This is a genomic window from Streptomyces sp. NPDC027663 (assembly GCF_055566415.1).
Window position 1 is genome coordinate 286,466 of sequence record NZ_JBVHSK010000004.1, and the last position, 57,671, is coordinate 344,136.

Annotated in this window: 30 protein-coding genes (1 of these 30 cut by a window edge); 10 read left to right on the forward strand and 20 right to left on the reverse strand. The window is 73.6% G+C overall.

What is annotated here, in order from left to right; genetic code table 11:
- Nucleotides 1-58 precede the first annotated feature (58 nt).
- Nucleotides 59-1,969: a molecular chaperone HtpG gene (gene htpG / locus ACZ4SF_RS14475; RefSeq protein WP_468383177.1), complete on the reverse strand. Its 1,911-nt coding sequence runs from the start codon at nucleotides 1,967-1,969 to the stop codon at nucleotides 59-61.
- A 293-nt stretch (nucleotides 1,970-2,262) separates the two neighbouring features.
- Here htpG and ACZ4SF_RS14480 point away from each other — a divergent pair, with 293 nt between their 5' ends.
- Together ACZ4SF_RS14480 and ACZ4SF_RS14485 are read left to right on the forward strand one after the other, a co-directional pair.
- Nucleotides 2,263-2,739, forward strand: a complete 477-nt coding sequence (locus ACZ4SF_RS14480; protein WP_468383180.1) for an SRPBCC family protein — start codon at nucleotides 2,263-2,265, stop codon at nucleotides 2,737-2,739.
- A gap of 115 nt (nucleotides 2,740-2,854) precedes the next feature.
- Nucleotides 2,855-3,187, forward strand: a complete 333-nt coding sequence (locus ACZ4SF_RS14485) for a HEAT repeat domain-containing protein (RefSeq protein ID WP_468383182.1) — start codon at nucleotides 2,855-2,857, stop codon at nucleotides 3,185-3,187.
- A gap of 132 nt (nucleotides 3,188-3,319) precedes the next feature.
- Here the strand turns inward: ACZ4SF_RS14485 and ACZ4SF_RS14490 are convergent, their stop codons facing one another.
- On the reverse strand, nucleotides 3,320-4,645 hold the full coding sequence (locus tag ACZ4SF_RS14490; protein WP_468383185.1) for a lanthionine synthetase LanC family protein: 1,326 nt from the start codon (nucleotides 4,643-4,645) through the stop codon (nucleotides 3,320-3,322).
- 193 nt (nucleotides 4,646-4,838) lie between these two features.
- On the opposite strand from ACZ4SF_RS14490, the gene ACZ4SF_RS14495 reads away from it, so the two are divergent.
- Nucleotides 4,839-6,074, forward strand: coding sequence for a glycosyltransferase (locus ACZ4SF_RS14495; protein WP_468383188.1), 1,236 nt, complete (start codon nucleotides 4,839-4,841; stop codon nucleotides 6,072-6,074).
- Between the two features lie 53 nt (nucleotides 6,075-6,127).
- A complete protein-coding gene (gene helR, locus ACZ4SF_RS14500) occupies nucleotides 6,128-8,278 on the forward strand; it encodes an RNA polymerase recycling motor ATPase HelR (protein WP_468383191.1) in 2,151 nt (716 codons plus the stop codon).
- A 316-nt stretch (nucleotides 8,279-8,594) separates the two neighbouring features.
- Here the strand turns inward: helR and ACZ4SF_RS14505 are convergent, their stop codons facing one another.
- From ACZ4SF_RS14505 to ACZ4SF_RS14515, 3 genes are all read right to left on the reverse strand, one after another.
- Nucleotides 8,595-9,458, reverse strand: a complete 864-nt coding sequence (locus ACZ4SF_RS14505) for an NlpC/P60 family protein (RefSeq protein WP_468383194.1) — start codon at nucleotides 9,456-9,458, stop codon at nucleotides 8,595-8,597.
- 162 nt (nucleotides 9,459-9,620) lie between these two features.
- The gene (locus tag ACZ4SF_RS14510; RefSeq protein WP_468383197.1) at nucleotides 9,621-13,469 is read right to left on the reverse strand and encodes an nSTAND1 domain-containing NTPase; all 3,849 of its coding nucleotides are present in this window, start codon (nucleotides 13,467-13,469) and stop codon (nucleotides 9,621-9,623) included.
- 177 nt (nucleotides 13,470-13,646) lie between these two features.
- Complete coding sequence (locus tag ACZ4SF_RS14515; protein WP_468383199.1) at nucleotides 13,647-14,015, reverse strand: hypothetical protein; 369 nt, start codon at nucleotides 14,013-14,015, stop codon at nucleotides 13,647-13,649.
- Between the two features lie 302 nt (nucleotides 14,016-14,317).
- Between ACZ4SF_RS14515 and ACZ4SF_RS14520 the strand changes: the two genes are divergently transcribed.
- On the forward strand, nucleotides 14,318-15,112 hold the full coding sequence (locus ACZ4SF_RS14520) for an SDR family NAD(P)-dependent oxidoreductase (protein WP_468383201.1): 795 nt from the start codon (nucleotides 14,318-14,320) through the stop codon (nucleotides 15,110-15,112).
- Between the two features lie 1,028 nt (nucleotides 15,113-16,140).
- Entirely contained in the window at nucleotides 16,141-18,924 is a 2,784-nt protein-coding gene (locus tag ACZ4SF_RS14525; RefSeq protein ID WP_468383204.1) for a helix-turn-helix transcriptional regulator, read from the forward strand.
- Nucleotides 18,925-19,249: 325 nt separating this feature from the next.
- Here ACZ4SF_RS14525 and ACZ4SF_RS14530 read toward each other — a convergent pair whose 3' ends face one another.
- The 10 genes from ACZ4SF_RS14530 to ACZ4SF_RS14575 all read right to left on the reverse strand — a co-directional run bounded on the left by ACZ4SF_RS14530 (nucleotide 19,250) and on the right by ACZ4SF_RS14575 (nucleotide 49,029).
- The gene (locus ACZ4SF_RS14530; protein WP_468383207.1) at nucleotides 19,250-29,881 is read right to left on the reverse strand and encodes an SDR family NAD(P)-dependent oxidoreductase; all 10,632 of its coding nucleotides are present in this window, start codon (nucleotides 29,879-29,881) and stop codon (nucleotides 19,250-19,252) included.
- 112 nt (nucleotides 29,882-29,993) lie between these two features.
- Entirely contained in the window at nucleotides 29,994-40,715 is a 10,722-nt protein-coding gene (locus tag ACZ4SF_RS14535; RefSeq protein WP_468383210.1) for an SDR family NAD(P)-dependent oxidoreductase, read from the reverse strand.
- Between the two features lie 82 nt (nucleotides 40,716-40,797).
- Nucleotides 40,798-42,087 carry a methylaspartate mutase gene (locus tag ACZ4SF_RS14540; protein ID WP_468383212.1) on the reverse strand — a complete coding sequence of 430 codons (1,290 nt, stop codon included), beginning with the start codon at nucleotides 42,085-42,087 and terminating at the stop codon, nucleotides 40,798-40,800.
- Nucleotides 42,084-42,536 carry a cobalamin B12-binding domain-containing protein gene (locus ACZ4SF_RS14545; RefSeq protein ID WP_468383215.1) on the reverse strand — a complete coding sequence of 151 codons (453 nt, stop codon included), beginning with the start codon at nucleotides 42,534-42,536 and terminating at the stop codon, nucleotides 42,084-42,086. Before ACZ4SF_RS14545 ends, ACZ4SF_RS14540 begins: the two co-directional genes overlap by 4 nt.
- Nucleotides 42,536-43,783, reverse strand: coding sequence for a type III PLP-dependent enzyme domain-containing protein (locus tag ACZ4SF_RS14550; RefSeq protein ID WP_468383218.1), 1,248 nt, complete (start codon nucleotides 43,781-43,783; stop codon nucleotides 42,536-42,538). The genes ACZ4SF_RS14545 and ACZ4SF_RS14550 overlap by 1 nt, the downstream gene beginning before the upstream one ends.
- The gene (locus ACZ4SF_RS14555; protein WP_468383221.1) at nucleotides 43,780-45,306 is read right to left on the reverse strand and encodes an AMP-binding protein; all 1,527 of its coding nucleotides are present in this window, start codon (nucleotides 45,304-45,306) and stop codon (nucleotides 43,780-43,782) included. Before ACZ4SF_RS14555 ends, ACZ4SF_RS14550 begins: the two co-directional genes overlap by 4 nt.
- The gene (locus ACZ4SF_RS14560) at nucleotides 45,303-46,865 is read right to left on the reverse strand and encodes an amino acid adenylation domain-containing protein (RefSeq protein WP_468383696.1); all 1,563 of its coding nucleotides are present in this window, start codon (nucleotides 46,863-46,865) and stop codon (nucleotides 45,303-45,305) included. Before ACZ4SF_RS14560 ends, ACZ4SF_RS14555 begins: the two co-directional genes overlap by 4 nt.
- A gap of 25 nt (nucleotides 46,866-46,890) precedes the next feature.
- Complete coding sequence (locus ACZ4SF_RS14565) at nucleotides 46,891-47,142, reverse strand: phosphopantetheine-binding protein (protein WP_468383223.1); 252 nt, start codon at nucleotides 47,140-47,142, stop codon at nucleotides 46,891-46,893.
- 25 nt (nucleotides 47,143-47,167) lie between these two features.
- Nucleotides 47,168-48,103, reverse strand: a complete 936-nt coding sequence (locus ACZ4SF_RS14570) for an ACP S-malonyltransferase (RefSeq protein ID WP_468383225.1) — start codon at nucleotides 48,101-48,103, stop codon at nucleotides 47,168-47,170.
- Between the two features lie 29 nt (nucleotides 48,104-48,132).
- Nucleotides 48,133-49,029, reverse strand: coding sequence for a proline iminopeptidase-family hydrolase (locus ACZ4SF_RS14575; RefSeq protein ID WP_468383228.1), 897 nt, complete (start codon nucleotides 49,027-49,029; stop codon nucleotides 48,133-48,135).
- Nucleotides 49,030-49,390: 361 nt separating this feature from the next.
- Here ACZ4SF_RS14575 and ACZ4SF_RS14580 point away from each other — a divergent pair, with 361 nt between their 5' ends.
- The 3 genes from ACZ4SF_RS14580 to ACZ4SF_RS14590 are packed head-to-tail and all read left to right on the forward strand — an operon-like array spanning nucleotide 49,391 to nucleotide 52,133.
- Entirely contained in the window at nucleotides 49,391-50,623 is a 1,233-nt protein-coding gene (locus ACZ4SF_RS14580) for a cytochrome P450 (protein WP_468383698.1), read from the forward strand.
- Between the two features lie 56 nt (nucleotides 50,624-50,679).
- Nucleotides 50,680-51,915, forward strand: coding sequence for a cytochrome P450 (locus ACZ4SF_RS14585; protein ID WP_468383231.1), 1,236 nt, complete (start codon nucleotides 50,680-50,682; stop codon nucleotides 51,913-51,915).
- A gap of 26 nt (nucleotides 51,916-51,941) precedes the next feature.
- On the forward strand, nucleotides 51,942-52,133 hold the full coding sequence (locus ACZ4SF_RS14590) for a ferredoxin (RefSeq protein WP_468383233.1): 192 nt from the start codon (nucleotides 51,942-51,944) through the stop codon (nucleotides 52,131-52,133).
- Between the two features lie 142 nt (nucleotides 52,134-52,275).
- Here the strand turns inward: ACZ4SF_RS14590 and ACZ4SF_RS14595 are convergent, their stop codons facing one another.
- Nucleotides 52,276-53,190, reverse strand: a complete 915-nt coding sequence (locus tag ACZ4SF_RS14595; RefSeq protein WP_468383236.1) for an MBL fold metallo-hydrolase — start codon at nucleotides 53,188-53,190, stop codon at nucleotides 52,276-52,278.
- A gap of 100 nt (nucleotides 53,191-53,290) precedes the next feature.
- On the opposite strand from ACZ4SF_RS14595, the gene ACZ4SF_RS14600 reads away from it, so the two are divergent.
- Nucleotides 53,291-54,217: an AraC family transcriptional regulator gene (locus ACZ4SF_RS14600; RefSeq protein WP_468383239.1), complete on the forward strand. Its 927-nt coding sequence runs from the start codon at nucleotides 53,291-53,293 to the stop codon at nucleotides 54,215-54,217.
- Nucleotides 54,218-54,256: 39 nt separating this feature from the next.
- On the opposite strand, the gene ACZ4SF_RS14605 is transcribed toward ACZ4SF_RS14600, so the two are convergent.
- From ACZ4SF_RS14605 to ACZ4SF_RS14620, 4 genes are all read right to left on the reverse strand, one after another.
- Nucleotides 54,257-55,114, reverse strand: coding sequence for an SDR family oxidoreductase (locus ACZ4SF_RS14605; RefSeq protein ID WP_468383242.1), 858 nt, complete (start codon nucleotides 55,112-55,114; stop codon nucleotides 54,257-54,259).
- Nucleotides 55,111-55,866, reverse strand: coding sequence for a thioesterase II family protein (locus tag ACZ4SF_RS14610; RefSeq protein ID WP_468383245.1), 756 nt, complete (start codon nucleotides 55,864-55,866; stop codon nucleotides 55,111-55,113). The genes ACZ4SF_RS14605 and ACZ4SF_RS14610 overlap by 4 nt, the downstream gene beginning before the upstream one ends.
- Nucleotides 55,867-55,979: 113 nt before the next feature.
- Entirely contained in the window at nucleotides 55,980-56,624 is a 645-nt protein-coding gene (locus ACZ4SF_RS14615; protein ID WP_468383248.1) for a response regulator transcription factor, read from the reverse strand.
- On the reverse strand, nucleotides 56,588-57,671 hold the 3' portion of the coding sequence (locus ACZ4SF_RS14620) for a sensor histidine kinase (RefSeq protein ID WP_468383251.1). The gene runs 215 nt beyond the window's last position; the window shows 1,084 of its 1,299 coding nt (coding positions 216-1,299); its start codon lies beyond the right edge, outside the window; its stop codon occupies nucleotides 56,588-56,590. The genes ACZ4SF_RS14615 and ACZ4SF_RS14620 overlap by 37 nt, the downstream gene beginning before the upstream one ends.

The window sequence follows — 57,671 nt, forward strand, 5'->3', positions numbered from 1 at the left end:
CTCGGCGGCGGCTGCCCGGGATTCTCCGGGCAGGCCGCCGCCGCGTGGTGGAGCCGGTCTACAGCGCGCGTTCCAGCCGGTCCGCCATCAGCTTGACGAACCGGGCCGGTTCCTTCGGCCGGCCGCCCTCGGCGAGCACCGCCAGGGCGTGCAGGAGTTCGGCCGTCTCGGCGAGTTCCGCGCGGTCCTCGCGCTCCTGGTAGGCCTGGTTGAGGCCCTTCACGAGCCGGTGGTCCGGGTTGAGTTCCAGGATCCGCTTGGCCTGGGGCACTTCCTGGCCCATCGCGCGGTACATGTTCTCCAGGGCCGGGGTCAGGTCGTGCGCGTCGGAGACGACACAGGCCGGTGAGACGGTGAGGCGGGAGGACAGGCGTACTTCCTTGATGTCCTCGTCCAGCTGCTCCTTCATCCAGCCGAGCAGCCCGGCGTACTCCTCGGTCCGCTTCTCCCGCTCGCCCTCGGAGGTGTCCTCGTCCCCGGCGTCGAGGTCGATCTGTCCCTTGGCGACGGACCGCAGCTTCTTGCCCTCGTACTCGCCGACCGCGTCGGCCCACACCTCGTCGACGGCGTCGGTGAGCAGCAGCACCTCGATGCCCCGCTCCCGGAACGCCTCCATGTGCGGCGAGTTCTCGATGCTCTGCCGGGACTCACCGGTCAGGTAGTAGATGCCCTCCTGCCCGTCCTTCATCCGCTCCACGTAACTCTTCAGCGTGGTCGGCTCGGTGTCGTGGTGCGTGCTCGCGAACGAGGCGACGGCGAGGATGGCGTCGCGGTTCTCGGAGTCGGTGACCAGTCCCTCCTTCAGGACCGTGCCGAACTCCCGCCAGAACGTGCCGTACCGCTCGTGGTCCTTGGTCATCATCTCCTTGACCGTGGACAGGACCTTCTTCGTCAGCCGTCGGCGCATCAGCTCGATGTGGCGGTCCTGCTGGAGGATCTCGCGGGACACGTTGAGCGAGAGGTCCGCCGCGTCCACGACGCCCTTGACGAAGCGGAGGTACGGCGGCAGCAGCGCCTCGCAGTCGTCCATGATGAACACGCGCTTGACGTACAGCTGCACACCACGCTTGACGTCCCGCGTGAACAGGTCATGGGGAGCGTGCGCGGGCAGGAACAGCAGGGCCTGGTACTCGAAGGTGCCCTCCGCCTGGAGGCGAATGGTCTCCAGCGGGTCGCGCCAGTCGTGGCCGATGTGCTTGTACAGCTCGTGGTACTCGTCCTCGGACACCTCGTCACGGGGCCGCGCCCACAGTGCCTTCATGGAGTTGAGGGTCTCGGGCGCGGGGGCCTCGCCACTCTCCTCGGCTGCGGCGGAGCCTTCCGGCACCATCCGGATGGGCCAGGTGATGAAGTCCGAGTACCGCTTGACGATCTCCTTGATCTTCCACGGGGAGGTGTAGTCATGGAGCTGGTTCTCGGGGTCGGCCGGCTTCAGGTGGAGCGTGACCGACGTGCCCTGCGGCGCGTCGTCCACCGTCTCCAGCGTGTACGTGCCCTCCCCGCGCGACGACCAGCGGGTGCCCTGTTTCTCACCTGCGCGCCGGGTCAGCAGGGTGACCTCGTCCGCCACCATGAAGCCGGAGTAGAAGCCGACGCCGAACTGGCCGATGAGCCCCTGCTCTCCGGCCGCGTCCTTGGCCTCCTGCAGTTCCTGCAGGAACTTTGCGGTGCCCGAGTTGGCGATCGTTCCGATGAGCCGGCCTACCTCGTCGTACGACATCCCGATGCCGTTGTCCCGCACGGTGAGGGTGCGGGCGTCGTTGTCGACGTCGATCTCGATGTGCAGATCGGACACGTCGGCGTCGAGCGAGTCGTCCCACAGCTTCTCGAGGCGCAGCTTGTCCAGCGCGTCGGATGCGTTGGAGACCAGCTCCCGCAGGAAGACATCCTTGTTCGAGTAGACCGAGTGAATCATCAGCTGAAGCAGCTGACGGGCCTCTACCTGAAACTCAAACGTCTCGGTCGGCATGTTCGCGAATACCTCACACGTCCTGTCGCCGGAACTGATGGCAGACACAGTAAAACACCACGTCAGGGGCGGTGGCCGGAAAGTGGGGACAGTGGCTGGATCCGCACCGCTTCGCAGCTTCGGGCGCATGCGGCCGCGCCGCGGCTCATCGACGTGCCGTAGCGGCCGCGTCACGCTGGGAGTCCACGGTCATGACCGTCGGCTGCCCGGGTACTCGCCGGTCCTGGGTCCCGGCCCGCACGACGGGCCGACGGGCCTTCGGAAAGTCGAGCAGTGACGACGGAGGTACAGAGATGAGCAGGGTCAAGGAAGCGGTGGACGTCGACGTTCCTCTGCACACCGCGTACAACCAGTGGACGCAGTTCGATCAGTTCCCGAACTTCATGGAAGGCGTCGAGGAGGTCACTCAGCTGGACGACCGGCACAATCACTGGACCACCAAGATCGCCGGAGTGCGGCGCGAGTTCGACACCGAGATCGTCGACCAGTTCCCCGACGAGCGCATCACCTGGCGCACCACCAGCGGCGACACCAACCAGAAGGGCACGGTCCGCTTCGAGCCCCTGGACGAGACCCATACGAGGGTGGAGCTGGTGATGGACATCGAGCCCAGCAGCGCCGCCGAGAAGGTCGCCGACGTGATAGGCACCATCGACCGGCGCGTCAAGGGCGACATGAAGCGGTTCAAGCAGTTCATCGAGGAACGCGGCGCGGAGTCCGGCAGCTGGCGTGGCCGCATCGCGCCCGGCGGCAGCGGACCGGCCCGCTGAGCACGCTCCGCACACGGTGAGTGGCCGGCCGTAGCGCGGGGTGAAGCCCCCGCTTCGCCCCGCGCTTCCTCACGTCCCGATGCCGCCTCCTGGACCACCTGGCGACATCGATTCCATGGACGAACTCGTCGCCATGGCCGACGACCCCGACGCCCGCGTCAGGATCTCCGCCTTCCACGCCCTGGCCTGCGACCGGTGCAAGGGCGACGTCTGCGCACCGGGAGCGGACCGAGTGCTCGAACCCGCACTGCGCCCCCTGGGCTCCGACCCCGACCCTCATGTCCGGAGCATGGCCGGCGAACTCGTCGGCAAGTTCGCCCACACCCACGCCGCCGCGCTCACCCCCCTGGAGACGGCCCACGCCGAGGACCCGAGCCCGGCCGTCCGGAAGAAGGCCGGCTGGTACGCCCCCGGCGGGGCCATCCACAAGCGAACCGCACCGCGGTGACGGGGCGGACGCATCCCTTCGGACCGGCAGGGCGCCGGATCGCCCCGCGCGTGCCTGCCGGTGGCAGGGAGTCCCGTACAGGACGGTGACAGTCGCGTTCGCCGCAGGGTCTCGGGAGGCCGGTGGCCGCGCTCACGAGGCCGTACTGCGCACCTGTGCCGGCACCGCCCACCACTGGTCCGGACGGTCCACCACCGGAGCGGTCGGGCCGGTCTCGTGGAAGCGGCCGAGGCGGAGGAGGTAGGCGGCGATGCCTGCCGCGCCCTGCATCCAGGTGGTGGCCGGCGGGAGCAGCGGGGGGTTCTTGCGGTGTTCCAGGAAGCGCCAGCGGGCGCCCGTCTCGTCCCTGATCGCCCGCTCCACCAGAGCGTCGCCCATGGTGCACGCCGCCTGCTGGAAGACTTCCGCCCGTGCCGAGCCCGCGCAGTCCTGCGCAGCGTCCAGGAACACGTCGCCGACGCCCGCCGTGCCGCAGCAGCGGCCGTCGTTGTCCCAGAAGCCGGGGCGCAGGCGCTCCGGGACACCCGAGGTCAGGATCGAGGTCAGGCAGCGGTCCCGCAGCTCGCCGACCGCGATGCCCGACACCTCGGACACACCCGCGTGCGACAGCGCCGTGAACAGGTGCGAGGTGCCTGCCGGGCCGTGGCACCAGGTGTACGTCACCGGTTCCACCTCCCGTGTCGACGGCGGGATGGTGTGCGGGACGATGAATCCGCCGTCCTCCAAGGAGCCGACGGACAGGACGTGCCGGGCCCCCTGTACCGCGGCCTCGACGAAGTCGTCGCGGCCGAGTGCCGCCCCCGTCACGGCCAGCGCCGTGGCGACCCCGGCGGTGCCGTGCGAGTAGTTCGGACTGCGCGATGCGATGCCGGGTGCCATCCCCCAGTCCAGGCCCGCGGTGGTCCGGTCGGCCACCCCGAGCAGGGCCTCACAGCCGGTCGTGGCGATCTGCTCCGCGCGCTCGCCGCCCGCCCAGATCGCTGTCAGCACCACTCCGGCCGTGCCCATGACGATGTCGTTGAGCGGTGCGTCGGAGCCGGGTTCGAACTCGAGGGTGGTCTTCCAGCCTTCCGGGCCGGCCAGGTCCGCCAGCCGCTTCATTGGGACCGACTCCTGGCCCGGGGCGAGCAGCTTCAGCGCCACGACGTCGCCTGCCAGACCGTCGTACAACGATGGTTCGACCCGCCGTTCCGCCTCCGTCGAGAGCCTGGCCACGATCGCGGTCGCCAGAGCCTGTTCGCTCTCGCTCAGCTCCCGGTACCGGGCGATCTCCGCCAGCACCGGCGCGAGGCCGGCGATCCCCGCGTACAGCGAGTCGCGGTCCTCCGCGGGTGAGGTGGCGGGGCCGTCCTCGGCAACCTCCACCGGCAGCCAGGGGCCTTCGTCCTCACGGATCTGGTTCAGCACCCATGACCAGGCGGCCTCGCCCAGTTCCCGGTGCACGTTGTTCGCCGTCACCCCGACACGCTACAACTGCCCGGCTGCGACGGAAACGTCGTTTCGATCCCCCGAAAACAGCAAAGGCAAGGAGGTCGTCCGCTCCTTGCCACTCTCAACTTATAGCGCACCAGGGGGCTTGCGGCAAGGCCCCCGTCGTGCCGCAGAATTGCCGGCCGAGGCCGGAAGCTACGGAAAATGGGGGATTCGGCAAATGCGTGTGCTTTTGTCTACGTATGGGTCGCGTGGAGATGTCGAACCGCTGGCGGGACTCGCCGTGCGGCTGCGGGAGTTCGGCGCGCAGGTGCGCGTGTGTGCGCCGCCCGACGAGGACTTCGCGCAGCGGCTGGCCGGGGTGGGGGTACCGCTGGTGCCGGTCGGCCCGTCGGCGCGCGCGCTGACCAAGGCGGCGCCGCCGCCGTCGTCCCTGCCCCGGCGCGCGGCCGACTTGATCGCCGGCCAGCTGGACGTGGTCACCGCTGCGGCCGAGGGGTGCGACGTGCTGGTGGCGACCGGCATGATCCCGGCCGCGGCCGGCGCGCTGACGGTGGCCGAGAAACTGGGCATCCCCTCCGTGTCCGTGACCTTCCAGCAGCTCACCCTCCCGTCGCCGCGGCGTCGGCCACTGGCCTACCCGGGCCGGCCGCTCCCGCCCGGGGTGACGGACGCCGAGGTGCTGTGGGAGCTGGATGCGCGGAACGCCAACGCGCTGTTCGGTGAGGCGCTCAACGGCAGTCGGGCGTCGATCGGTCTGCCCCCGGTGGACGACGTGCGGGACTTCGTCATCGGTGACCGGCCGTGGCTGGCGACGGATCCGGTCCTGGATCCGTGGCAGCAGACGCCGGACCTGGACGTCGTACAGACCGGCGCGTGGGTCCTGCCGGACCAGCGCCCGCTGCCGGACGAGCTGGTGGCGTTCCTGGAGGCCGGCGAACCGCCGGTGTACGTCGGGTTCGGCAGCATGCCCCTGCACGGCTCGGCGGATGCGGCGCGGGTGGCCGTCGGGGCGGTGCGGGCGCAGGGCCGCCGGGTGCTGGTCGCCCGCGGCTGGGCGGACCTCGGCCCGATCGACGACCAGGACGACTGCTTCGTCGTCGGCGAGGTCAATCAGCAGGCGCTGTTCGGGCGGGTGGCCGCCGTCGTGCATCACGGCGGCGCGGGTACCACGACCACGGCCGCCCGGGCCGGTGTGCCGCAGGTGGTGGTGCCGCAGTCGGCGGACCAGCCGTACTGGGCCGGCCGGGTGGCCGCGCTGGGCATCGGCGCGGCGCACGACGGCCCGGTTGCGACCTTCGAGTCCCTGTCGGCCGCGCTCGGCTCGGTCCTGTCCCCCGGAACTCGCGCCCGGGCGGCCGCCGTGGCCTGCACCGTCCGCAGCGACGGCGCGGCGGTGGGCGCGAAGCTGCTGCTCGACACCTTCGGTGGAGGAAGGGCGCCCACATCCGCGTGAACAACCCCGCCGCACACGACACCCGCGAGCGAACCCACTTCGGAGCCGAATCGATGAACCCCCTGACCACCAGTGCCTTCGACCTTCCCGACCGACTCGCCGCCAAGGCCGGCCCGGCACTGATCGCCGACGACGAGCAGCACTTCGCGGCCGTCGCGCAGTGCCTGGAGCAGGCGATCGCCGAGGCGTCCGAGCGCCTCGACGCCCAGCTCAAGGCGCCCGGCGGGGTGGGCCGGGCCGCGATGGACCGGGACGTGGAGGTCCACCGGCTGACCGGTCGGCTGCGCGCGCTGCGCCGCCACGGGCTGGACCTCTGCCTCGGCCGCATGGTCGGCGCGGACGACCCCGAGCCCGTGTACGTGGGACGACTCGGCCTCACGGACAGCACGGGGCGCCGACTGCTCATCGACTGGCGCTCCCCCGCCGCCGAGCCGTTCTTCGGCGCCACCCACGCCGATCCGATGGGGCTGGCGAGCCGCCGCAGGTACCGCTGGACCGGCGGCCTGATCAGCGACTACTGGGACGAGGTGTTCACCGCCGACGGTTTCGCCGGGCATGCCGCGCTCGACGACCAGTCCGCCTTCATCGCCCATCTGAGCAGCAGCAGGTCGCCGCGGATGCGCGATGTGCTGGGCACCATCCAGGCCGACCAGGACGCCATCATCCGCGCCGGGTCCCGCGGGGCTCTCGTGGTCGACGGCGGTCCGGGCACGGGCAAGACCGTCGTCGCGCTGCACCGTACCGCCTGTCTGCTGTATTCCGACCCGCGTCTGGGTCACCGCCGGGGCGGCGTGCTGTTCGTCGGTCCGCACCGGCCCTATCTGGCGTACGTCGCCGATGTCCTGCCCAGCCTCGGCGAGGAGGGCGTGCAGACCTGCATCCTGCGGGACCTCGTCGCCGAGGGTGCCGAAGCCGTGGCCGAGGCCGATCCGGAGGTGGCCCGTCTGAAGTCCTCCGCGCAGATGGTGCGGGCGATCGAGACCGCCGTACGGTTCTACGAGGAGCCGCCCGCCGAGGAGATGACGGTCACCGTCGACTGGACCGGCATCCAGCTGACCGCCGCTGACTGGGCGGAGGCGTTCGAGGCTCCGGAACCAGGTACTCCGCACAACGAGGCACGTGACCAGATCTGGCAGAAGCTGGTCGCGATCCTCCAGGAGAGGTACGACGGCGACGACATGCCGGCCGAGCAGTTCCAAAGGGCGCTGCGGCAGGACAAGGAGCTGGTCGGGGCCCTCAACCGGGCATGGCCGCTGCTCGAAGCGGCCGACCTGGTCTCGGACCTGTGGTCGGTCCCCGCCTACCTGCGGATGTGCGCTCCCTGGCTCGGTCCCGAGGATGTCCGCAGGCTGCAGCGCGCGGACGCCCAGGCCTGGACGGTGCCGGACCTGCCGCTCCTGGACGCGGCCCGGCAGCGGCTCGGCGACCCGGAGGCGGAAGGGCGGGAACGCCGGCGCAGGGCGTCCGCCGCCGCCGAACGCGCGCGCATGGCGAGCGTGATCGACGACGTGCTCGCGGCCGACGACGACGGCGAGGGCGCGGTGACGATGCTGCTCGGGCAGGATCTGAAGGACACTCTGGTCGACGAGGGCGCGCTGCCCGGCACCGAACCGGACCTGCTCGCCGGGCCGTTCGCGCACATCGTCGTGGACGAGGCCCAGGAACTGACCGACGCGGAGTGGCAGATGCTGTTGCTGCGCTGCCCGTCCCGGAGCTTCACCATCGTCGGGGACCGGGCCCAGGCCCGGCACGGGTTCACGGAGTCGTGGCAGGAACGGCTCCAGCGGGTCGGGTTCGACCGGATCGACCAGGCGTCGCTGACCGTCAACTACCGTACGCCGCGGGAAATCATGGCGGAGGCCGAGCCGGTCATCCGCGCCGCGCTCCCGGACGCCAACGTGCCGGCGTCCATCCGCGGCAACGGCATCCCCGTCGCGCGCGGCTCCGCTGCGGACCTGCGCGCGATCGTCGACGACTGGCTCGCCACACATGCCGACGGGATCGCCTGCGTCATCGGCGACCCCGCCTTCACGGCCGTGCCCCGCGTCCGGTCGCTGACCCCGGAACTGTCCAAGGGCCTCGAGTTCGACCTGGTCGTCCTCGTCGACCCGGAGAAGTTCGGCGAGGGCATCGAAGGGGCGGTGGACCGCTATGTCGCGATGACCCGGGCGACCCAGCGGCTGGTCGTCCTCACCGGCTCCTGACGGCAGCCCCCTGCCCGGTCTGCTTCGGGTTCCCGCACGTGCGGCCGGGCGGGCGGGCGCCGGCCTGGTGCGTCGTCCGTCGGGTTCAGGTGAGACGCGCCAGGACGTGCCCCGGTGGTGCACCGCGCTGCAGAAGTCGCCGAGCGCCCGCCCCCGGGCCCCGGCGTCCGCCGAGCCCATGGCCCGCAGCCGTGCCGGGACCTTCTCGGCGGCGCCGTAGGCGTGGGTCAGGGGCGACCAGTCGATGCGGTCGAGTCCGTCGATCATGCGCGGCACCGTGCCGGAGGGCACTGACGACGGCTGTGCCGTGCGCGCGTCACGGGGTCGTGCAGGTCCGTACGCCGTCCAGCCAGGCCGGGCCCTGGATGTAGATGTTGGTGACCCAGGCGTGGTAGTCGGGGAGGTAGGACCATGCGTCGTTGGTGTATCCCTCGGCGGTGACGACCTCGGCGTGCTTCTGGCAGGCGACGCGGATGGTAGTCGGACCGGGAAAGGCGTAGACCCGGGCGGCCCTGACGGAGGGCTGGGCCTTGGTCCAGACGCCGGTGCCCCAGGTGCGGAAGACGGGACCTTCCACGGTGCCGGTGTTGACGCGGACGGCCCCGAAGTAGTCTCCGCCGAGGCGGACGTCACTGACCATCAGCTTGGTGCCGGACTGCCTCGCCTCCACCATCTTGCCGGCACCGAGGTAGATGGCGATGTGGTGCAGGTCCGCGGAGGTGCCGTAGGCGAGCAGGTCGCCGGGGTGCAGGGGGGCGAGGCCGTCGGACGCGGTGAAGCGGTCGGCGGTGCGGTGGGTGTAGTACTGGGTGCTCGCGTCCCCGTCGAGGATGTCGGCGCCGGCGGCCTGGGCGTAGGCGTGGCGGACCAGGCCGGAGCAGTCGAAGCCGAGGCGTTCGGGGTCGTGTTCGCTGGCCGGGTCGGTGGGGTCCACCTTGCCGTAGGTGGGCCCGGGCTGGGCGCCGTGGCCGCCGCCCCAGGTGTACCAGACGCCGGCCGCGACCTGTGCGCAGGCGGCGTCGACGGCCCGTTCGGCCGCCGCGGAGGCGCCCGGTGCGAGGACGCCGCAGGTGTCGTCCGCCGTCCTGGCCGGCCGGTCGGCGGCGATCGCGGACGGGGTGAGGAAGAGAGTGGTGAGCAGGGCGATGAGTGTGGCGATGGCTCCGGTTCGCCTGAGCATGCCGGGACCCCCGTTTCCTGGTCTGGTCGTCCGGTCGGGTGGGAGGGGTGGTCTGGTGCCCAGATTTCCCGGCCGTGGCGCACCGGTCGAGGCTGTGGGGCGGACCTCCTGGGACGGGCAACGGGAAACGCCGGGGAAACCCCCGCCGTGCAGGGCGGTTGTTCAGTGGCGCGGGCATGCGGACGTGCCGGGGGCCGGCTCGCCGGGGAGCAGGGTGCGGCGGGTCGCGGGGTCCATGGCCCGGTTCATGCGGCAGATCTCCGCCAGCCGGGCCCCGACGTCCAGGTTCCACATGCGGACGGTGCCGTCGTTGCTGCTGCTCGCCACGGTCCGGCCGCCGGGCGCGAAGGCCACGCCCCACACCGCGTTGGTGTGCCCGGTGAGCGTGGCCCAGGGCCGCCGGCCGGGCACGTCCCACAGCCGCACCGTCCGGTCGTTGCCACTGCTCGCGAGCAGCCGTCCGTCCGGTGAGAAGACGAGGCCGCGCACCGATCCGGTGTGGCCCGTCAGCGAGCCGAGTGGCCGGTGCCCCACGACGTCCCACAGGCGTACGGTGCCGTCGTTGCCGCAACTGGCCAGGGTGTGGCCGTCGGGGCTGAAGGCGACGCCGCGGACCGCTCCGGTGTGACCGGTCAGCGTGGCCAGCGGCCGGTGCGTGCGGGCATTCCACAGACGCACCGTCAGGTCGTCGCCGGCGCTGGCCAGGGTCCGTCCGTCGGGGCTGAAGGCGACGTCGTTGACGTAGTCGGCGTGGCCAGTGAGGACGGCGAGCGGGCGACGGCCAGTGACGTCCCAGAGGCGCAGGGTGCGGTCGGCACCGGCCGAGGCGAGGGTGCGGCCGTCCGGCGCGAACGCCAGCGCGAACACGGCTCCGCGGTGGCCGTGCAGCACGGTGTGCCGGCGGCGGGCCGTCAGGTCCCACAGCACCACCGTCCCGTCGGAGCCGGCCGAGGCGAGAGTGGCGCCGTCCGGCGCGAACGCCACCGTGGTGACGCTTCCCTGCCGGCTCTCCAGGGTCGTCGCAGTGCCGCGCCGGACCGGGTCCCACAGGCGTACGGTGTGATCGGCGTCGGCGGTGGCCAGCAGTCGCCCGTCCGGGCGGTAGGCGAGGGCGGACACCTCGGTGAACGGCCGGGCGGCCAGGGTCCTGCCGCGCAGGTCCCACAGGACCACGGACTGGTCGAACCCGCCGGTGGCGAGGAGCGTGCCGGTGGCGTCGACGGCGACGGACATCACGTAGTCGGTGTGTCCGGTGAGGGTCGTGACGAGCCGTCCGCTGCGGACGTCCCAGAGCCTGGTCGCACTGTCCCCGCTCGCGCTGACCACGGTGGTGCCGTCGGGGGTGTAGGCCACGGCGTTGACGTCGTCGCTGTGCCCGGTGAGCGTGGCCGTGGCCCGTCGGCCGCCGACGTCCCACAGCCGTACCGTCCGGTCCACTCCCCCGCTGGCCAGGCTCCGGCCGTCGGGGGCGAAGGCCAGGCCCAGCACCTCGTCGGTGTGACCGCGCAGGACGGCCACCTGCGCGGCCCCGCGGGGATCCCACAGCCGTACGGTCCGGTCCGCGCCGGCCGAGGCCAGCAGCTTGCCGTCCGGGGCGAACGCGAGCGCGTCGATCTGGCCGGAGTGGCCTTCGAGCCGGGCCACCCGCCTGGGAGTTGCGGCCGTGTCCCAGAGCTGGAGGGCTCCCTGGGCGGTGGCGACGGCGAGGGTGTGGCCGCGGGGGGCGAAGGCGACCGCGCGGGCTCCGCCGGTGTCCGCTGCCGGCAGGGCGGTGGCGCGGGCGGAGCGGCCCGGCGACCACAGCCGTACCGGTCCGGAGGACGACGTGACGGCGAGGGTACGGCCGTCCGGGCTGAAGGCGATGGCGCGGATCCGCCCGGGGACGGTGAGCGTCGCGGTGGTCCCGTGACCGGGCAGCCGGCGCAGCCGGACCGTGCCGTCCGAGCTGCCGGTGGCCAGCAGCCGGCCGCCCGGTGCGAAGGCGACCGCGTTGACCGGTCCGCGGTGTCCGCCGAGCCGGGCCGCGAACGGCTCCGCCTGGGTGCTGAGCAGAGCGCCGCGGGCCGTGGCGGTCGGTTCGGTGCGGTAGGCCTCGGCGGCCAGCAGCATGGACGCCTCGGGGCGGCCCCCGGCCAGCAGGGTCGACCGGGCGGCGAGGGCCTGGGAGCGGGCGAGACGCTCCTGGGCGAGCGCGTCGGCCCGTTGCCGGTGGGCGAGCCCGCCGGCGGCCAGCGCACAGCCGAGCAGGACGACGAGGGTCACCACCATCGCCTGGCGCAGCCTGGTCTGACGCCTCGCCAGCCGCTGCCTGGTCTCCTCCTCGGCCTGGCTGGCACGCAGGAAGGCGTCCTCGACGGGGCCGAGCGGGCCGAGGCCGTCCGTGTCCTCGGCCCAGGCCCGTACGGTGTCCAGCCGGGTGCCGCGGTAGAGCGCCGACGGGTCACGGCCCTCGCGTTCCCATGCGGCCGCGGCATGGGCGAGTTGCTGGCGGGCGAGGAGGCCGGCCCGGTCGGCGCTGATCCATGTCCGCAGCCGGGGCCAGCTGTGCAGCAGCGCCTCGTGCGTGATCTCGACGCTGTCGCTGTCGACGGTCACGAGCCGGGCGCGGACGAAGACGTCGAGCGCGGTGCCGGCGCCTTCCGCGTCGGCGAGCTGCGTCATGAGGGCGGTACGGCCGACCCGGCGCCGGGTGGCGCCGGCCCCGTCCGAGACCTGCACGAGCCGGGACAGGATGCGCCGGATGGTCCGCTGCTCGGCGGGGTACAGCCGGGCGAACGCGTCCTCGGCGGTGCGTGCCACGGCCCCCTGGATGCCGCCGGTGCTCTCGTACCCGGCGACGGTCAGCGTGCCGGCCTCGCGGTGGCGCCAGGTGGCCAGCAGAGCGTGGGAGATCAGCGGGAGCGCACCGGTGGGGACGCCCTGCGCGCCGGGTGCTCCGGTCAGCCCGGCGTCCCGCAGCAGCAGCGGCACCAGGCCGGGGTCGAGGGTGACTCCGGCGAGTTCGGCCGGGCGGGTGATGGACTCGCGCAGCTCCGCCGTGGTCATCGGGGGCAGTACGTGGAGGCCGTCGGTGAAGACGGCGGCGAGCTCCGGCAGTTCGAGGCAGCGGCCGGAGAAGTCGGCGCGCACGCCCAGGACGACCACCGCGGGATCGTGGGCGGGTGAAGGCGGCGGGGCGGCCAGTGCGCACAGCACGCGGGCGAAGGTGCGCCGTTCGGTCTCGTCGGCGCAGAGGGTGAAGAGTTCCTCGAACTGGTCGACGAGCAGGACGAGCCGGGACGGTGGTGGCGGCCGCTGCCCGGCCGGGGCCGCCTCCGTGCGGGTCCGCACGGACGCCAGAAGGGCCTCGGGCCGCTCGCCCAGCCGGGCGGCGGTGAGGTCCAGGTCGCCGCCGAGGGCCTTGGTCGTGCGTTCCAGCAGCTCGTCCAGGGGGTGCGCGGTCGGCGTGAGGGTGACGACCGGCCAGCGGTCGGCGCCGGCCATCGGGAAGCCGCCGGGGCGCCGCAGTGCCGGCACGAGACCGGCGTTGAGCAGGGACGACTTGCCTGCGCCCGAGGGGGCGACGAGCAGCAGCGGCCCTGCGCCGACTCTGCCGAACAGTCGCTCCACGAGTGCGGCCGTGGCCCGCTCCCGGCCGAAGTACCGGCCGGCGTCCTGCGCGGTGAACGCGGACAGGCCCGGATAGGGGCAGGCGGGGCCGGTGACATCGTTGCCGTCGTCCGGTTCGGCCGGGCGCGGCGGTACGACCAGGCGCAGCAACGCGCCCTCGGCGCGCAGGATCTGGTCGCAGCGGCGGGCCACGTCCGCGGTCGCCCGCTTCGCACCGGTCTCGATCTTGCTCAGATAGCCCTTGCTGTAATGGGTCTGTCTGGCCAGGTCGGCGAGCGACAGGCCGCGGTGCTGCCTCAGTCGTCGTAGCTGTGCGGGGAAGGACGGCGTGGTCGGCGCCGTCCGTCCCCCGTCGTTCTCGTTCCGGTTGCCGGTGTCGGCTCCGTGTTGCGGCTCCCCCAAGGCGTCCCCCATGGCAAAGCGTTGCCCAGGCCGTGAGACGGCGGTAGCCCAGGTTACTGCCGGGATGGGACAGGTGGCCCAGCCATGGGTACGGAGTGACCGAAAACGAGCTTCCGGAACCGCGGTTGCGGTTCCGGAAGCTCCCCCCGTGGGTCCCTCCGCCGGCCGAGGGTGGGGTTACGGCCGGTTGAGGGTGATGGAGTTGATCGGTGTGAGGTCGGCGTAGACGCCCGTCCCCTCGGCGATGGGGGCGCCGCAGCCGGCACCGTTGTAGCCCGTGCACAGGCTCGCGGTGGCGCCGCCGTACTGGTTGTTGAGGACCCAGTGGTGGCCGTACTGGTTGCTGAGGTTGTGCGGCCCGTAGCTGTAGAACACCAGGCTCGGCGACTGGGCCGGGTTCTGGTTCTGCGGGTAGACGCACACCGCGCCGTCCGGGCAGCCGGCCCACGGGTCGGCCGCCGGCTTGGCGTGCGCCGCGCCGGCCATGGCCAGAACGGCGGCCGCGGCGGTGGCGAACGCGGCAGCCCCGCGAATCGTCTTGCGCATGGTTCCCCCTTGCAGTTCTCCTGCGTCGTCGCAGGTCGTGCTCGGTGCTGACGGCATCAGCGTCGCGGCAGCGGGCCGCCGCAGTCGACGGGTTTCCCGTCGCCCGTCGCCCTGGCTGCGTGGGAAACCGTGCCTGAGCAGGGGGAGCGGAAGGGGGTGGGCAACCGGTGGTGGCGGGTGCCTCGTGCGAAGCAGCTCCGAACGGCCGATCACGCCCGCGTGCTTCGCCGGTCCGGCGTGCCCGGCGGTCAGACTTGACGGGCCGTGGCATCTGCTCGCGCACGAAGGGAACCCGCCCGCTCATGCACATCGATCTGACAGGTCGCACCGCACTGGTCACCGGCTCCACGCAGGGTATCGGTGCGGCCATCGCCGTCGCCCTCGCCCGGGCCGGGGCCCGAGTGGGCGTCAACGGCCGTGACGAGAGGCGGGTGGCCGAGAGTCTCGCGTCGCTGGCCCGGGAGGCTCCCGGCACCGACCTGGTGCCGGTGGCCGCCGACGTGGCGGGCGACGAGGGCGTGGCCCGGGTGGCCGCGGCACTGCCCGAGGTGGACATCCTCGTCAACAACCTGGGCGTCTTCGGATCCGCCGACCCGTTCGAGATCACCGACGAGGAGTGGCGGCGCTACTTCGAGGTGAACGTCCTCGCCGCCGTTCGGCTGACCCGGTTGTACCTGCCGCGGATGATGGAGCGCGGCTGGGGCCGGGTGCAGTACATCGCCAGCGACTCGGCGGTCGTCATCCCCGCGGAGATGATCCACTACGGGATGTCGAAGACCGCGCTGCTGGCGGTGAGCCGGGGATTCGCCAAGAAGGCGGCGGGCACGGGCGTGACGGTGAACTCCGTCATCGCGGGCCCCACGCACACCGGCGGCGTCGAGGACTTCGTATACGGCCTCGTCGACCGGGAGCTGCCCTGGGAGGAGGCACAGCGGGCGTTCATGCGCGAGTACCGCCCGCAGTCGCTGCTGCAGCGGCTCATCGAACCCGAGGAGATCGCGCACATGGTGGTCTACCTCAGCTCCGAGCAGGCCTCGGCCACGACCGGCGGTGCCCTTCGTGTCGACGGCGGGTACGTCGACTCGATTCTTCCCTGACCGTTTTCACACCCACGCGCACGCGTTGTTCACCGGTACTCAAACGCTTGCTCCGGGACAGAACTCCAGGAGGGGCGGCCTCGTGCCGGTCGCTGCCGACCGGCCGTCGGGAAAGGGCGGTGCCCGGGGCTCGTCGAGCGGCGGTCCGGCGGTCTTGTGCGGCGCCGGCGCAGCTGCGTGTTCATTCCCTCTCGGCCAGGCGGAACAGCTCCGTACTCCCACGTCAGCACGGCTCGGCGAGGACGGCAGCATTCTGAAAAGAGCACAAAGAGTCAGAGACCCCCGGCACAATGCCGGTTGCCCGAACGGGCACCGGAAGCGCTTTCCCGTGACCGATGTCACGATTGGTCATGTCCGGCCCCTTCCTTTAACCGTCCGGTAAATCAACGGACTGTAAAAGGACCCCTCGGTGGACCATCCGGAGAGTAGGCAAGAGCCGTGAACAGGGCGACAGTTGACAACGTTGGCCTGGACAGATAGCCTTTCTGCCTGCTATGAGCATCTAATATTTATTCGGTAGTCGACCGGCAAACCCGGGGCGACCGAATCGAAGTCGGCCAGAAATTGGCTGGAACCGTTCGGTCCAGGATTTCCGGCCACCTCACGGCTGTACCGGCGGTAAGAATCGGCACATCAATGGGACGTAGCATTGAGGCCCACCCGCGGTACGCGACGGATGCAAAACGGGGGACCACAGGATGCGACGCCTCTTTCGCGGTGCAGGTTCGGATCGCACCGGTGGACCGACGCGGAACGCGCAGGATGCAGGCTCGGCAGCGTGGCCGCACATCCTTCCCCGGGGCGCGCCGAGGCCCGGCCGGGAGACCTGACGGGCCGGTCCCGCCCCCGCTTCGCGTGCCGTCGGAAGCCCATCCGTCAGGGACCGGACAGGACCGGCGCGCCGCCTTTGCGGCAGCGCCGTCACCCTCGGAGAATTTTCCCACGCACCGCCTTGTACGGATGCAGCCTCGTCACGGGGGAAACGGGGCACGACCTCACTCGGAAAAAGATTCAAGGGGGGATCCACGATGCACCTTTTCGGCCGCACGAGAGAACTTCACACCCTGGGCGAGGCGTTCGCCGACAGCGCGCGGGGACACGGCCGGCTCGTGATCATCACGGGCGGACCCGGATCCGGGAAGACCCAGCTGGTACATGAATTCCTCACGACGCTGAACAACACCGGCGCACGCATACTGACCGGTACGGCCTGCCCGTCCGAAAGAAATCAGCCAATGAGCCTGGCGGGACAATTACTACGCAACGCGGATGCGGAGTTCACGGTCGTGCACCACGCCCCGCCCGTGATCACGCAGGCGAAGAACCGCCCCTCCGCGGAACCGGGGCACCATGCCGTCCACGCACCCACGGGTCACGACACGACCGATGCACTGCTGCGCCTCGCCCGCGACGAACGCCCCCTGGTCATCGCCGTGGACGACGCCCACGCCATGGACCGGGCCTCCCTGCGCACGATCGTCAACCTGCTGCGCCGGAGCCGCTCCCGGCGGCTGCTCGTCGTCTGCGCCACTTCGGGCCACCTCGGCGCGATGCGCTCGCCGGCGCACACCGAGCTGCTCCGCCAGCCGCACCGACGCGTACGCCTGGCCCCGCTGTCGGAGGCGAGCATCGGCGAACTGCTCGCAGCGCAGGCCGGACGGGCCCTGCCCGGCACCGTCCGCAGCGCCTACCACGGAGCCACCGCGGGCAGCCCCCTCCTGGTGCACGCCCTCCTGGACGACAGCACCCGCTTCGGGCCCGAGATAGGCAGCCCCGTCGCAGGCGCCGCCTACCGCCAGGCCGTGCTGTCGCTGCTGCACCGCGGCGAGGAGAGCCATGTCCGGGTGGCCCGGGCGCTGGCCGCGCTCGGCACCCTCGCGCAGAAGGTTCCTGTCGGAGAGCTGACCGGGACCACGCCGGCCGGCACCCAGGAGGCCGTCGACGTGCTCAACTCCTCGGGGCTGCTGGACGGCCGTGCCTTCCGGCACCCGACCGCCGCCGCGGCGGTCCTGGAGGACATGGACGCCGCCGCACGCGCCGAGCTGCACGGCCGGGCCGCCCACATGCTGTATCGTTCCGGCGCCCCCGCCGTCGAGGTGGCGCGGCACCTCCGTGCCGCGAACCTCGTCCCGGAGGGATGGGGCGCGGGGATCCTGCGCGCCGCCGCGGAGGAGGCGCTGGCGGCGGACGACGTGAAGCGCTGCACCGCCTATCTCGGCCTGGTCCTGCGCGACTGCGCCGACGAGCGCGAACGCCACGCCCTTTCGGTGGCGCTCGCCCGCGCGGAATGGCGCACCAACCCGGCGGCGGCCGCTCCGCACCTGGAGCCCCTGCGCACGTCCGCGCTGGCGGGCGAGCTGACCATGCGGGACACCGCCACCGTCCTGCGGTACATGCTGTGGCGGGGCGACACCGAACTGGCCGCCCAGGCCGTGGCCACGCTCGTCCGCGCACAGTCGACCGCCGACGCCCAGATCATCGCCGAGGTGGAGTTCGTCCGGCAGTGGTTCTACGGCGTCGCGCTCCCCGGCAGAAGTGCCCCGGTCGACGGCCGCGACCAGCGCCGCCGCCAGGCGCTCGCCGACACCTGCGGGCTGGCCGCCCGGGTGGCGGCACTCGTCGGTGGTGAGGCCACCGACGAGTCCGCCGCGGCCGTCGCCCAGGCACTCCAAGGGCACCGACTCGACCACCTCAACCTCGAGCTGGTCGCCATGTCGCTGCTGGCCATCGCCCACGCGGACCGGCCCGCGCTCGCCGCCGAGGCCTGTGACGCGCTGCTGGCATGCGCGGTGGAACGCCGGGCGACGACCTGGCAGGCCCTGCTCGGCAGCATCCGGGCGGAGATCGCCCTGCTCCAAGGAGACGTGACCAGCGCCGCGCAGGGTGCGCTCGACGCGCTCGGCATACTGCGCGCCCAGAGCTGGGGGGTGCTCATCGGCCTCCCGGTGTCGACGGCGCTCTCCGCGCTCACCGCCATGGGCTCCCATGCGGAGGCCGAGGAGCTGCTGAAGCACGATGTGCCCGAGCCGATGTTCCGTACCGTCTTCGGCATCCAGTATCTGCGTGCGCGCGGGCACCACTACCTCGCCACCGACCGGCCGTTCGCCGCGCTCAACGACTTCGAGGCGTGCGGGCGGCTGCTGCGGGAGGGCAACCCCAGCCTGCAGAAGGGCATTCCATGGCGGTCCGACCTGGCCCTGGCCAATCTGCGGATCGGCAAGGCCCGCACGGCCCGGGAGTGGGCCGAGGAGCAGCTGCGGCTGCCGGGCGGGCACAGTTCCCGGGCCCGGGCCATGGCGCTGCGCCTGCTGGCCGCCACCAGCAAGCCGCACCGCCGGGCCTCGCTGCTGCGCGAGTCGATCGACCTGCTCAAGGCGTGCGGGGACCGGTACGCGCTGGCCCAGGCGTACGCCGACCTGTCCGCCGCGCACTACGAGCTGGGCGAGTACGCCCGTGCCCGGCTGGTGGCGCGGCAGGCGGCACGGGAGGCCGAGGCCTGCCGCATCGAGTCGCCGGTCGACGCGCACCTGCTGGAGGACCCGGTACGACCCGACAGCTCCGAGCCGGAGGCGGGCCCCGCCATCCTGAGCGACGCGGAGTGCCGAGTCGCCGGGCTGGCCGCGCTCGGGTACACCAACCGTGAGATCAGCACCCGCCTGCACGTCACGATCAGCACGGTGGAGCAGCATCTCACCCGCGTCTACCGCAAGCTGAACGTGGCCAGCCGCTCCGAACTGCCCTCCAAGATGCTGGAGCACCGCATCCCGAAACTGTCGGACCGCTGGGCCAGCACCCACTCCTCCACGGGATGAGAGCACTCCCCTTCGTCGTGCACGGTCTGAGAGCGCTCCCGCGTGCCGGTCACGGCCGGAGAACGCCCCCGCTCGTCGCACACGATCCGCCCGATCGGACGACGCTGCGCTCCCGCCCGTGGCGCACGGTCCGACAGCGATCCAGCGCGCTGCGCACAGTCGGAGAGCGCCCCCGCTCGTCACGCACGATCCGCCCGATCGGACGACGCTCCCGCTCGTCGCGCACGGTCTGAGAGCGCTCCCGCCCCTCATCCGCGCGGCGGAGCGCGGCCCCACCGGTGGTGTCACCGGTGGGGCCGCGCTGCCTGCCGTGCGGCCCCAGGTGTCAGCTGAAGCTGCCGAGTTCGTCGTCCAGGATGCCGAACAGCTCGTCCGCGCTGGCGGTCTCCAGCCCCTCGCCGTCGGTGCGGCCGGCCCCGTTGTCCCGCCACTCGCCGGTACCGTCCCAGCGTGCACTGAGGGTGCGGAGCCGGGCGGCCACCCGGGCCCGCTGCTCCGCGTCCAGCGCGGCCGAGTCCAGCACGTCGCCCAGCACCGTCTCCAGGCGCACCACTTCGGCCTCGATGTCCACGACGTCGCCGGAGGTGTCCCCGCCGAGTTCCTCGAACAGGTGCCGGGCCAGGGCGTCGGCGGTCGGGTGGTCGAAGGTGAGCGTGGAGGACAGCCTCAGGCCGGTGTCGGCGCCGAGCCGGTTGCGCAGTTCCAGGGCGGCCAGCGAGTCCACGCCCAGGTCGCCCAGTGATCGCTGGGGGTCGACGGCGCTGCCGGAGCCGTGTCCGAGGACGTCGGCGACATGACCGCACACCGTTTCCACCAGCAGCCGCAGCGCGTCGGCGGAAGCCAGCCCGGCCAGCCGCCCGGGCAGTGACCCGGCGGGGGCCGGTGCGCCGGTGGTGGCCGCCTGGGCGGTGCGGCGTACGGCCGCCGGGGCGAGGCCCCGTACCAGGGCGGGGGCGTCCTCGGTGACCTGGACGCGGACCGGCAGCAGCAGGGCGCGGTCGGCGGCCGGGGTGCCGCCGGCGCTCAGCGCACGGTCGAACAGGGTCAGCGCCCGGTCGGCGGCCAGCGGCAGGATTCCGTCGCGGGCCAGTCGGCGCAGCTCGGTCTCGCCGAGCCCGGCCGCCATGCCCTCGCCGGTGTCCCACAGACCCCAGCCGAGCGAGAGGGCCGGGAGTCCCTCGGCCCGGCGCACCGCGGCGAGGGCGTCCAGGAAGGCGTTGGCCGCTGCGTAGTTGGCCTGGCCCGCGGCGCCCAGGGTGCCGGCGGCGGAGGAGAACAGGACGAACGCGGCGAGGCCGAGGTGGCGGGTCAGCTCGTGCAGATGCCAGGCGGCGTCGGCCTTGGGCCGCATCACCGCCTCCAGCCGCTGCGGCGTGAGGTCGGTGAGCAGCCCGTCGTCCAGGACGCCCGCGGCGTGCACCACGGCGGTCAGCGGGTGCTCGGCCGGCACGGAGGCCAGCAACGCGGCGAGCGCCGCCCGGTCCGTGACGTCGCAGGCGGCGACCGTCACGGTCGCGCCCAGGGCGGCCAGGTCGTCCAGGGCGGCGGGCTCGGGGAGGCGTCCGCCGCGGCCGGCCAGCAGCAGACGGCGTACGCCGTGCCGGGTGACCAGGTGCCGGGCGAGGAGCCGGCCGAGGCTGCCGGTGCCGCCGGTGACGAGGACGGTGCCGCCGGGGTCCAGGCCGGGCGACCCGTCCTGCTCCGCGTCGGTCGACCTGGCGAGTTCCGGCACGTACACAGTGCCTTCGCGCAGGGCGAGTTCGGGTGCGCCGGTGGCGACGGCTGCCGGCAGCACGGCGGCCGAGGCGGGGTCGTCGTCGGTGTCGACGAGCACGAACCGGCCGGGGTGCTCGACCGCCGCCGCCCGCACCATGCCCCAGATCACGGCCTGGGCGGGGTCGGGCGCGCCGTCGGTGTGCACGGCGACGGCGCTCCGGGTCAGCACTACCAGCGGCGCCGCGTCCGGTGCGCCGGCGAGGTGCCCGTGCAGTGCGGCGAGGGCCTGTACGGCGGTCCGGCGGGCCAGCACGGGCAGTTCACCGCCGGGGTCGCCGTCCGCGGTCACGGTGAGGGTCCGGGGCGCGGGCGCCGGGTCGTCCGCCGTGACCGGCAGCGCGGTCCAGCGCACCCGGAACAGGTCGCCGGGTGCGGGCGAGGCCGCGTCGAGCTGCTCGGCGGTCACCTGACGGATGCGCAGGGACGTCACCTCGGCCACGGGCGCCCCGGCGCCGTCGTACAGGCGCAGGGTCATGTGGTCGGTGCCGTGCGGGGTCAGGCGCAGCCGTACCGCCGTGGCGCCGGTCGCGTACAGGGTGACACCTTCCCAGGAGAAGGGCAGGGTCATCACGGCCGGGTCCTGGCCGTCGAGCAGGTCGATGGCGTGCAGCGTGGAGTCGAGCAGCGCGGGGTGCAGGCCGAAGCCGTCGGCCGCGTCGGCGTCGGGCAGGGCGAGTTCGGCGCAGACCTCCTCGCCGAGCCGCCACGCTCCGCGCAGGCAGCGGAACGACGGGCCGTAGTGGTAGCCCTGTCCGGCCAGATGGTCGTATGTGCCGGTGACGTCGACCGGTACGGCTCCGGCGGGGGGCCAGGCGGTCTCGGCGGACGGTTCGGGGGTGGTGCGCGGGGCGAGGACGCCGGTGGCGTGCCGGGTCCACTCGCCGTCCGTGCCCTCCGGGCGGGCGTGCACGGTCAGTTGCCGGCGGCCGTCGGAGTCGGGGGCCGCGGCGGCCACCTGGAGGTGGACGGCGCCGTGCTCGGGCAGGACGAGGGGGCGTTCCAGGGTGAGTTCGTCCACCTGCGGGCAGTGCGTGCGGTCGCCGGCCTGGACGGCCAGTTCCACGAAGGCACTGCCCGGGACGAGGACGACGCCCGCGACGGCGTGGTCGGCGAGCCACGGGTGAGTGGTCAGGGACAGGCGGCCGGTCAGGGCCACCCGGTCGTCGCCGGCCAGTTCCAGGGCTGCGCCGAGCATCGGGTGCCTCGCCGGAACCTGGCCGAGACCGCCCGCGTCGGTGGCGGCGCCGGGCTCGTCGGCCAGCCACAGCCGCTGTCGCTGGAAGGCGTAGGTCGGCAGGTCGGTGCGGCGGGCGCCGGTGCCGGCGAACACCCGCTGCCAGTCGACGGTCAGGCCGCGGACGTGAGCGGTGCCGAGCAGGGTCGCGAAGGCCTGCTCCTCGTCCCGGTCACGGCGCAGGGCCGGGACGAACGCCGCCTGTCCTGCGTCGGCGACGGCGTGTGCGCCCATGCCCGACAGGACGGCGTCGGGGCCGAGTTCGAGGAAGGTGCGCACTCCGTCAGCCTCCAGCGTGCGGACGGCGTCGCCGAAGCGGACGGCCTCGCGGACGTGCCGGACCCAGTACTCGGGGTCGCACAACCGGTCCTCGCCGGCGCGTTCTCCGGTCACGTCGGAGACGACGGGGATCGCGGGCGGTGCGTAGCGCAGTGCACGGGCGGTCTTCTCGAACTCCGCCAGCATGGGGTCCATCAGCGGGGAGTGGAAGGCGTGGCTGACCCGCAGCCGCTTGATACGGCGGCCGGCGAAGGCCCCGGCCACGGCTTCCACGGCGGCCTCGGTGCCGGAGACGACGACGGCGCGGGGGCCGTTGACGGCGGCGACGGACACCTCGGGGCCGAGGTGGGGCAGCACCTCGTCCTCGGTGGCGTCGAGGGCGAGCATCGCTCCGCCGGCGGGCAGCGCCTGCATCAGCCGGCCGCGCGCGGCGACCAGCCGGGCGGCGTCCGCCAGGTCCCACACGCCTGCGACGTGCGCGGCGGTGAGTTCGCCGATGGAGTGGCCGGCCAGCCAGTCCGGGCGGATGCCGTGGGACTCCAGCAGCCGGTACAGGGCGGTCTCGACGGCGAACAGGGCGCTCTGCGTGTAGAGGGTGTGGTCGAGCAGGCCGGCCTCCTCGCTGCCGGGCTCGGCCCACATCACGTCCTTCAGCGGACGGTCGAGGTGGGCGTCGAGCGCCTGGCAGGCCGTGTCGAGCGCCTGCCGGAAGACGGGGTGGGCGGCGTACAGACCGCGGCCCATGCCGGCGCGCTGGGCGCCCTGACCGGTGAAGAGGAAGGCGGACTTGCCGCCGGCGGGCCGGCCCCGGACCACGGTGTCGGCGGCGGATCCGTCGGCCAGTGCGGCGAGTCCCGTGAGGAGTTCGTCCCGGTCGCGGGCGACGACCGCGCCGCGGTGGGTGAGGGCGGCCCGGCCGGTGGCCAGGGAGAGGGCGAGGTCGGGCAGGGGCCGGTCGGCGACCGTCCGCAGCCGTGTGGCCTGGGCGGCCAGTGCCTCGGGGGTGGCACCGGAGAGCACGAGAGGCAGCACCGGGGCCGACGCCCATTCCACGGCCGGCCTTGATTCCACGGCTGGTGCCGGTCCCACGGCCGGTGCCGGTCCCACGGCCGGTGCGGGCGCCCCTGCGCGTGCGGAGGGGGCGGCTTCCCCGGCCGGTGCGGGGGCCTCGGCTGCTCCCGCTGCTCCGGCCGGTGCCTCCTCGATGATCGTGTGCACGTTGGTGCCGCTGATGCCGAAGGACGACACGCCGGCGCGGCGTGGGCGGTCCGTCGCCGGCCAGGCCTGCTCCTCCGTCAGCAGGCGCACGTTCCCGGCGTCCCAGTCGACCTTCGTGGACGGCGCGTCGACGTGCAGGGTCTTCGGCAGCACGCCGTTGCGCATCGCCATGACCATCTTGATGACGCCCGCGACACCGGCGGCGGCCTGCGTGTGCCCGATGTTGGACTTCACCGAGCCCAGCCACAACGGGGCTTCGTCGCGGCGGCCTTGGCCGTAGGTGGCCAGCAGCGCCTGTGCCTCGATCGGGTCGCCCAGTGTCGTGCCGGTGCCGTGCGCCTCCACCACGTCCACATCGGCGGCCGACAGCCGGGCCGCCGCCAGTGCCTGCCGGATCACCCGCTGCTGCGACGGACCGTTCGGCGCCGTGAGCCCGTTGGAGGCACCGTCCTGGTTCACCGCGGAGCCCCGCACCACGGCCAGCACCGGATGCCCGTTGCGCCGCGCGTCCGACAGCCGTTCCAGGACGAGCACTCCGGCACCCTCGGACAGGGCCGTGCCGTCGGCGGCGTCGGCGAAGGACTTGGCGTGGCCGTCGGCGGCGAGGTTGCGCTGCCTGCTGAAGTCCACGAACGTGTCGACGGTCGACATCACGGACACACCCCCGGCCAGCGCCAGGGTGCACTCGCCCTGCCGCAGCGCCTGCGCGGCCAGGTGCAGCGCCACCAGCGACGACGAGCAGGCCGTGTCGACGGTGAGCGTCGGGCCCTCCAGGCCGAGCGTGTAGGCGACCCGGCCGGAGGCCACGCTGCCGAGACTGCCGTTGCCCAGGTAGTCGCGCACGGACTCGGGGACGCGCTGCAACCGGCTGCCGTAGTCGTGGTACATGACGCCCGCGAAGACACCGGTGCGGCTGCCGCGCACGGAGTGCGGGTCGATGCCGGCCCGCTCCAGCGCCTCCCAGGACGTCTCCAGCAGCAGCCGCTGCTGCGGGTCCATGGCCAGGGCCTCGCGCGGGCCGATGCCGAAGAAGTCGGGGTCGAAGTCGGCGGCGTCGTAGAGGAATCCGCCGGCCCGGGTGGAGGAGTGGCCTGCCTTGCCGGGTTCCGGGTCGTACAGGCCGTCCAGGTCCCAGCCCCGGTCGGCGGGGAAGGCGCCGATGCCGTCACCGCCGTCGGCCAGCAGCCGCCACAGCTCTTCGGGTGTGGTGACGCCTCCGGGGTAGCGGCAGGCCATGGCGACGATGGCGACCGGCTCGTCCGGGCCCTGGACCGCGACTTCGGCGACGGCCTCGGCCTGCGCGCCGAAGAGTTCCGTCCTCAGGTGGGCCACGAGTGCGCCCGCGTCGGGGTGGTCGAAGACGAGGGTGGCGGGCAGGCGCAGGCCTACGGCGTTGCCGAGGCGGTTGCGCAGCTCCACCGCGGTCAGCGAGTCGAAGCCCACCTCGCGGAAGGAGCGGCGCGGATCGAGCGTCATGTCGCTGCCGTGGCCGAGCACGGCGGCGGCGTGCGTGCGGACCAGCTCCATGAGGGCCGCGTCGCGTTCGGCGGGACCGAGGGCGGCCAGCCGGCCGGCGAGCGACGAGGAGTCCGTGCGGGAGGCCGCGGTGCGGCGGGCGCGGGCCGGTACCAGGCCGCGCAGTACGGACGGGACATCGGTGGCGCGGCGGAGCACGGTCAGGTCCACGCCGACCGGGAGCAGCAGCGGCTCGTCGGCGGCGAGGGCGGCGTCGAGCAGGCGCAGGCCCTGGGCGGTGGTCAGGGGACGGATGCCGGCGCGCACCATGCGTGCCACGTCGGCGTCGGTGAGGTGGGCGGTCATGCCGGTGCGCTGTTCCCAGAAACCCCAGGCCAGGGAGTGGGCGGGCAGGCCGTGGTGCCTGCGGTGGGCGGCCAGGGCGTCGAGGAAGGCGTTGGCGGCGGCGTAGCCGGACTGTCCGGCGCCGTCGACCGTGCCGGCGGCGGAGGAGAACAGGACGAACGCGGCGAGGCCGAGGTCGCGGGTGAGTTCGTGCAGGTGCCGGGCGGCGTCGGCCTTGGGGCGCAGTACGGCGTCCAGGCGTTCGGGCGTCTGGTCGGTCACCAGCCCGTCGTCGAGCACGCCGGCGAGGTGGACGACCGCGGTCAGCGGCCGGTCGGACGGTGTCTCGGCGATGAGCCGGGCCAGTTGGTCGCGGTCGGCGGCGTCACAGCGGGCCACGACGATCTCCGCGTCCAGGCCGGTGAAGTCGTGGGCGGTGGTACCGCTGCGCCCGGCCAGCACCAGGCGGCGCACTCCGTGCCCGGCGACCAGGTGCCGGGCGACCAGGGAGCCGAGGACTCCGGTGCCGCCGGTGATCAGTACGGTGCCGTCCGGGTCGAGGACCGGTGGCCGGCCCGCCGGGGTGGTGCGGGCCAGCCGGGGCACGTGCACGGTGCCGTTGCGCAGGGCGAGCTGGGGCTCGTCGCTCGCCGCCGCGGCGGCCACCGCGGCAGCGGCGTCGTCGCCGTCGGCGTCCACGAGCACGAACCGCCCGGGATGCTCACCTTCCGCGGCCCGGACCAGGCCCCACACGGCGGCGCCCGCCAGGTCGGTGACGTCCTCCTCCCCCACGGCCACGGCGCCCCGGGTGAGCACCAGCAGCCGGGCGGAGGCGGTACGTTCGTCGGCCAGCCATGCCTGTACGGCGGCCAGGGACCGCCGGGTCGCCGGGCGCGGGTCGGGGCCGTCGCCGCCGGCCCGCAGCACCGCCCACGCGGGCACGGTGTCCAGCGCGGCCGGGCCCCGTTCGTCCAGGACGGCGTACCCGGGTGCGGGCGCCTCGGGCACGGGCAGCGCCGGCCAGTCCAGGCGGTACAGATCGTCCGTGCGGGCGCTCGCGGTGAGGGCGGCGGGGTCGACGGGCCGGGAGACCAGGGTCTCGACCTCGGCGACCGGGGCGCCGGTGGGGTCGGCCAGCTGGAGGGACAGCGTCTCGGAGCCGTGCAGCCGGACCCGCAGCGCGGTGGCTCCGGCCGCGTACAGCGAGACGCCGGTCCAGGCGAACGGCAGCCGGGCGGTGGCCGGTCCGCCGGAGCCGCCGGAGCCGCCGGTGCCGAGACCGTCGGCGTGCAGGGCGGCGTCGAGGAGGGCCGGGTGCAGGGCGAAGTTCCCTGCGTCCACGGGGAGTTCGACCTCGGCGAAGGTCTCGTCACCGCGCCGCCATACGGCGCGCAGCCCCTGGAACGCGGGCCCGTAGTCGTAGCCGAGGCCGGCCAGGTGGGCGTAGGCGTCGTCGGCCGGTACGGGTTCGGCGCCCTGGGGCGGCCAGGCCGCGAGGTCGACGGCGGGCGGTGTGATCTGCGGGGCGAGCAGGCCGGTGGCGTGCAGGGCCCAGGCGGGGTCGTCGGCGTCCTCGGGGCGGGAGTGGACGGTCAGTGCGCGGTGGCCGGTGTCGTCGGGGGCGGCCACCTGCAGTTGCAGCTGGACCGCCCCCCGGCCGGGGAGCAGCAGTGGTGCCTGGAGGGTGAGTTCGGCCAGGTGCCCGCAGCCGAGGTCGTGGCCGGCGCCGAGCGCCAGTTCCACGAGGGCGGTGCCGGGCAGCAGGGTGGTGCCGGACACGGCGTGGTCGGCGAGCCACGGTGCGGTGACGGTGGAGAGGCGGCCGGTGAACAGGGTGCCGCCCTCGGCGACCGGGACGGCGGCGCCCAGCAGCGGGTGACCGGTGGTCCGGAGCCCGGCGGCGGTGACGTCGCCGGCGGAGGCGGACCGGCCGAGCCAGTACCGCTCGCGCTGGAAGGCGTAGGTGGGCAGGTCGGCGGAGCGAACCGGCATGCCGTCGAACACGGCCGGCCAGTCGACCGGCACGCCGGCGACGAAAGCCTCGCCCAGGGCGGCCAGGACGCGCTCGGGGCCGCCGTTGTCCCGCTGCAGCGAGCCGAGGCCGGTGATGTCGGCGCCCGCGGCGTCGGCGGTCTCCTCGATGCTGTGCAGGAGCACGGGGTGCGGGCTGCACTCCACGAACACCCCGTACCCGGCGTCGAGCAGGGTGCGTGTGGTCGGCTCGAACAGCACGCTCTGCCGCAGGTTGGTGTACCAGTAGCCGCCGTCCAGGCCGGTGGTGTCGAGCCGGGCGCCGGTGACGGTGGAGTAGAACGGCACCTCGGCGGGCCGGGCCTGCACACCCGCCAGGTCGGTGAGGAGACGTTCCCGGATCGACTCGACGTGCGCGCTGTGCGAGGCGTAGTCGACCGGGACCCGTTTGGCGCGGTCGCCGCCGGCCACGATGGTCTCGCGGAGTTCGTCGAGGGCGTCGGCGTCTCCGGACAGCACCACGGAGGAGGTGCCGTTGACGGCGGCCACCGAGACCCGGCCGTCGTACGGGGCGAGGAGGTCGCGCACCCGGGCCTCGGGCAGGGCCACGGACATCATGCCGCCGCGGCCGGACAGTTCATGGGCGATGGCCTGGCTGCGCAGGGCCACGACGCGGGCGCCGTCGGCGAGGGAGAGTGCGCCGGCCACGCAGGCGGCGGCGATCTCGCCCTGCGAGTGGCCGATGACGGCCGCGGGCCGGACGCCGTGGGCGCGCCACACCTCGGCGAGCGACACCATGACCGCCCACAGCACGGGTTGGACGACGTCCACCCGCTCCAGCGGCTGCCGCGCCCGTACGGTCTCGATGAGGTCCCAGTCGGTGACGGGTGCGAGGGCCGTGGCGCAGTCGGCCATGCGCGAGGCGAACACGGGTGAGGCGTCGAGCAGTTCGGCGGCCATTCCGGTCCACTGGGAGCCCTGGCCGGGGAAGACGAAGACGATCCGGGACTCCCCCGCCGGCCTGCCGCGGACCACGTTCGGCGCGGCCCCGCCCTCGGCGAGCGCGGTCAGGCCCGCGGTGAGGGCGGGCAGGTCGGCGCCGGTGACGACCGCCCGCTCGTCCAGTGCGGCGCGCCCGGTGGCCAGGGTGTGGGCGACGTCGGGGACGGGGTCGGTACCGGTGGTGAGGTGGTGGAGGAGGAGGCGGGCCTGGGCGGCGAGACCCTGTTCGCCCTTGCCGGACAGCACCAGCGGCAGCGGCCCGGTCCAGGACGGCTCCTGCGCGCGGGGCTCGGCCTCGGGCGCGGCCTCGACGATGACGTGGGCGTTGGTGCCGCTGATGCCGAAGGAGGACACGGCGGCCCGGCGGGGCTCGCCGTCGACGGGCCAGGCGCGAGCCTCGCCGAGCAGTTCGACGGCGCCGGCGGCCCAGTCGACCTGGGAGGTCGGCCGCTCGGCGTGCAGGGTCCTGGGCAGCCGGCCGTGCCGCATGGCCATCACCATCTTGATGACGCCGGCGACACCGGCGGCGGCCTGCGTGTGCCCGATGTTGGACTTGACGGACCCGAGCCACAGCGGCTCCTCGCGGTCCTGGCCGTAGGTGGCCAGCAGTGCCTGCGCCTCGATCGGGTCGCCGAGCGGGGTACCGGTGCCGTGCGCTTCGACGGCGTGCACCTGGCGGGGTTCCAGGCGGGCGTCGGCGAGGGCCGCGCGGATGACACGTTGCTGGGAGGGGCCGTTGGGGGCGGTGAGCCCGTTGGAGGCGCCGTCCTGGTTGACGGCGGAGCCGCGCACCAGGGCCAGCACCTTGTGGCCGTTGCGCCGGGCGTCGCTGAGCCGCTCCAGCAGGAGCAGACCTGCGCCCTCGCCCCAGCCGGTGCCGTCGGCGCCCTCCGCGAAGGACTTGCAGCGGCCGTCCGCGGCGAGGCCCCGCTGGCGGGAGAAGTCGATGAAGGTGTCGGGCGTCGACATCACGGTCACACCGCCGGCGAGGGCGAGGCCGCACTCGCCGGTGCGCAGCGCCTGCACGGCGAGGTGGAGGGCGACGAGCGAGGAGGAGCAGGCGGTGTCGACGGTGACGGCCGGCCCCTCCAGGCCGAGGATGTAGGACACGCGCCCGGAGGCGACGCTGCCCAGGTTGCCGTTGCCGAGGTAGCCCTCGACGCCCTCCGGTACGTCGGTGAGCCAGCTGCCGTAGTCGTGGTACATCAGGCCCGCGTAGATGCCGGTGCGGCTGCCCTTGAGGGTGTGCGGGTCGATGCCGGCGCGTTCGAACGCCTCCCAGGCGGTCTCCAGCAGCAGCCGCTGCTGCGGGTCCATGGCGAGGGCCTCGCGGGGGCTGATGCCGAAGAAACCGGGGTCGAACTGCGGTGCGTCGTAGAGGAACCCGCCCTCGCGGACGTGCGTCTTGCCGGGGGCGTCGGGGTCGGGGTCGTGGATGGCCTCGACGTCCCAGCCGCGGTCCCCGGGGAAGTCGCCCACGGCGTCCGTGCCGGAGTCGACCAGCTGCCACAGCTGTTCGGGAGTGCTGACGCCGCCGGGGTAGCGGCAGCTCATCGCGACGATCGCCACGGGTTCGAGGGCCGCCTCGGTGATCCGTTCGTTCTGCCGGCGCAGCCGCTCGTTCTCGAGCAATGACTCGCGCAGCGCCTCGACGATCTGCTCGACGGATGTGTCCACGGTCGGTGTCGCTCCCTGCTGGCTCGGCGGCGCTGGTGAGGCGGTGGAGGGTGCGCCGGAAACAGTGGCCCGGTGCCGGACGCGGCGCGTCGTCCGGCACCCGGGAGAGGATTCAGTGGGTGCTGCTGCGGTCGAGCGCGGCGCGCACGAGGTCGGCCACGGCCATCGACTTGATGTCCAGGGCCCGGTCGGCGGGTGCGGGGGCCGCTGCCGCCTCGGACAGCTTCAGCAGGCTGTCGAGGAGGCCGGCTTCCCGGATGCGGTCGACGGGGATGCGGGAGATCAGGGCCCGCAGTTCGTCGTCGCCGTGCGGGGGCGCGGCGGGCTCGGGGTCCGTGGTGTCCGGCAGGAGCCGTTCGAGGAGGTGGGCGGCGAGCGCCGCAGGGGTGGCGTAGTCGAAGATCAGCGTGGACGGCAGCCGCAGTCCGCAGACCGCGTTCAGCCGGTTGCGCAGCTCGACCGCGGCGAGCGAGTCGAAGCCCAGCTCGGTGAAGGCGCGGCGCGGTTCTACGGCGGCGGGTCCGGCGTGGCCGAGGACGGCCGCGACCTCGGTGCGCACCGCCTCCAGCACGGTGTGCTCGTGGTCGGCGGCGGGGAGTTCGGCGAGTTGTCCGCCCAGGGTGCGGGCCCGGCCGTCGTGGTCCGTGCGGTGGGTGACGCCGGCCAGGGTCCGCAGCACGGCGGGCAGGTCCTCGCCACGGCGGCGCAGGACCGCGGTGTCCAGTCGTACGGGCACCAGGGCGGGGCTGCCGCAGGACACGGCGGCGTCGAACAGCGCCAGCCCCTCGTCCGGTTCGAGCGCGCCGATGCCGGAGCGTTCGATGCGCTGGACCTCTTCCGCGTCGAGCCCCGCGCCCATGCCTGCGCCGGACCACAGGCCCCAGGCCAGGGAGGTGGCGGGCAGGCCGAGGGCGGCACGGTGGGCGGCCAGCGCGTCGAGGAAGACGTTGGCGGCGGCGTAGTTGCCCTGGCCCGAGGCGTCGAGGGTGCCGGCGGCCGAGGAGAACAGCACGAAGCGGGACAGTTCCCGCGACCGGGTGAGTTCGTGCAGGTGCCAGGCGGCGTCCGCCTTGGGCCGCAGGACGGTGTCCAGCCGCTCGGGGGTCAGTGAGACGACCAGACCGTCGTCCAGGACGCCCGCGGTGTGGACGACGCTGTCGACGGGGTGCGCGGCGAGCAGGGCGGCGAGCGCGGCCCGGTCGGACACGTCGCAGGCGACGATGTCCGCCTCGGCGCCCCGGCCCTTCAGCTCCGCGAGCAGTCCGGCGGCGCCGGGCGCGTCGGGGCCGCGGCGGCTGGTGAGGACCAGGCGCGTGACGCCGTGCCGCTCGGCGAGGTGGCGGGCCACCAGGGCGCCGAGACCGCCGGTGCCACCGGTGACGAGGACGGTCCCCCACGGGCGGTCCGCCCCCGGGGAGTCGCCGGCGCGCACCAGGCGGGGCGCGTGCGCCCGGCCCGCCCGCCACCGCACCTCCGGCTCACCGGAGTCGAGCAGGGCGGCCAGCGCGGCCCGGTCCGGTACGGGTCCGTCGGACCCGGTGCGTGCGACGAGGAGGATCCGGCCGGGGTCCTCGGCCTGCGCGGCCCGCACCAGCCCGTGGACCGCGGCGTCGGCGAGGCCGCCGCCGGTGAGGACCACGAGCACCGAGCCGGCGTAGCGCTCGTCGGCCGTCCACGCCCGCAGGGTCTCCAGGGTGCGGCCCAGGGCGGCACGCATGATGCCGGGCAGTTGCCCGCCCTCGGTGTGCGGGGCGGTGACCGGCAGGATCACCACGTCCGGCACGGTGGTGCCGAGCGTGTCCAGGCCGGCGTGCAGCGGGGCGCCGAGGCCGAGGTCGTCGTCGCCGAGGACCGCCCAGGTGCGGCGGTCGGGGCGCCCGGCGGCCTCGGGCAGCGCCTCGTCGGTGACGGCGTACAGGTGCCGCTGCTGCCGGGCGAGCCGGTCGGCGGTGACCGGACGGGTGACGTACGCCTCGACGGTGGCGAGGGGCCGGCCCTCGGTGTCCGTCAGTTCGATGCGGGTGCCGTCGGTGCCGCGGGTGACGCGGACGCGGGCGGTGAGGGAGCCCTGGGCGTGCAGGGTGACGCCGGTCCAGGCGAAGGGCAGGGCGATGGTGCCTGGCTCGTCGGGCTCCGCATCGCCGTCCAGGAGCGAGGTGACGTGCAGGGCGGAGTCCAGCAGCGCCGGGTGCAGGGCGTGCCGGGCCGCGTCCTGCTGGGCGCCTGCGGGCAGTTCGAGTTCGGCGAGGAGGGTGTCGCCGTGCCGCCAGGCGGCCCGTACGCCGCGGAAGACGGGGCCGTAGTCGTAGCCCTCGGCGTGCAGGCGCGGGTAGAGGCCGGTGACGTCGAGCGGGTCGGCGCCGGGCGGCGGCCAGGTGCCGGTCGCGGGCGGGGCCGCGGCGGCGGGCCCGGTGAGGGTACCGGTGGCGTGCTGTGTCCAGCCTTCGTCCGCGGGGGCGTCCTCGGTCCGCGAGTGGATCTCGACGGTCCCGTCGGGGCGGGCGGCGACCTGGAGGCGCACGGCGGTGTCCGCGGGCAGCACCAGCGGGGTCTGCAGGGTGAGTTCCTCCAGGACGGGGTGTCCGGTGAGGTGTCCGGCGTGCAGGGCGAGGTCGACCAGTGCGGCGCCGGGCACCAGGGCCGTGCCCAGCACGGCGTGTTCGGCGAGGACCGGGTGGGTGGCGGTGGAGATGCGGCCGGTGAGCAGCAGACCGGCGTCGCCGGGCAGGTCCAGGCGGGCGCTGACCAGCGGGTGGTCGGCGGCGGCGAGCCCATGCCCCGCGGCGTCGCCGGCGGTGACGGCGGGCGTGGGCAGCCAGTACCGGCGGTGGTCGAAGGCGTAGGTGGGCAGCTCGACGCGGCGCCCCTCGTACCTTTCGTACAGCGCCGCCCAGTCGACGTCCCAGCCGCGGGTGTGCACGGCGGCCAGGGCGGCGAGCAGGCCGGACAGCCGGCCGGTGTCCTTCCGCGCGGTGGGGACGAAGACCGTGTCCTCGGCGTCCGGCAGGCAGTCGGGTCCCAGGGCGGTGAGGACGGGAGCGGCGCCGAGTTCGAGGAAGGTGTCGGTGCCCTGCGCGGCCAGCGTCCCGACGGCGTCGGCGAAGCGCACGGTCTCCCGCACGTGCCGTACCCAGTAGTCGGCGGAACCGAGTTCGGCGGCGGTGGCCGTGGTGCCGGTGAGGGTGGAGACGATCGGCACGGCCGGCTCCGCCGCCTCGACGGCCTGCATGACCTCCCGGAAGCCGGCCAGCATGGGCTCCATGCGGGGCGAATGGAAGGCGTGCGACACGCGCAGCCTGCGGGTGGTCGTGAAATGGGCGGCGACCTCGGTGACGGCGTCCTCGTCACCGGAGACCACCACCGCGCGGGGGCCATTGACGGCGGCGATCGCGCACCGCCGCCCGTCCAGCAGCGGTGTCACCTCCTCCTCGGACGCCTGCACGGCGATCATCGCGCCGCCCTGGGGCAGCGCCTGCATGAGCCGGCCGCGGGCGGCAACCGCGGTGACGGCGTCCTGCAGCGACCACACACCGGCGACGTGTGCGGCGGCGAACTCGCCGACGGAGTGGCCGGCCAGCCGGTCCGGGCGCAGTCCGAAGGACTCCAGCAGCCGGTAGAGCGCGACCTGGGTGGTGAACAGCGCGGCCTGCGTGTACTCGGTCCGCTCCAGGGTCTCGGCGTCGTCGCCGAGTACGACCTCGGCGAGGGGCCTGTCCAGGTGCTTGTCGAAGAGTGCGGCGACACGGTCGAAGTGCTCGGCGTAGACGGGGAAGGCGTCGTACCAGTCGCGGCCCATGCCGGGGCGCTGGGCGCCCTGTCCGGAGAACAGGTAGGCCAGCGAACCGTCGGTGGCGCGGCCCGTGACGAGCAGTCCTGGTGCCTCGGTGCCGCGTGCCAGGGCGTCCAGTGCGGTGGCGGTCTGGTCGGCGCCGGTCGTGAGGAGGACGGCGCGGTGGGGGTGGGTGCCGCGGGTGGTGGCCAGGGCCAGGCCGAGGTCGGCGGGGGCGGTGCCCGTCAGCTCCAGGAGGCGGCGGGCCTGGCCGCGCAGGGCCTCGGACGAGCGGGCGGAGACGGGCAGGGCGAGCACCGGCGGGGCGGTGGCGGGGTCCGCCCGCGGGGGCTCGGGTTCGGTGAACTCCTCCAGGATCACATGGGCGTTGGTGCCGCTGATCCCGAACGAGGACACCCCGGCGCGGCGCGGCCGGTCCGGCGTCTGCCACGGGCGCTGCCCGGTGAGCAGGGCCACGGCGCCGGCGCCCCAGTCGACCTGATGGGACGGCGCGTCGACGTGCAGTGTCCGCGGCAGTACCCCGTTGCGCATCGCCATCACCATCTTGATGACTCCGGCGACACCGGCCGCGGCCTGGGTGTGCCCCATGTTCGACTTGATGGATCCCAGCCACAGCGGCTCACCGGCAGGCCGGTCCTGGCCGTAGGTGGCGAGCAGTGCCTGGGCCTCGATCGGGTCGCCGAGCGTGGTGCCGGTGCCGTGCGCCTCGACGGCGTCGACGTCGGCCGCGGTGATTCCGGCGGCGGCCAGGGCGGCGCGGATGACGCGCTGCTGGGACGGGCCGTTGGGGGCGGTCAGGCCGTTGGAGGCGCCGTCGGAGTTGACGGCGGAGCCGCGGACCAGCGCGAGCACCCGGTGGCCGTTGCGGCGCGCGTCGGAGAGCCGTTCGACGACGAGCATGCCGGCGCCCTCGCCCCAGCCGGTGCCGTCGGCCGCGGCGGCGAAGGACTTGCAGCGGCCGTCGGCGGCCAGTCCGCGCTGCCGGGCGAAGTCGGTGAAGGTGTCGGGCGTCGACATCACGGTGACGCCGCCGGCCAGGGCGAGGTCGCACTCGCCCTGGCGCAGTGCCTGGGCCGCGAGGTGCAGGGTGACCAGCGAGGAGGAGCACGCGGTGTCGACGGTGACGGCCGGCCCCTCCAGGCCGAGGGCGTAGGCGACCCGGCCCGAGACGACGCTGCCGAGGCTGCCGTTGCCGAGGTAGGCGGCGAGGTCCTCGGGGACGTCGGCCAGCCAGGTGCCGTAGTCGTGGTACATCACGCCCGCGAACACGCCGGTGCGGGAGCCGCGCAGGCGGTGCGGGTCGATCGCGGAGCGCTCCAGCGCCTCCCAGGACACCTCCAGGAGCAGTCGTTGCTGCGGGTCCATGGCGGTGGCCTCGCGCGGGCCGATGCCGAAGAAGCCGGCGTCGAACTCGGCGGCGTCGTAGAGGAAGGAGCCCTCGCGGGTGTAGGTGCGGCCGGGGGTGCCCGGCTCCGGGTCGTACAGCGCCTCGGTGTCCCAGCCGCGGTCCGCCGGGAAGCCGCCGACCGCGTCGACGCCGTCGGCGACGAGCCGCCAGAGGTCCTCCGGGGAGCGGACCCCGCCGGGGTAGCGGCAGCTCATGCCGACGATGACGATCGGGTCGTCGTCGGCGGCGGTGCGGGTGGTGAGGGCTGCGGTGTGCTGCTCGCCGGTGCCGAAGAGCGTGTCGCGGATGTGGTCGGCGAGTACGCGGGAGGTGGGGTGGTCGAAGACGAGGGTGGCGGGCAGCCGCAGGCCGGTGGCGGTGCCCAGCCGGTTGCGCAGCTCGACGGAGGCCAGCGAGTCGAAGCCGAGGTCGGTGAACGCCCGGCCGGGGTCGACCGCGGACGGCCCGTCGTGCCGGAGCACCGCCGCCACTTCGGTGCGCACCAGGTCCAGGAGCACGCGGTCACGGTCGGCGGCGGGCAGCGCGGCAAGCCGTCCGGCCGTGTCCGGGGCCGGAGTGCCGGTGGCCGCCGTGGCGCGGCGGGTGACCGGGCGGACGAGCGAGGTCAGCAGGGGCGGTATCCCGTCGGGGCGGCGGCGTACGGCGGCGGCGTCGATCTCCACGGGCACCGGGCGGGACGCACGGGAGCGGACGGCGGCGTCGAACAGCTCCAGGGAGCGTGTCGCGGACAGACCGGGGATGCCGTGGGCGGCGATGCGCTCCCGGGCCGTGTCGTCCAGTGCGGCGCCCATGCCGCTGCCGGTGTCCCACAGGCCCCACGCCAGGGCGGTGGCCGGCAGGCCGAGGGCGGCGCGGTGCTCGGCGAGGGCGTCGAGGTAGGCGTTGGCGGCGGCGTAGTTGCCCTGGCCGGGGCCGTCGAGGACGGCGGCGAGGGAGGAGAACAGTACGAAGTGGGCGAGGTCCCGGCCTCGGGTCAGCTCGTGCAGGTGCCAGGCGCCGAGCGCCTTGGCGTGGAAGACCTCGTCGACCATCTCGTCGGTGAGGGTGTCCACGACGCCGTCGCGGACCGTGCCGGCCGCGTGGACGACGGAGTCGACGGGGTGTGCGCGCAGGAGGCGGCGCAGGGCCTCTCGGTCGCCGACGTCACAGGCGGCGACGGTCACCTCGGCGCCGAGCGTGGTGAGTTCGGCGTGCAGTTCCGGTGCCGTACCGCGGCGGCCGGCGAGCACCAGACGGCGTACGCCGTGCGCGCGGACCAGGTGCCGGGCGAGCAGGGCGCCGAGGCCGCCGGTGCCGCCGGTGACGAGGACGGTGCCCCAGTCGGGGCCGGGTTCCTGGCCGGAGGGCAGTGCGGTCAGCCGCGGCACGCTGAAGCGGCCCTCGGCGAGGGAGAGTTCGGGTTCCCCGGTCGCGAGGATCTGGCGCAGGCCGGCGTCGGAGGGCAGCGTGTCGTGCTCGACCAGGACGTACCGGCCCGGGTTCTCCGCCTGGGCGGATCGGACCAGTCCGCGGACGGCCGCGTGGGCGGGGCTGCCGGGCGGGGTGACGACGACGAGCCGGGTCTCGGCGAGGCGCTCGTCGGCCTGCCAGGTGCGCAGCAGTCGCAGGACGTGCCGGACGTGGGCGCGCGCCGCGGGGGCGTCGGCGCCCGTCGGGCCCGGCACTTGGTGTACGACGGCGTCCGGGGCGGGGCCGTCGAGCAGGGCGTCGACGGCGTCCGGGCCGGCGGCGTCGGCGAGGACGGCGGTACGCAGGGGTGCGGTGGTCGCCGCTCGGGGGTACGGCGACCACCGCACGGCGTACAGGACGTCGTTGTCCGGTACGGGACGGGAGGTCAGTGCCTCGATGTCGGCCACCGGGGCGCCGGTGGCGTCGGCGAGGTGCAGGGCGATGGTGTCGGCGCCGCTGCGGGTGATCTTCACGCGGAGGGCGGGCGCGCCGGCGGCGTGCAGGGTGACACCGGTCCAGGCGAACGGCACCCGTACCTCGGGGCGCGGCGGGGCGTCGAGGTCGGCGGCGTGCAGCGCGGCGTCGAGCAGGGCCGGGTGGAGGCCGAACCCGGGTGCGCCGGCGGCGGCTTCCGCGGGCAGGGCGACTTCGGCGTACACGTCGTCTCCGTGCCGCCAGGCGGCGCGCAGCCCCTGGAAGGCGGGCCCGTAGCCGTAGCCCTGCTCGGCGAGGTCCGCGTAGACGCTCGCGGTGTCGAGCGGCCGGGCGTCCCGGGGCGGCCACACGGTCAGGTCCGCTGCGGCGGCCGGGGCGGTCGTGGTGAGGGCACCGGCGGCGTGCTGGGTCCAGGGCGCCGCCTCGTCGGCGCGGGTGTGGACCGTGACGCTGCGGCGCCCGGCGTCGTCTGGCTCCCCCACGGCGACCTGTACTGCCACGTCTTCGTCGGCGCGCAGCACGAGCGGGGCGCCGAGCGTCAGCTCCTCCAGGCCGGCCGCGCCGACGTGGTCCCCGGCGCGCAGAGCGAGTTCGACGAAGGCGGTGCCGGGGAACAGCACCCGGCCGGCGATGACGTGGTCGGCGAGCCAGGGCTGGGTGCGGGTGGACAGCCGGCCGGTCAGGACGACGCCCTCGGCGCCGACGGCGACCACGGCCGCCAGCAGCGGGTGACCGGCGGGGAGCTGGCCGAGTCCGGTGGCGTCGGTGGCGCTGCTCTGCTCCAGCCAGAAGCGCTGCCGCTGGAAGGGGTAGCCGGGCAGGTCGATGCGGCGCCCGCCCAGCCCGGCGAAGTGCCGCGCCCAGTCGACGGGGACGCCTCGGGCGTGGGCGGCGGCGAGCGCGGCGAGGGCCTCCCGTGTCTCGGGCCGCTCGCGCCGCAGCACGGGCAGGAAGGCGGTGCCGGGTACTTCGGTGCAGTCCGGGCCCATGGCGGACAGCACTGCGTCCGGGCCGACCTCCAGGAACGTGCGTACCCCGCCGTCGGCGAGCGTACGGACGGCGTCCTGGAAGCGGACCCGGGCGCGGACGTGCTCCACCCAGTACTCGGGGTCGCACAGCTCGGTGGTGACAGGGGCGCCGGTGACGGTCGAGACGAGGGCGAGCTTCGGCTCGGCGTAGTCCAGGACGTGCACGACGCGCCGGAACTCGGCCAGCATCGGCTCCATCAGCGGCGAGTGGAAGGCGTGGCTGACCCGCAGGCGCTTGGTGTCGTGCCCGCGCGCGGCGAGTTCGGCGGCGATGCGGTCGACGTCGGCCGCGGCGCCGGAGACGACCACGGCGGCGGGTCCGTTGACCGCGGCGATGCCGGTGCGCGCGGTGAGCAGCGGTGCCACCTCGTCCTCGGCTGCGCGTACGGCGACCATGGCGCCGCCCTCGGGGAGTTGCTGCATGAGCCGGCCGCGGGCGGCGACCAGGATCGTCGCGTCCTGCAGGGTGAGCACGCCGGCCACGTGGGCGGCGGCGATCTCGCCGACGGAGTGCCCGGCGAGCTGGTCCGGAGTCAGGCCCCAGCTCTCCAGCAGCCGGTAGAGGGCCACCTCGACGGCGAACAGGGCTGGTTGCGCGTACTCGGTGCGGTGCAGCAGCTCGGCCTCGGGGGTGCCGGGCCCGGCGAACAGGACGTCCTTCAGCGGCCGGGCCAGCTGGAGGTCGAAGTGGGCGCAGGCGTCCTCCAGGGCGTCCCCGAACACCGGGTGGGTGGCGGCGAGTTCGCGGCCCATGCCGACGCGCTGGCTGCCCTGTCCGGTGAACAGGAAGCCGAGTTCGCCGTCGGCCCGATCGCCGAGGGGCACGGCGCCGGAGGCCAGGTCGTGCAGCGCGGCGCGCAGTTCGGCGCGGTCGGTGGCGACGAGGACGGCCCGGTCGTGCAGGGCGGCCCGGGTGGTGGCCAGCGAGTGGGCGAGATCGAGCGGGTCCGCCTCGTCCACCAGGTCCAGCAGGTCGGCGGCACGAGCCCGGAGGGCGGCTTCACCACGGGCGGACAGGGTGAAGGGCAGCGGGGTCGGGGTGGGGTGGGCCGGGCGGGCGTCCGGGGCCGGCTGCTCCGGCTCGGGCTGTTCCAGGATGACGTGTGCGTTGGTTCCGCTGACGCCGAAGGACGACACGCCGGCCCGCCGGGACCGGCCGGTCTCGGGCCACGAGCGCTGTTCGGTGACGAGCCGGACGGCTCCGGAGGACCAGTCCACGTGCGGGGTGGGCGTGTCGACGTGCAGCGTGGCCGGTATCTGCCCGTGCCGCATGGCGAGGATCGTCTTGATCAGGCCGGCGGCGCCGGCGGCGGCCTGGGTGTGCCCGAGGTTGGACTTGACGGAGCCGAGGAGCAGCGGGGCGTCGGCGGGGCGGCCCTGGCCGTAGGTGGCCAGGAGCGCGGTGGCCTCGATAGGGTCGCCGAGCCGGGTTCCGGTGCCGTGCGCCTCGACCACGTCGACGTCGGCGGCGGTGAGGCCGGCGTCGGCGAGGGCCCGGCGGATCAGCCGCTGCTGGGAGGTGCCGTTGGGTGCGGTCAGGCCGTTGGAGGCGCCGTCCTGGTTGACGGCGGAGCCGCGGACGACGGCCAGGACGCGGTGCCCGTTGCGGCGGGCGTCGCCGAGGCGCTCCAGGACGAGCACACCGACGCCCTCGGCGAAGCCGGTGCCGTCCGCGGCGGCCGCGAACGCCTTGCAGCGGCCGTCGGGCGCGAGGCCCCGCTGCCGGCTGAAGGCGGTGAACACGCCCGGGCCACCCATCACGGCCACGCCTCCGGCGAGGGCGAGCGATGACTCGCCCTGCCGCAGCGAGCGGCATGCCAGGTGGACGGCGACCAGGGAGGCGGAGCAGGCGGTGTCGACAGTGACCGCAGGGCCTTCGGCGCCCAGCACATAGGCGACGCGGCCGGAGATGACGCTGGGGGCGTTGCCGGCGAGCAGGTAGGCGTCGAGGCCGTCCGGGGCGTCGTGCAGGCGCGGCCCGTACTCCTGCACCTCGGCGCCGAAGAACATGCCGGCCGGGGTGCCGCGCAGCGCCGTGGGGTCGATGCCGGCGTCCTCCAGGGCCTGCCAGGAGGTCTCCAGGACGAGCCGCTGCTGCGGGTCCATGCCGAGTGCTTCGCGCGGGCTGATGCCGAAGAAGTCGGCGTCGAACTCGGTGGCGGTGTCGAGGAATCCGCCGCTGCGCACGTAGGCGCTGCCCGGGACCTCGGGGTCCTCGTCGAAGAGGGCGTCCAGGTCCCAGCCGCGGTCCTGCGGGAAGCCCGACAGCACTTCGCCGCCCTCGGTCAGCAGCCGCCACAGGTCGGCGGGCGAGGAGACGCCGCCGGGGAAGCGGCAGCCGATGCCGACGACCGCGATGGGTTCCTCGGCGGTGCCGTCACCGGCCGGCGGTCCGGTGAAGTCGTCGGTCGTGCCGTGGACCTCGGCGAGCAGCCGGGCGGCCAGGTCGTGCACCGTCGGGCTGTCGTAGGCGAGGCCGACCGGCAGGGCGAGGCCGGTCCGCTCGGTCAGCCGGCGGTGCAGGTCGACCGCGGCGAGCGAGTCCAGTCCCTGCGCGGCGAACGGGGCGGCCGGGTCGAGAGCGTCCACCGTGCCCGGCCGGGCCGCCTCGATCGCCTCGGTCACAGCCGTGCGCACGAGTTCGGTCACCAGCCTGCGGTGCTGGGACGGTACGGCCGTGGCGAGCCGTCGTGCCAGAGCTGAATCGGATCCGGGCCCGTTCATCCACGCATCTCCACTTTCGGCCGACACCGGTTTTCCTCACCTTTTTCCACACGCTAGTGACGGCCTTCGCACGGCCACACCCTTAAGCACCCCTAGGGGCTGGCACATTGACCGGCCGGGCGTCCTCGGGGTCGTACCTGTCGAACGAACGGCGCACGTACGACAGGGAGTCGAGCAGACCCGCGGAGGTGATGGCCTGCGCCGGGCGTACGTCGGCGATACCACGCAGCGGCATCTTCCCGATGTCGGCCCAACGCAGCCGGCCGTCCGCGTCGATATAACTCCGGCTGAATCCCGCGTTGTCGGGATGCAGACAGTAGGGAACGTCGAGAAATCCCCGTCCGAACGCCGTCAGGAGCGCGGCGCCGAGGTCGTCGTCCAGGGCCAGCACCCCGTTCACCAGGGCCGATGCCTCGGCGTACAGCTGGGTACCGGTGCCTTCCAGCGGGGCGCGGGAGGTGCGTGCGGCGACCTGTGCCGCATGTTCGAGGGCGGCGACGTTCTCGGCCACGGTCGGAATACGGCGGGATTCCGCGACGGTTTTCACGATCAGCCGTTCCGAGCCGCTCGCGACAGTCAGTTCTGCCGCTTTTCCGAGCAGCCGGTAGGCGCCTTGCTCGGTTTCCGGGAACAGCCCCATATAGGCGTAGACGACGACATGCCACTCGGTGTCCGGCAGGTACTGCGCGCACAGGCTGCGCAACGCTGCCACCGCTTCGGCGTCCTGGCGCGGATCGGTCTGCTGGGCATAGCTCACCGAAATGCTGCGGATGCCGTACCGGTGGAAGAACATCGCTTCCAGGACGCTGACGGCGACGAGCAGGCTGGGCGGGCAGAGCTGGCCGAGGACGCAGCCGCCGAAGGTTTCCAGGTGCGGTTCGGCGCCGGACTCGCGCAGAGCGGCGAACAGTTCGCAGGAGGCGGCCCAGTGGGCGACGGACTCGCGCAGCGGGACCCGGCCGTAGGGCAGGCAGTAGGAGACCGGGCCGCCTTCGGAGGCGTCGAGCCCGGCGGCGGTCAGCGCCCGGAAGATGTCCTGCGGCGCGGCCGAGCCGTGCCGGACCTGGACCGGGAAGTCGGGGCCGTGGATCCCGTCGAGCACCTTCCGGGTGGTGGCCTTGTCGTGGCTCACGATGGGATAGCCGTTGAGGGCGACGTCCTCCAGGACGGCCAGTTCGGCCGACTCCAGGTCGCCGACCCGGGTGTAGCTGTCCAGGGTGATCGTGCCGACGGTGGTCGCCGCCGTGTTCCGGGTGGCGAGCAGTCCGGCCCGCATCCGCTCCGGGCTGCTCATTCCCATCCGGGGCTGGACCACCAGGTGGCCGGCGTCATGAGCCCGGCGCACGAACGCGCCGAACCCGACGCCGGTCACACCAGGGCCCGCTGCGGCAGCGTCGCGAGCATCCGCCGGAACTCGGCGACACCTTCGGCGCTGTCGTCGAACACCGCGTCGTAGCCGGCGGCGCGCAGCGCGGCCACCTCATCGCTGCCGCAGGGTCCGGCGATGCCGAGCTTGCCGCCGATGACGGCGGGTACGCCGGTGAGTTCGGGGTGCTCGCGCAGCCGGGTGACGGTGCGCATGCCGTCGTGGTAGCCGTGTCCGTTGACGCTGCTGACGACGATGAGGGCCGGGCGGTGGGCGAGGGCCTCGGTGATCAGCAGCTCCTCCGGGACGCAGGGGCCGAGATTGACCACGCGGTGCCCGTGCTCCTCGAGGAGGAGCTGGAGGTAGACGAGGTTCCAGGTGTGGGAGTCGGAGATGCCGCCGGCCACGAGCACGGGCTGGTCGCCGGGGGCGGGGGTGGTCGGGTAGGGGCTCATCACAGGGCCTGTCCGTGGGTGGAGGGTTCGAATGTGCGGATGTGCTGGATCCGGGAGACGGAGACGAGGTCGTCGCCGCGGACGACGATCTCGGCGGGTGCGGGCCTGCCGAGGAACATCAGCAGGCTGGCGGTGGGGCCGTAGGAGCCGGCGTTGGGCACGGTCAGCAGGTCGCCGGGTGCCGGGTCGGCCAGCGGGACGTTCCGGCCGAGCAGGTCGCCCGGGGTGCACAGCGGGCCGGCGAGGCTCGCGGGGGTGCCGTCCGTGCCGACGGACTCGTGCGGCTCGACCGTCACGGGCAGGATGCGGCCGAGGCCGGACATGCCGCCGAAGGTGTTGATGCCGGCGTCGAGGACGACGTAGCGCTGACCACGGCTGTCCTTGACGTTGACGACGGAGGTGAGCAGGGTGCCGCTGTCGGCGACCAGGTAGCGCCCCGACTCGCACGCGATCCGGGGGGCGCCCTTGCGCCAGCCGGGGAAGTGCTCGTCCAGTGACTCGGCGAGGGCGTCGCGCAGTTCGCGGTAGACCGGCCGCCGGCCCTGCACGGCGTAGGGTGCGGCGAAGCCGCCGCCGATGTCGACGAAGCGGAACGTGACGCCGAGGGCCTCCTGGAGGGCGGCGGCGGTGGCGATGGTGTGGCGGAACTCGGCGATCAGGCTCGCCTCGTCCTTGGCGTTGCTCAGCGGGAAGAAGTGCAGCCCGGCGATGCGGGTGCCGGGCACCTCGCGCAGTTCGGCGGCGAGGCCGGGCAGCGTCTCGCTGTCGAAGCCGAACTGCGAGGGCACGCCGGTCATCCGGATGCTGGTGGCCGCGGCGCCGGTGGCGTTGTTGACCCGGATCAGGCAGTCGGCGGTGACGCCGAGCTTCCGGGCGGTCTCGCCGACGCGGCGCAGGTCGCCGTGGGACTCGGTGGAGAACAGGCGTACGCCGCGCCTCAGCGCCTCGGTCAGTTCCTCGGTGGTCTTGCCGGGACCCGTGTAGAGGATCCGGTCGCCGGGGTAGCCGGCCTGGAGGGCGGCGTCGAGTTCGCCGACGGAGCTGATCTCGGCGCGGCAGCCGCGGGCGCCGCCGGAGCGCAGTTCGCGCAGCAGTTCCGGGTGCGGGTTGGCCTTGGCGGCGTAGAACACCTCGACCTCGTCGGGCAGCGCGGCGAACAGGTCGTCGCGGGCGGCCGCCACCCGGTCCAGGTCGTACACGTAGGACGGGGTGCCGAAGCGCTCGGCCAGCTCGGTGGGGCCGGTCACGGGGTGGTTCCTTCCAGGAGGCGGGCGAGCTGCTTGCGGTCGTGCTTGCCGTGCGGGGTCAGCGGCAGCTCGGCGACGATGCGGCTCACGCCGGGCACCTTGGCGGGCTCCAGCCGCAGCGACAGCTCCTTGAGCAGGGCGTGCGGGTCGATGTCGCCCTCGGCGAACACCGCGAGGGCCCGGCCTTCGGCCGGCGGCAGGACGGCGGCGGCGCGGACGCCGGGGACGTCGGTGGCGGCGCTCTCGATCTCCGTGGTGCTCATGCGCACGCCCTTGTGCTTGAACATGTCGTCGCGGCGGCCCTCGTAGTAGAGGTAGCCGTCCTCGTCGACGTGGCCGAAGTCGCCGGTGTGCAGCCGGAGTCCGCCGCCCGGGGCGGGGCGGAAGGCGCGTGCGGTCTGTTCGGGTGCCCGCCAGTAGCCGGGCATGACGTGCGGGCCCTCGACCACGATCTCGCCGGTCTCGTAGGGCGGCAGCGGGTTGCCGTCGTCGTCCACGGCGAAGGCGCGGGTGCCGGGCAGCGGGCGGCCGACCGAGTCGGGCTTGGCGTCCTGGTGGGCGGGCGGCAGCACGGAGACGCGCTTGCACTCCGTCTGCCCGAACTGGATGATCACCTCAGCGCCTGGGAACGCCGAACGCAGCCCGTCGGCGGTGGACTTGGGCAGCGCGGCACCGGTGTTGGTGAACATGCGCACGCGCGACTCGCGGCTCGGCTCGCGTTCGGCGAGGGCGACGATCATGGTGGCCAGCGACGGCACGACCGGGACGACGGTGGCGCCGGTCTCCCGGATGCGGCGCAGCAGCACCAGGTCCGACTCGCCGTCCGCCAGCACGAGTTCGCTGCGGCCGGCCGCGGTGAGCAGCACCTTGTACAGGCCGTAGTCCCAGGAGATGGGGAAGCGGCAGAACACCACGTCGTCGCGCCGGTAGCCGAGTTCCAGGTTGATGGCCTCGGTGGCGAAGACCATGCGGCCGTGCGGGCAGATCACCCCCTTCGGGGCGGCGGTCGAGCCGGAGGTGTAGACGAGCACGGCGAGGTCCTCGGGGGCGACCTCGGCCCCGCCGGACCGGGCCCCCTGCACCCGCAGTGCGGTGACGGCCGCCCACACCCCGCCGAGACCGAGGACGGGCACGCCTTCGGCGAGGGCGGCGATCCGGGCCACGGCGGGGTCGGTGACGACGATCAGCGAGGGCTCCGCGTTCTCGACGACCGCCCGCAGGTGGAAGTCCTTCATGCCGGTGTTGACGGGGACCAGGACGGCTCCGCGGCGGGCGGCGCCGTACATCAGCGCGACCAGTTCGCGGGTGCTGGGCAGCTGGACCAGGACCCGGTCGCCGTGGGTGATGCCGCGCCCTTCCAGCCAGGCGTCGACGGCGTGGCTGTGGGCGGCCAGTTCCCGGTACGTCCAGCGGCCCGTGCCGTCGGCGACCGCCGGGGCGTCGGGGTGCTCGGCGGTGGCCTCGTCCAGCAGGTCGTGCACCCTGGCGTCGGTGCGGGCCTGCGCTGTCGGTTGACCGTTCACTGCGACTCCTGCCGCCTTTCGTGTGTGCTCCCCGCGCCGGCGGGCTGCCGCATGGCCGTGGCCCGGGAGGCGAGCTTCCTGCGATCGGTCTTGCGGTTGGAGTTGAGCGGGAGGGCGTCCAGGTGGTGGTAGGCGCGCGGCACGACCGCGGCCGGCAGCAGCTCCCGCAGCCGGCGGGCGAGCCGGGCGGGCGGCACCGGATCGCCGGTGTGGAAGACGGCCAGCTCCACCGTGCCGTCCACGGGCACCGCCACGGTCACGGCGTCCTCGACGCCCGGGCAGGTGCGTACGGCGGCGTCCACCTCGGCCAGCTCCACCCGTACGCCGTGCACCTGGACCTGTGCGTCCTGCCGGCCCAGGTACAGCCAGCCGCCGTCGTCGGCGCGCCGCACGCGGTCGCCGGTGCGGTAGAAGCGGTGGCCGTCGTGCTCCAGGAAGCGTCCGGTGTCGTCGGCCGGGTCGAGGTAGCCGGGCGTCAGCTGGGGCCCGGCGATGCACAGCTCACCCTCGACGCCGTCGGCGGGCACGCCACGGGCGTCCAGCAGCAGCGTCTCGTGGCCCGGGTGCACGGCGCCGATGGGCACCATGTCGTTGAGGTGGCGCCCCGGTGTCCAGCGCTGCGCGGTGATGGTGACGGTCAGCTCGGTCGGGCCGTACAGGTTCTCCAGCACGGCGCCCGGCGCGGCGGCGGCCCAGTCCTCGGCGTCCTTGCAGCTGAGCGCCTCCCCCGCGAAGAAGCTCCACCGCAGCGACGGCAGCGCGCCCGGCGCGAGCCCGCCGGTGCGGCGCACCAGGGTGATCGCGCTGGGCGTGGAGAACCACACGGACATGCCCTGCTCGGCCACGAACTCCGGCAGGTGCGCGTAGGCCCGCGCCGGTACGGGAACGACGGCGGCGCCGGCGCCCCAGGCGCAGAAGAGATCGAACATCGCGCAGTCGAAGTTGAGGTCGAAGGTCTGCGAGAAGACGTCGTGCGGACCGAAGTCGTAGCGCTGATCGAGCAGGTGGAAGTAGTGCGCGGTGTTGGCGTGCGTGACCGGCACGCCCTTGGGCCGGCCGGTGGAGCCGGAGGTGAACAGCACGTAGGCGATCCCGGAGGGCCTTGCGGGCATCGGCGACTTCAGGGCGCTGTCCGGGTCGACGGCGAGCGCCGGCATCGGATGCCCGCCGGGCGCGAACAGCGTCGGCAGGGTGACACCGTCCGCGTGCAGCGCGGTCAGGGCGGGCAGCGCGTCGTCGTCGGCGAGCAGTGCGCCGACGCCGGCGGCCTCGATCATCTGCCGGGTGCGGGCCGCGGGGAAGGCCGGCTGGAGCGGTACGACGGTGACGCCGCTGTACAGGCCGGCCAGCAGGGCCGCGTACGCCGTGGGTCCCTTGCCGGCCAGCACCCCCACGGCGGGCGTGCGGCCGGGCAGTCCGGCCAGCAGGGAGCCGGCCAGGACCAGGGCGCGTTCGTGCAGTTCGCGGTAGGTGACGTCGACGGCGTCGGCGCGCAGCGCGGGCCGGTCGGGGGCGAGGGCCAGGCCGCGCAGGAACCGGCCGGACAGTGTGCCGTCCATGGTGGGATCCACGGTGGCCGCTCCGTCAGCTCGCGGCGGTGTGCTGCATGTCCTGCACGGTGTCCCAGAGCACCCCGGCGGTGCGGAAGGTGTCCATGGTCAGCGCGCTGTCGCGGAAGCGGACCTGGTAGTCCTGCTCCAGGGTGCCGAGGAGCTGGACCGTGCCGAGCGAGTCCAGGCCGAGGTCCCTCAGGTCGGATTCCGGGGTCAGCTCCTCCTGCGGCGGCAGGAACGGCAGGAAGGGGCGGAGTATGTGTTCGAAGCGGTCGTCAAACATGGGAGCCTCCAACGAGTCGGGCTGGTCAGGCGGCGCGCGAGCGGCGCCGGGGGGTCATCGCCAGCCGCGGCTGTGCGGCGACGACGTCGAAGTTGCGGGTTGCGCAGGGCACCCGGCCGAAGAGGCTGTCGGGCCCGGCGACGCACAGGCGGCGGGCGCCGGCGTCCTTGAGGGCGGTGGTGACGCTCGGCCAGTTCATCGGGTGGTCGAAGCCGTCGAGCAGCATCGTGCGCAGCTCTTCGCCGGTGTGCAGCAGCCGGCCGTCCTGGTCGGCGACGACGGGCAGTCGGGGGTCGGCGAAGGAGTAGCGGGAGACCACCTCGCGTTCGGCCTTGTCGCGCAGCGAGCGGAACGCCGAGGCGTGCATGGGGGGCCGCATGGTGTACAGCGGGAGACTGCCGACGGCGCGCAGCCGCTCCTCCATCCACTGCACGCGGTGCTCGGGGAGCGAGATCATGTGGAAGCCGTCGTCGATGTGGCAGGAGATCTCGTGCCACTCCCCCGCCTCGGCCAGTTCGGCGAGGATCGCGTCGAGCCCGTCACGCGGGGCGCGGACGAAGGACAGCGTGACGATGTCCGTGTGCTCCTCGGCGAAGTACTCCTCCAGGCAGCGGGCGATCTCGGCGGTCAGGCGGACCGCGTCGGGCAGCTCCAGGGCGCCGGTGTAAGCGATGGCGGCCTTCTCGCCGAAGCTGGGCCCGGCGACGATGTCGGGCCGCACGCCGAGGCGCTCCCGGGCCCAGTGGGCGCAGGCCAGGCAGTTGACGAAGAAGGCGACCTGGGCGGCCTCCGAGTAGTCGCCGGGAAAGGTCCGGAAGGCGTCCACGAGCGAGTAGCCGAGCGCCTCGTCGGCGACGGCGACCAGGTCCCGGGCGATGGGGTTGGCCACCATGAACCTGCCCACCTCGGCGAACGGGACGGGGCCCATGCCGGGGAAGACGAGAGCGGTGTCGTGTGCCATGGCGGGATGCCCTCTCACGGGTGCGTGGGTCACAGGCTCTTGAGGAAGTCGGTCATCACCTCGAAGAACCGCTCGGGTTCCTCCAGGTGCGGAAGGTGGCTGGACTCCTCGAAGATCTCCCAGCGGGCCCCGGGGATCCGGTCGTGGTACGGCTGTACGACGGCCGGTGTGGCCTCGTCGTGACGGCCGCTGATCAGCAGGGTCGGGGTGCGGATCCGGTCCAGCTCGTCGACGATCGACCAGTCCTTCAGCGAGCCGATGACATGGAACTCGTTGGGCCCGTTCATCGCGTAGTAGACGGTCGGGTCGTTGTAGATCTCCATGAAGGAGGACAGGAAGTCCCGCGGCCAGGGCGTCACACGGCACACATGACGGTCGTAGAAGACCCGCATCGCGGCCAGGTACTCCTCGCTGTCGTACGTGCCGGCCGCCTCGTGGCGCCGCAGCGTCTCCTCCACGTCCGGCGGCAGCGCGGCACGCAGCCGTGCCATCTCCTGCAGCCAGACCGGGTACGAGGCCGGCGCGTTGGCGATCACCAGTGCGCGCAGGCCGGGTGGCCCGGGCATGGCGTGCCGGGCACACAGCGGGCCGCCCCAGGACTGGCCGAACAGCACGTAGTCGTCGGCGATCCCCAACCGGTCCAGCAAGTTGGTGAGTTCGGCCTCGAACAGCTCGACGCTCCAGAACTCTGCGCGCTTGCCGGGCAGGTGGGTGGAGCCGCCGTTGCCGAGCTGGTCGTAGTGGACGACGGGCCAGCCGTCCTCGGCGAGGCGGGCGAGCGGCAACAGGTAGTCGTGGGTGCTGCCGGGCCCGCCGTGCACGACGACGACCGCTGGGCGTCCCGCACCCGGCTCACCGGTCACCCGGTACCAGGTCCGGTACTCCCCGAAGGGGACGGTGCCCTTCGCGCTGGCTTCCGGGGACACGCTGATCACCTCTGCTCGGCTGCGGGACGCGGCGGCGGCCTGGACGAGGACGCCGGGCCGGGACCGCAGATCCGGAGGGTGGGTGATCCGTGCATCTGCCGTGGTCCGCAGCCGACGCTAACCGGACCCGCGCCGCCACCGGACCCCTAGCCGCCCCTAGGCGCTGGGCGGGCGACTGGGGCCCCAGGGGGACGTCCCGATCCGGCGACACGCCCCGAAGCCCTAGGGGCGCCTAGGGGTTTAGACCCCCGGCCGTGCCTGCCTAGCGTGCGGGAGACGGCCGTCAGCGCCGCACCGGCGCCGAGCCCGGACCCGCTCCGACACCGGCGCGTCCCGTTCCCTCCCGCCCGAAGAGGACATGATGACTGCACCTGCCGAACCGGCCGACGACGCCGCGCTGCCGGAGTTCCCGATGCGGCGGGCCTGTCCCTTCAGCCCGCCGGCCGCCTACGCCGGGCTGCGCGAGAGCGAACCGGTCTCCCGGGCCCGGCTCAAGGTCAACGGCAAGCGGACCTGGCTGATCACCCGGCACGACCTGTACAAGAAGCTGCTGGGGGACGAGCGGGTCAGCGCGAACCTGAAGCTGCCCGGGTACCCCCTGCAGGTGCCGGTGCCGGAGGAGACGCTCCAGTCGGTGCCGCTGACCTTCCTGTCCATGGACCCGCCCGACCACACGGTCCAACGCCGCATGCTGGCACCGGAGTTCAGTGTCCGCCGGATGCGGGAGCTGCGCGGCCGGGTGCAGCAGATCGTGGACCAGCAGATCGACCAGATGCTCGCCAAGGGCACGGATTCCCCGGTGGACCTGGTCACCGCCCTCGCCCTGCCGGTGCCCTCGCTGGTGATCTGCGAACTGCTCGGGGTCCCCTACGAGGACCACGGCCGGTTCGAGGAGTGGGCGTGGGCCATCATGAACCACGACATCAGCGACGAGGACCGGGGTCGCGCGCACTACGAACTCGACCGGTACGTGGACGGTCTGGTCACCGCCAAGGAGAGCGAACCGGGCGACGACATGATCAGCCGGCTGATCGAGTCCAACCGGCAGGCGCCCGCGGTGGAGCACTCCGACATCGTCAGCATGTCCAAGCTGATGCTGGTCACCGGGCACGAGACCACCGCGAACATGATCGCCCTGGGCGTGCTCGCCCTGCTGGAGCACCCCGAGCAGCTCGCCGCCGTACGCGAGGAGCCGGATCTGATGCCGAAGGCGGTGGAGGAGCTGCTGCGCTTCTTCTCCATCTCCGACGCGGGCACCGCGCGGGTCGCCGTGGAGGACATCGAGCTGGGCGAGGTCACCATCCGGGCCGGCGACGGCATCCTGCCGCTGAACAACGCCGCCAACCACGACGAGCGGGTCTTCCCCGACCCCGACCGCCTGGACGTGCGGCGTGAGGCCCGCAGCCACCTCGCCTTCGGCTACGGCGTCCACCAGTGCATCGGCCAGAACCTCGCGCGCATGGAGCTGGACGTCGTCTACACGACGCTGTTCCGGCGCGTCCCCCGACTGCGCCTGGCCACCCCGGTCGACGCGCTGCGGTTCAAGGACGACGCCATCGTCTACGGCCTGTACGAGCTGCCCGTCACCTGGTGACGGCGGACACCCCGCACCGCCCCCTTCCGTCACCGCCCCCCTTCCGAAAGGCAGCCATGACCCAGTCCGCCGACGCCGCGCCCGAGGCGGGGTCGCCGCTTCCGCAGTTCCCGATGCGGCGCACCTGTCCGTTCAGCGAACCGCGCGAGTACGCCGAACTGCGCGCCGGGAACCCCGTCTCGCGCGCCGCGCTGAAGGTGAACGGCAAGCCGACCTGGCTGGTCACCCGGCACGAGCACGTCCGGCAGGTGCTGGGCGACAGCCGGGTCAGCTCCAACCTGAAACTGCCGGGCTATCCGCACCAGTTCCACATCCCCGAGGAGCTGCTGGCCCAGGTCCGGCTGATGATGCTGAACATGGACCCGCCCGAGCACTCCGCCCAACGACGCATGCTCATACCGGAGTTCACCGCCCGGCGGGTGAAAAAGATGCGCCCGCGCATCCAGGAGATCGTCGACGAGCAGGTGGACGCCATGCTGGCCGCCGGCGGCCCGGTGGACCTGGTCACCGCGCTCGCACTGCCGGTGCCCTCGCTGGTGATCTGCGAGCTGCTCGGCGTGCCGTACGAGGACCACGCCCAGTTCGAGGAGTGGTCGGCGGCGATGATGAACCACGACCTGAGCCCGGCGGAGTACGGGGCGGCGGTGCAGGCCCTGGACATGTACCTGGACAAGCTCGTCACCCTCAAGGAGAGCGCCCCGGGTGACGACCTGATCAGCCGTTTCCTGGAGAAGAACCGCACCGAGCAGGTCGCCGACCATGCCGACGTGGTGACCATGGCGCGCCTGATGCTGGTCGGCGGCCACGAGACGACGGCCAACATGATCGCCCTCGGCGTGCTGGCACTGCTGCAGCACCCCGAGCAGATGGCCGCGTTGCAGGCCGATCCCGCTCTCCTCCCGAACGCCATCGAGGAGTTGCTCCGCGTCTTCTCCATCTCCGACTCCGGCACGGCTCGGGTCGCGGTGGAGGACATCGAGGTCGGCGACGTCACCATCCGCGCCGGCGAGGGCATCCTCGCCCTCAACAACGCCGCCGACCACGACGAGTCCGTCTTCGCCGACCCGGGCACCCTGGACATCCACCGCAAGGAGGCCCGCAGCCACCTCGCCTTCGGCTACGGCATCCACCAGTGCATCGGCGCCAACCTGGCCCGGGTGGAGCTGGAGGCCGTCTACGGCACGCTGCTGCGCCGCATCCCCGGGCTGCGTCTGGCGGCCGAGCCGGACACCCTGCGGTTCAAGGACGACGCCATGGTCTACGGCGTCTACGAACTCCCCGTCACGTGGTGACGGCCGGCCCGAACGGAGTCCCTCCCATGCGTGTCACCACCGAACGCGACCGGTGCGTGGGCTCCGGCCAGTGCGCACTGCTCAGCCCGGAGGTGTTCGACCAGGACGCCGACGGTCTCGTCGTCGTGCTGCAGGAATCGCCGGCCGAGGACCTCCGCGGGGAGGTCCTCCAGGCCGTCGACCTGTGCCCCTCGCGCACCATCCGCGTGCTCGGCTGAATCCTTGAGGAAAGTGTGCGGGTGACGACGCCATGACCATCCGGGCCCGCCGGACCGCGGCCGGGGCCCGGCGGACGAGCCCGGCCGTGGAGCGGCGGCAGGCTGCCCGCGGACAGGCGTCGCCCCCGGCGGCCGGCGCTCGCTATTCCGTGCGGGCCGTCGCCCAGGGGCCGAGGGTGAAGCCGTCGGCCCCCCGCCGGACCTCCACGGCGCCGGCGCCGCCGAAGTGCGCCGGGACGACCAGCTCCCGTTCGTCCGCGGCCCGCCCGAGGATCCGCCGGCGGCTGGCCGCCGCCTCGTCCGGGGCCAGGCAGAAGCAGCTGTTGCAGGAGGGCTTGAGGATCTGCACCGGGCTGTGCAGCAGGTCCCCGACGAAGACGGCCCGGTCGCTGCCGGAGGCGAGCCGCAGCACAGACGAGCCGGGGGTGTGGCCGGGGGCGGACTCGAGGGTGAGATGCTCGTCGATGCGGTGGAAGCCGTCCCACCGCACGGCCTGCCCGGCGCGGTGGACCGGCGCGATGCTGTCCTCGTAGATCAGTCGGTCGTCCACCCGCAGGCCGTTGCCGTACGCGTTGTCCGGACCGAAGTGGAAGTCGTCGGCGGCCGGGACGAGGTACTCGGCGTGGGGGAAGGTCGGCACCCATTCCCCGTCCACGTCCCTGGTGTTCCAGCCGACGTGGTCGCCGTGGATGTGGGTGTTGACGACGACGTCGACATCCTGCGGGCGGACTCCCGCCCGCGCCAGGAGGCCGAGGAAGTCTCCCTGCCAGTGGTGGAACGCCGGGGAGCCCGGCCGCTCTCGCCCGTTGCCCACCCCGGTGTCGACCAGGACGGTGCGCCCACCGCTGCGCAGGACCCAGGTCTGCAGCGCAACCGTCGCCCGGTCGCTGTCCGGGTCCCAGTGGTCCGGCGCCAGCCAGGCCTCGTTGTCCTTCCACAGGTCGGCGCCCGCCTCCGGAACCAGGCCGGAGACGGGTGCGAAGGGGCCCTGCCACTCGACGACCCGGATGACCTCGACATCCCCCAGCACGATGGTCTGCACACTCTCGTTCGTCATGCGTTCGACTCTATGGACGCCGGGCGATCCCCTCAATGCGTGCACGGCTCAGTGGAATACGTGTCCGTCTCACTCTCGATGTCGTGGATATCCTGCGGGGATGGATGTGGTGAGTGACGCGATCTCCGCCGTGCGCCTCGGGCGCCCCTCGTCCAACCGGGTGCACATGGCGGGGAGTTGGTGTGCCCGGCTGGCCCCGTACGCCGGTGCGGGCTTCCACGTCGTCCTGAAGGGCGGTTGCTGGCTGCTGCCCGACGGCGGCGCCCCGGTGTCCCTCGGCGTGGGTGACGCGGTGCTGCTGCCCCATGGCGCAGGCCATGTGCTGGCCGATTCCCCCGTCGATGCGGCCGCGGTGGAGAAGGCGGTGCCGTTCGAGCAATGGCGTGCGGGGAAGGAACCGCAGGCCCGGGCCGGTCGCGGCTCGGCGGAGATGCTGTGCGGCAAGTACCGGCTCGACCGCAGCCGCCTGCACCCCCTCATGGCGGAACTGCCCGACGTCGTCCACCTTCCCCACCGCGTGGGCAGCCACCCGGAACTGCGCGCGGCCATCGATCTCCTCGCCGGCGAGCTGGACGCGAGACGGCCCGGCGCCTGCATCGCGCTCCCGAGCCTGCTCGACCTCCTCCTCGTCTACATGATCCGCTCCTGGATGACCGACGCCACCAGCGGAGCGTGGCCCGGCGTACTGGGCGACCCGGTGACGGCCACCGCGCTGCGGGCACTGCACTCGGACCCGTCCGCCCCCTGGACCAACGACCGCCTCGCCGCGGAGGCGGGCGTCTCCCGCCCCACCCTGGCACGCCGGTTCACCAGCCTGGTCGGCCGTCCGCCGATGACGTATCTCACCTGGTGGCGCCTGACGCTTGCCGCCGCCCTGCTCCGGGACACCCGGCAGACCCTGGCCACCATCGCCGGCCGGGTCGGCTACGGCAGTCCGTATGCGCTCTCCCACGCCTTCGAGCGGGAGTTCGGTACGACACCGGGGCGCTACCGGGAGCAGAGCGCGGGCCGGTCACCGGCCGCCTGACCGGTGGGGCGGGGGCCGCCGCCGGAGGGGCGGAGCCGTTCAGGACCGGTGGGGACGCGGGCCCGCGAGGGACTCGGCCTGTTCGAGGAAGCGCGGCAGCCACTGCTCGTAGGAGACGCCCGCCAGGAACCGCTGCGCCGCTTCGGCGTCCTCGCCGACCGCCGTGTGCAGGGGTGTGCCGGGGTCACCGGCCGCGGCGACCACCGCCTGCGCCGCCTCGCTGCATTCGGCGGCGCCTTCCGCCACGCGGGCGAGGAACCGGACCAGCCAGGCGTGGTCCGCGTGGTACGGGTCGGTCTCGGCAAGCTCCGGCCCGGCGGCGGGCCTGCGCTGGATGGCGGAGGCGAAGCTGCCCGGTTCCAGGCAGACCACCCGGATACCGAAGGGCTGGACCTCCGCGTACAGGGCCTCGCTGAGCGCGCCCAGGGCGGCCTTGCTCGCCGCGTAGAAGCCGCCGTGCGGCACGGCGAAGGTCCGGCCCGCGAGGGACGAGACGTTGACGACGACTCCGCTGCCACGGGCGCGCATCCCGGGCAGCACGGCGCGGGCCATGCGCAGCGGGCCCCAGAAGTTGGTCTCCATGACGGCGCGCGCCTGGTCGAGCGGCAGGGTCTCGGCGGGTCCGGCGACGTCGATCCCGGCGTTGTTGACCAGGACGTCGACCGGTCCGTGCCGGTCCTGCACCGCGGTGACGGCGGCGGTGACGGAGGCGTCGTCGGTGACGTCCAGCCGGGGCACGTCGAGGGTGAGGTCCTCGGCGCGGGCGCGCCGCAGCAGTTCCTCCGCGCCGGCGGGGTTGCGCACGCAGGCGTGCACGCGGGCCCCGCGCCGGGCGAACGCGAGCGCCGTCTCCAGGCCGATGCCGCTGCTGCAGCCGGTGACGAGAACCGCCGTCATGACCGCACCGCCTGCTTCGCCAGGAGCGCGAGGATCGCGTCCTGGTGGGCCGTCAGGTAGAAGTGGCCCCCTTGGAACACATGGAGGTCGAAGGACGCGTCTGTGTGGCGTGACCAGGCGCGTGCCTCGTCCACGGTGACCTTGGGGTCGTCGTCGCCGACCAGGCCGACGACCGGACAGCGCAGGTTCGGGCCCGGCTCGTAGACGTAGGTCTCGGCGGCCCGGTAGTCGGCGCGGATCGCGGGCAGGGCCATCCGGATCAGCTCCTCGTCGTCGAGGATCGCCGCGTCCGTGCCGCTCAACTGCCGCATCTCCGCCACCAGTCCGTCGTCGTCACGCAGATGGACGCTCTCGTCGCGCGGGCAGGAAGGGGCTCGGCGGGCGGAGGCGAACAGCGCCTGCAGGACGACTCCGTGGTCGCGTTCGAGCCGGCGGGCGACCTCGTAACCCAGGGTCGCGCCCATGCTGTGGCCGAAGAAGAGCAGGGGGCGGTCGGTCCACGGCAGCAGTACGGGGGTGACCTGCTCGGCGAGTTCGCCGATGCTCTCGGCGCACGGCTCGCCCCGCCGGTCCTGGCGCCCCGGGTACTGCACGGCGAGCACGTCCACGAACGGCGGCATGCTCGCCGACACCCGGTGGTAGAAGCTCGCCGAGCCGCCCGCGTGCGGCAGGCACACGAGCCTGGCCGCCGCGTCCGGACGGGGGTGGTAGCGGCGTATCCACAAGCGGTCGTGCTCGGTGAGCGTGGTCATGGGGCGGACGTTCCCTTCGGGGCGGTGACTGAGGTGCACGGCGCGGGACGTGCCCCAGAAGTCTTGTGCGCACCGGAGCGGCCGGCCACCCCTACCGGCCCCAACGGAGGTGCTCAGGCGTTGAGATAGGCCAGCACCGCGAGCACGCGGCGGTTGCTGTCGCTCGACGGCGGCAGCATCAGCTTGGTGAAGATGTTGGAGATGTGCTTGGCCGCCGCGCCCTCGGTGACGGTGAGCCGCTGGGCGATCGCCGTGTTCGAGCAGCCCTCGGCCATGAGTTCCAGCACCTCGCGCTCGCGCCCGGTGAGCGCGGCGAGCGGCTCGTCCCGGGAGTGGCTGGTCATCAGCTGGGCGACCACGGCGGTGTCCATGGCCGTCCCGCCGGCCGCCACCCGTCGTACGGCGTCGATGAACTGCTCGTCGTCCAGGACGCTGTCCTTCAGCAGGTAGCCGACGCCGCCGGTGCCGTCGGCCAGCAGTTCCCGCGCGTACATCTGCTCGACGTGCTGGGAGAGCACGAGGATGGGCAGGCCGGGCTGTTCACGGCGGGCGCGCAGGGCGGCCTGGAGGCCCTCGGTGGTGAAGGTGGGCGGCAGCCGTACGTCGACGATGGCCACGTCGGGCCGGTGCTCGGTGATCGCGGCGGCGAGGTCCGTGCCGTTGTCGACGGCGGCGACCACCTCGAACTCGTACGCCTCCAGCAGTTGGATGATCCCCTGCCTCAGGAGGAAGAGGTCTTCGGCGAGGACAACGCGCACGGTAGCTCCATCTTCATCACGGTCGGACCGCCCGGGGGGCTGTCGATCTCCAGGACCCCGTCAAAGGATGCCAGCCGCCGTCGGATGCCCTCCAGACCGCTCCCGGCCGACAGGTCTGCGCCACCACGGCCGTCGTCGGTGACCCGGGCGTGCAGGATGCCCTCGTCGTACCAGGCGACGATCTCCACGCGCTGCGCGTCGGCGTGCTTGAGGGCGTTGGTGAGCAGTTCCGACACCGCGAAGTAGACGGCGGACTCGACCGGGTCGGGCAGTCTGCCGGGCAGGTCCACCACGGCGGTGACGTGCAGGGGGCTGGCCAGGCCGAGGGCGCGCAGGGCGTCGGACAGGCCGCGTTCGGCGAGGACCGGCGGGTGGATGCCGTGGACCAGGTCGCGCAGTTCGCGCAGAGCCTGCACGGACGAGGTGCGTGCCTGCCGCAGCAGCCGCCGGGCCTCCTCGGGGTCCTGGTTCATCTTCCGGTCGACGGCCCCGAGTTGCAGTCCGAGGCTGACGAGCCGGGCCTGTGCCCCGTCGTGCAGGTCGCGCTCGATCCGGCGCAGCTCGGCGGCCTGGATGTCGAGGGCACCGGAGCGGGTCTCGGACAAGTGCTGCACCCGGGAGGCCAGTTGGGCCTGGCGGGTCGGGCCGAGCAGGAAGCGGACGAAGTAGGCGTGCCCCTTGAGCACCATTGGTCCGAGGAAGAGCCAGCCGGTCAGTACGACGAGTGCCAGCAGCCCGGCGGCCGCCGCGGCGGGCCAGCTGTCGACCGTGACGGAGGCGTACCAGCGGCCGCTTCCGCCGTCCGCGAGGGGCTGCCACAGGCCGGCGGCCAGGAACAGTCCCTCCCCCGCGTAGTAGAGCAGTCCGGCCGGCACGAAACCGATGAGGCCGACGGCACAGTTGAGCAGCAGCCACAGCAGGTCCCGCCAGGTGGCCGGGTCGGCGAGGATCCACTTGCAGCGGCGCATCCAGCCGACGATGTCCTTCTCGATCTCCTCCGGTTCGGGCCGGTAGGGCCGCTCCACCGGAACGCCGTAGCGGGCGGCC

Excerpts from the sequence above, each read along its gene's own strand:
- ACZ4SF_RS14565 (WP_468383223.1), bottom strand. The coding sequence starts at position 47,142 with ATGTTTGACGACCGCTTCGAACACATACTCCGCCCCTTCCTGCCGTTC.
- ACZ4SF_RS14605 (WP_468383242.1), bottom strand. The coding sequence starts at position 55,114 with ATGACGGCGGTTCTCGTCACCGGCTGCAGCAGCGGCATCGGCCTGGAG.
- ACZ4SF_RS14585 (WP_468383231.1), top strand. The coding sequence starts at position 50,680 with ATGACCCAGTCCGCCGACGCCGCGCCCGAGGCGGGGTCGCCGCTTCCG.
- ACZ4SF_RS14525 (WP_468383204.1), top strand. The coding sequence starts at position 16,141 with ATGCACCTTTTCGGCCGCACGAGAGAACTTCACACCCTGGGCGAGGCG.
- ACZ4SF_RS14505 (WP_468383194.1), bottom strand. The coding sequence starts at position 9,458 with ATGCTCAGGCGAACCGGAGCCATCGCCACACTCATCGCCCTGCTCACC.
- helR (WP_468383191.1), top strand. The coding sequence starts at position 6,128 with ATGAACCCCCTGACCACCAGTGCCTTCGACCTTCCCGACCGACTCGCC.
- ACZ4SF_RS14545 (WP_468383215.1), bottom strand. The coding sequence starts at position 42,536 with ATGAGCCCCTACCCGACCACCCCCGCCCCCGGCGACCAGCCCGTGCTC.
- ACZ4SF_RS14515 (WP_468383199.1), bottom strand. The coding sequence starts at position 14,015 with ATGCGCAAGACGATTCGCGGGGCTGCCGCGTTCGCCACCGCCGCGGCC.
- ACZ4SF_RS14610 (WP_468383245.1), bottom strand. The coding sequence starts at position 55,866 with ATGACCACGCTCACCGAGCACGACCGCTTGTGGATACGCCGCTACCAC.
- ACZ4SF_RS14495 (WP_468383188.1), top strand. The coding sequence starts at position 4,839 with ATGCGTGTGCTTTTGTCTACGTATGGGTCGCGTGGAGATGTCGAACCG.
- ACZ4SF_RS14520 (WP_468383201.1), top strand. The coding sequence starts at position 14,318 with ATGCACATCGATCTGACAGGTCGCACCGCACTGGTCACCGGCTCCACG.
- htpG (WP_468383177.1), bottom strand. The coding sequence starts at position 1,969 with ATGCCGACCGAGACGTTTGAGTTTCAGGTAGAGGCCCGTCAGCTGCTT.
- ACZ4SF_RS14600 (WP_468383239.1), top strand. The coding sequence starts at position 53,291 with ATGGATGTGGTGAGTGACGCGATCTCCGCCGTGCGCCTCGGGCGCCCC.
- ACZ4SF_RS14560 (WP_468383696.1), bottom strand. The coding sequence starts at position 46,865 with ATGGACGGCACACTGTCCGGCCGGTTCCTGCGCGGCCTGGCCCTCGCC.
- ACZ4SF_RS14570 (WP_468383225.1), bottom strand. The coding sequence starts at position 48,103 with ATGGCACACGACACCGCTCTCGTCTTCCCCGGCATGGGCCCCGTCCCG.
- ACZ4SF_RS14580 (WP_468383698.1), top strand. The coding sequence starts at position 49,391 with ATGACTGCACCTGCCGAACCGGCCGACGACGCCGCGCTGCCGGAGTTC.
- ACZ4SF_RS14480 (WP_468383180.1), top strand. The coding sequence starts at position 2,263 with ATGAGCAGGGTCAAGGAAGCGGTGGACGTCGACGTTCCTCTGCACACC.
- ACZ4SF_RS14485 (WP_468383182.1), top strand. The coding sequence starts at position 2,855 with ATGGACGAACTCGTCGCCATGGCCGACGACCCCGACGCCCGCGTCAGG.
- ACZ4SF_RS14595 (WP_468383236.1), bottom strand. The coding sequence starts at position 53,190 with ATGACGAACGAGAGTGTGCAGACCATCGTGCTGGGGGATGTCGAGGTC.
- ACZ4SF_RS14535 (WP_468383210.1), bottom strand. The coding sequence starts at position 40,715 with ATGAACGGGCCCGGATCCGATTCAGCTCTGGCACGACGGCTCGCCACG.
- ACZ4SF_RS14590 (WP_468383233.1), top strand. The coding sequence starts at position 51,942 with ATGCGTGTCACCACCGAACGCGACCGGTGCGTGGGCTCCGGCCAGTGC.